Below are 57671 nucleotides of genomic sequence, written 5' to 3' on the forward strand. Positions count from 1 at the left end.
CTGCTGGTGCTGGTGTCGAGCTCACTTCTTGTACCGCAGGGTTTGACGTGAGAGGGTTATTAGTAGCGGTGGTTGAGGATTTGTAAAGTTGAGAAGCCAGCACAAAGCCGGATATCGGTACGAGAATTAGACTCAGAGCAGCGACTGACAGCCCAGATTTTTTAATTTTAGTGCGGGCTAATTCTGGCTGCGGTGATTGCTTTTGCTGCTTTTGGTGTGGGGGTTTTGGAGTTGGGATTTTAGGGGGTTGGGGCGGAGATTTTTTTGGTGTTTGAGGGGGCGCCGTTGTGACATTTTGAGGTTTTTCTAGCTTGGGCAAAGTCACAGGAATGGGAGAAGCGGCCACACTAGCGGCTACTGCTGCACTCGCAGCTACTGCTGCATTCACGGTCACTAACGGACTCACGGGTTCGGAAGTCAAGCGTTTTTTTAATTCTACCGTCTGAGTCCAAGCGGGCAATTGCTGGCCGCCCTGCCGCCCGTAAATGGTCACTGAGTAAAGGTTATTTGGTTGCAACCGCTGCAACCCTTTGACTGCGACTCGGAGACAGGCTTCTTCTGCGGGTAAATGTTCTGCTTCCAGTAGCAGGTGCAGGGTGTCATTTTCCCGGCTGGCTTTAGCCGTGACGCCGAAGCTGTGGAGTGCTTGACCGATCAGAAATGCGATCGCCCTGGCATCGCCTTCTTTTGCTAAATTTAAAATATCTTGTTGGCTCACAAACGCCTCTACTCTCACACTAGAAATTTAGGTCGATCTTATATCAAATTTGGCGGCACAGCGTTAAATACCGATTGATTTAACTTAAGTAAGTGGGTACAAATAAACAAAACGTTGGCAAAAGACGCCTGCGTGAAAGGGTCTACTCGCTGTCACTATAGCTCCTAACTAAATCCGACCCTACTTTTACAAGGTAGTATGATTTTTGGCGCTGGCTAGCTGAATACAATATTTCCTAACGGTTATCTTCGCCGATCGCCCAAACACTTCTATCCGGCATAATTGCCCCCTTCAAATTAACATCGCTCAAATCAGCGCTCTCTTTCTTACAGCATTTTTGGTAAATAAAACTGATTTATGAGCGTCGAGAGTGCGTCCTTGAATGTACGAAAAATATGCGGCTTAGCAGGGAAGAATTAACGAAAAAACCTAGTTTCTCGTTTCCACTGCCAATCCCCCTGTCCCACTTGGGCCCCAGTTCAGACAATAACGATCGACCCACAGGCTCGAAAGCTTGTTAAACTTTTGGTCATGCCACGCTATTAGTGAGAAATCGACGGCGACGGAGCCACAATCGTCTGCTACCGCCCCCGCAGTGCTGCGCTGCTGGGTCTGCACTGCACACTGCACGTAGGTGAAACTAGCTGCAATCAACTTTCAGGATGCCGCTAAAGTCGCGGCCACCGATGTAGTTGTTCGTTTTAAACTAATTAAACTAATTATTTAAAAGAGTTGCACGTCAATGACACAATTGTGCTTGTGAGAGCTGGCTCGATGCCCTTTCAAACCAGGGTTTTTCGCTAGTATGGTGCTATTTGTGAGTTAGTTAAGCCTATAGCAGCTAGGATCGAGCTAACTCAAGGTTAAACTAAAGCTCGTCATGCGGCGTTGCCTCTCAAAACCCGGATTGAGTCTTATGGCGCATTACCGCTCCTCTGTATGTTTGTTCACCTGCATTGCCTGTCTGGGTGCTGCGTTCAGTCCAAGTGCCGACGGAGGGCAAAAGGTACTTAATGCCTCTGCGCGTGCTGTTTCCCAAGAAATTGCTCAGGCAAACTCTCCCCCGGACGATCGCCAGGATGCCAAGCCTCCAAAACCTTCTCCAGCGCCTGATAAAAACAAATCTCAGCCGTCCAAAACGTCCAAATCTAATTCTAAGCTCCCGAAATCGGTATCCAATTTGATCGTCATTTTGTCTCGTCAGCGGGGGTTCTTAATGTTGGGTTTGGCAGCAGTTGTCGTCACGGCAGCGGCAGTATTTATCATGCTCAAATTAGTTAGCAGTGACGAGTCAAATTATTCCAAGCGAAGACGGGGAAGATTTGAGCGCCAGCACCAAAGAAACTCTCCATTTACTAATTCTGGTTCTCCTACAAACTCGCACGCAATTACACAGCAAGAGGCTTCTTTTGGGCTGTCAAAACCGATGTCAGCCTTGCCCTACCCTTTGGATTTGCCAAAAGACAACAGTCTCGACAGCAGCGATCCCTCTTTTATCCTGGAATCCGGGGAATCAGAATCCGACGATGCAGCATTCGAGGGCGATCGAATTAATTCCGACACCTCGCCCTTGGAACATCACAGCAATGGGTACAGCAACACAGGTTTCAACATTCCCGAAACAACAAATCAAGGCGATTCCCTAGCGAGTCGCAAGAAAGATTTTGCCCTTCCCGAAACGGATGGTAGACCTAAAGTTGATATTATTGAAGCACTGATTGAAGATTTGCAGCACCTAAATCCGGCAAAGAGGGGCAAAGCAATTTGGGAACTAGGTCAGCGGGGAGATTCCAGAGCAGTTGAGCCGTTGCTCGATTTGTTACCAAATTCCGACTCGAAGCAGTACAGTTTAATTTTGGCAAGTCTCTCGGAAATTGGCATTCGCACGCTCAAACCAATGAATAATGCTTGGTCAATTTCGCTGCAAAATGAAAATCCAGAAGTGCGTAAAAATGCAATTCGCGACTTGACGCGGATTTACGAATTGGTGAATCAAATCAGTTACTTGTTGCACCGTGCTACGGACGATCCAGATCCCGAAGTTCAGGAAGTTGCTCGCTGGGCAATAAATCAGTTGAATCGCATCCGTCCGCGTTCTGGGAGGGATTAATAAATGTAGCAATTTTCAAATAATTTGAAAATTGAGATTGGAGATGGGAGAATTTATAATTTAGATTATGTTAAAATTAGTGAATGCTGACTAATGATTAAGGATTAATGACTAATAACCCTTTAAAACTATTGTTCCTGTCAACTTCGGTCGGTCAACTAGGTTCGGGGTTGGGTGGCGGTGTCGAACTTACAGTCCTTAACATTGCTAAAGAATTGCAGAGTCGCGGTCATAAAATAGCAGTCGTAGCGCCGATAGGTTCAGTCTTAGAATCAATTCCAGTAATCGAAATAACGGGCGATTTGCAAGTAACCGCCCAAACACAAGATTACAACGATCCTATTGTGATGCCTGCAGATTCTGTGCTGGCGAATATGTGGGAATATGCTCGCCAAGTTCAGGATAAATGGGATGTCATTGTTAATTTTGCCTACGATTGGCTGCCGTTTTATTTGACACCATTTTTTAGGACTCCGATCGCACATTTGATCAGCATGGGTTCCCTTTCTGCTGCCCTCGATCGCATTGCCGGACAAACCGCCCTCCAGTTTCCTGGTACGATCGGAGTTCACACCGCTTCTCAAGCCAAAACATTCGCCTTTGCCGATGAATGTCAGTTGTTGGGAAATGGCATAGATTTATCCCTGTACGAATTTTGCAACCAACCGCAGTCTAAATTAGCTTGGCTAGGCCGCATCGCCCCGGAGAAAGGCTTAGAAGATGCAGTAGCAGCAGCGAAAATTACAGGAATTCCCCTGAAAATTATGGGCAAAATGCAAGATGAGGATTATTGGCAAAAAATTTGTGCAGATTACCCGGATGCTCCGGTAGAATATTTAGGGTTTCTGACAACAACCCAAATGCAAGAGCAAGTCCGTCAGTGCCGAGCATTGTTGATGACACCACGTTGGGTGGAAGCTTTCGGAAATGTCGCGATCGAGGCTTTAGCGTGCGGTGTGCCCGTGATTGCTTACGAGCGCGGGGGGCCGGCGGAAATTGTTAGAGACGGACTGACGGGCTTTTTAGTGGAGCCTGATAGTGTAAATGGCTTGGTAGGTGCGATCGCCAGCTTAGACCAAATTGACCGCAGCGCTTGCCGGCGACAAGTAGAGCTAGAATACTCTTTGGAAGCTTTGGGCGATCGTTGTGAACACTGGTTCAAATCTATCACTGCTAGTAGGGTGCGTCAGTAATAATACGGGCTAATTTTTAGAAACATCTGCTGACTGACGCACCTTATAAGTTTATTGAGCAGCAGTTCAACTCTATTCTAAAACTGAGTTAAATAAACTCTTAATCGACAACAAAAAAAGAAAAGTGAAAAAACTATGGCAACCGAACGTTTAGTGCTTTTATCCAGTAGAGAAATTGAAAAAATGCGCCAAGCAGGCCGTTTAGCGGCAGAACTTCTGCTACATCTCGAACCGATGGTTAAACCTGGAGTAAGCACTCTAGAAATTAACGACGAAGCCGAACGCTGGACTTTGGCACACGGAGCAAAAAGCGCTCCGCTAGGCTATAAAGGATTTCCAAAATCTCTGTGTGCTAGCGTCAATGAAGTAGTCTGTCACGGCATCCCTAATGCGAAACAAATTCTTAAAGAAGGTGACATTATTAATATTGATGTAACACCTTTAGTGGATGGTTATCATGGCGATACTTCCAAAACTTTTTTTGTGGGCAAACCTTCACCTGTAGCGAAAAAGTTAGTTGAAGTAACCGAGGAATGTTTAAGAAGAGGAATTGCGGAAGTCAAACCGGGTGCCCGTACCGGCGACATCGGTGCCGCAATTCAAGAATATGCTGAAGCACAGGGTTTTTCGGTAGTGCGAAATTTTGCGGGACACGGGATTCACCGAGTCTTTCACACTGAACCGGAAATTCTGCACTACGGCAAACGGGGCACAGGAAAAAAACTCAGACAAGGAATGGTTTTTACGATCGAGCCGATGATTAATGAGGGTACTTGGGAAGTGGAAATTCTCGCCGATGGTTGGACTTCTATCACCAAGGATGGAAAGCTTTCGGCTCAATTTGAACACACTCTGGCTGTGACAGATTCTGGGGTGGAAATTCTGACTTTGCCGTAGCAATCATTAACAAAAAATCTGAAAAATTAGCTCCTAAACCAATAATCCATCATATCCTTTAGGGGCGGGTTTCACCGACAATATCTAACGATTATCAACAATCTAGATAAACCCGCCCCGCCAAAACCGATAACCTAAATCAACCTGAAATTTGCATCGAATCCGCAAATGTAGGTTTGTATTTATGGGTGGGTGGGGGTGGGTTTTCGAGATTGTCTGTTTCAGTCATAAATTGTCCGTAAAACGCGCCCCTACAGAATTACTATCGATTCACCAAACACGATATAACTAATAACTAATAACTAATAACAAATGACTGACATAAAATTTCTGCAACCAGGAGATTTGCTCAAAGTAATTGCCCCTAGTGGCACTTTGCGAGAATCAACCAACTTTGAAAAGGGTGTAGAAATTTGGAAATCTCGCGGCTATCGACTTGAATTAACACCGGGTTTTGACGATCGCTGGGGCTATTTGGCAGGTTCCGACGAAAACCGCGTCCGACAGTTGGCAGATGCCCTCAATGACCCGGATTGTCGCGGTATTCTCTGTGTTCGAGGCGGTTTCGGCAGCACTCGGCTTTTGGAAAAAGGAAATGTGGGAAAGGCGGAAAATTCCCAATTTCCAACTCCCGATTCCCATTCGCCGAAATGGTTAATCGGGTTTTCCGACATTACTGCTTTGCTGTGGAATCAGGCTAAATTGGGTGTTTGGGGCGTTCACGGGCCGCTGCTGACAACTTTGTCGGATGAACCGGATTGGTCTGTCGATCGACTTTTTGACTGCATAGAAGGTCGTCCCTTACAATCTTTGCAAGGTAAAGGATGGGGCAGCGGAAAAGCTACCGGGCGGCTGTTTCCGGCGAATCTGACGGTGGCTTCTCATTTGCTCGGAACCCCGTATCAACCTGATTTGGCCGGGGTTATTCTCGCCTTTGAGGATGTTTCCGAGGCTCCTTACAGGGTCGATCGAATGCTGACTTTGTGGCGGATGGCGGGGGCTTTCGCTGGGGTGCGGGGCATTGCTTTGGGGCGCTTCAGCCGCTGCGAGATTGAGCCGAGTATTCCCAGTTTTAGCATTGAAGAGGTGTTGCGCGATCGGCTGGGGGATTTGAATATTCCGATTGTCTCCGATTTGCCCTTCGGTCACGAGGGGGTTAACGCTGCTTTACCTATGGGAATTATGGCGAGTCTTGACGCTGATTCGGGATTCCTCAGTTGCGGGTAAAAACTACTTTTTAGATACCCTGAAAATCATTCATCAAAGTTCTGTAAAAGAATAGTCGATTTCAGAATATTTAAGGTGCGTTCTGCATGGTAGCGAAACTGCAGCATAAATAAAGCATAGGATAATAGTACAATTATCAGGAAAAATGGGAGGATTTCTAAGGGTGGTTTTTCGGTGACAAATAAAAATACAAGCCAACCCAATCCTAAAGACAGTAAAAAGACAATAGATAAAGTGGGAATAGTCATTTTCAAGGGCAACACTGAACCGCCTTCAATGTCTTGAATTTGTCCTGTCGCCACCAAAAAGCCTCTCCAATCTCCGCCAGTAATTGTCGCGCGGAGGAAATCACCATCAAGCTCGATTTGGTAGCAGTAAAGAATTCGGCTTCCCCCGATAATAGCTTTGCGAACCGTTAAACCTGTACGAACTTTGGCAGCAAGCCGTTGGCGGACTACTTTTTTGGAAAATGGTATATGAAGGGTTGCTTCCCGGTAGGGCAAGAGCGAGTACAATAGTTTGAAGAACGGATTTAAATTTAATGGCATAGCAAAAAACACGATCGTGAATTGCATCAATTGCCACTACCTAATTCTAAGCAGGGATGTTTCATTCTATCAAAGTTTTCAAGCTCCAACCACTATAAGTAAATCTACGGAGGTTTTGGGCTATCGACATTGTGCGATCGCGAATGGCGGGAGGTTTGCCCCTACGTTCACGCTATATGTAGATGGGTGGCGTAAATCCTGCCCAATAATAGTTTACAGCAACGAAATATTCCTGTCGGGTGAGGCTAACACTAGATAGCTAAAATTACATTTAAAATGGATTATATGTGCAAATGTTGCTGCCAACACAGCAAAAAGATTTTAAAACTTTCGCAAAGAGGTTGATATGAGAACACACAACTTGTTAAACAGTATTGCGGCCACTGTGCTAGTTGCAGGAGTGGCACTCACTGGCATTTCGTCTAGTGCAGTTGGCGAACAGATAGGGAATAACGATCGCATAGATGGAGTAATTCGCCGCACTTCCCCGATTTACCGTTTCCGAAATATGTGGGTTCCGGGATCTCCGACCGAAGAATTGCGCGGCCAAGAATACACATTCAGCGCGAGGGAAGGCGACAACATTGAAGTGTTTTTAGATACAGATAGAAGCCGCGGTTTTACTCCCGTAATGGTGCTGTTTTACGGGAACAACAAACAAGTCGCTTTTACGCAAGACCGTTCTTTTAATTATCAAATTCCCCGTAGTGGCGATTATAAACTGTTAGTGTTAGCAAAAGATGCAGCTAGAGGCGGTAGCTACACGCTGGAAGTTTCGGGAATTGATGGGGGCGACAGACGAGCTCGCAATTCGCGGGACGATTGGTACACGAGGCGAGATAACGATCGATATGACGGTCAATATGACAGAGAACGGCTTTTGCAAGATGATTTTGACTTGCGGTCTGTTGATTGTCGCGAGAGACGTTCTATGGTGAGAGTAAGGTTTGACGATGGTAATCAAGATTCAACTTACTGCGCTGTCCCGAATAGAAGGTTTCCGGCGGGAGATTATTACTACAATTCGCGGACTAGAAATTTAGACTCGGCGCGGCGGGATGATAGTAGATTCGATGCGGGCCGAGATCAATGTCGGGTAGTGGTGGGCGGAGTTTGTGTAACGAGGTAAGTAGGTAAAACTGTAGGGCGGAAGTCAGAAACCCGGTTTCTTTGTAGAAACCGGGTTTCTGACCCTATACACAGGACTTATACAGTTGTTTATATACGAGTCGATCTCTGGCTATCGCCTCACTTTCTTTGGCCATGACAAAATACACATTTGTACACACAACGATTTTGTCGAAAAGGACGATCGCACAGTGGTAAGCTACCAAAGGCATTGAAATATCTAAGGTAGAGAAAAGTTAAAATGTCGGCATTAAATGAAGTTCCCTTGTTGTTGCGGGCAGCCCGCGGCGAAACCCTAGACCGCCCGCCCGTGTGGATGATGCGTCAAGCCGGCCGCTACATGAAGGCTTATCGAGATTTGCGAGAAAAGTATCCCTCGTTTCGCGAACGTTCCGAAATTCCCGAAGTTGCGATCGAAGTTTCCCTTCAGCCGTGGCGCGCGTTTCAACCCGACGGCGTAATTCTGTTTTCCGATATTGTCACCCCGATGCCGGGTTTGGGCATAGACATGGACATCGCCGAAGGCAAAGGCCCGATTATCCACGCACCCATCCGCACTCAGCAGCAAATTGACAACCTGCAACCGCTGAACCCGGAAGAAAGCTTGCCGTTTATCAAAACAATCCTGAAATCCCTGCGCGAAGAAGTCGGCAACAAATCCACCGTGCTCGGTTTTGTCGGCGCGCCGTGGACGCTGGCAGCCTACGCTGTTGAGGGCAAAGGTTCTAAGGATTATGCCATCATCAAAAATATGGCATTTTCCGATCCAACTTTACTGCATCAGTTGCTGTCGAAATTCGCCGATGCGATCGCCGTTTACGTGCGCTATCAAATCGACTGTGGCGCCCAAGTAGTGCAAATGTTCGACTCCTGGGCAGGCCAACTCTCCCCGCAGGACTACGACACCTTCGCTCTACCTTACCAGAAACAAGTATTCGAGCAAGTCAAAAAAACCCATCCCGACACACCGCTAATTCTGTTAGTCACTGGTAGCGCCGGCCTCCTCGAACGCATGACAACATCCGGCGCGGATATCATCAGCGTCGATTGGACAGTTGATATGGCCGACGCGCGCAAGCGTTTGGGCCCCAACATGAACGTTCAGGGAAATCTCGATCCCGGCGTGTTGTTTGGTTCTCAACCATTTATTCGCGATCGAATTCTTGATACAATTCGCAAAGCCGGTCATCGCGGACACATCCTCAATTTGGGACACGGCGTGTTACCGGGAACTCCCGAAGATAACGTGCGTTTCTTCTTTGAAACCGCAAAACAAGCCGACAAATTGCTGGCAGTTGCTGCTTGATTTGATTTCGATTGTAGAATTCGATCGAATCCAGTTAATTGCACCTGATATTTGTAGGGACACCGCAATGCCGTGTCCCTAACGTCGATAAAAATATATAATCGGAGCGAATCCGGTTAATTGCACATTATATTTGTAAGACACGGCATTGCCGTCTCCCTACCGTGGAAAAAGATTATATAATCGGAGCGCATCCAGTTAATCTGACATTTTGCACCTGTTGCAATAGTCCCTTATTGGGCGGGCTCTCCTGCCCACCCCACAATAAAATTTAATTTTTGTGGAACAGGCATCTTGCCTGTTCTTGAGAATGCTGCAAGATGTAAGTTTAATTGCATCTAATCGTTTTCATTTGTGGGGATACGGCAATGCCGTCTCCCTACCGTCGAAAAAGCGTCAAATCCTCCCCTCTTCCCCTGCGGCCAAATGAACTCCAAAAAAATTTTTGTGACGGGTGCAAGTGGCTGTATCGGTCACTACATGGCCGAAACTTTGATTCAAGAAACAAACCACGAACTTTACCTCTTAGTTCGCAACCCAGAAAAATTAAAATTTGACTGGAAAGCCCGCCCCGGCATCCATATAATACAAGGCGATATGCGAGATATCGATCGACAAGCCGAACTTCTGCAAACAATTAATGTCGCAATTTTAGCTGCCACTGCTTGGGGAGGAACTCAAGAAGTGTTTGACGTTAACGTAACCAAAACTCTCCGCCTAATTCAACTACTTTCGCCAGAGACTTGCCAGCAAGTAATTTATTTTTCAACTGCCAGCATTCTCGGTCGAGACAACAATTTGCTCAAAGAAGCCGGGGAATTGGGGACAGATTATATTAGCTCAAAATACAACTGTATGGTGCATTTGTCAGCCTTGACCAATGTGCCTCCAATTACGGCACTTTACCCGACATTAGTATTGGGAGGAGATGCAGAAAAACCAGTTTCTCACTTGTCGTCTGGCCTGCCACTTGTCGCAAAATGGATTGGTTTGATTCGCTGGTTTAAGGCAGATGGCAGTTTTCACTTCATCCACGGCGCAGATATTGCTAAAGTAGTTAATTATTTAGTTGAACATCCGCCGGCTTCCGAGGAACCGCGACATTTTGTGCTAGGAAATCCGGCGATTACAGCTAACGAAGTGGTAGAACAAGCTTGTCAGTATTTGAATAAAAAGATATTTTTTCGGATTACTCTGTCACCTTGGCTGGCCGATTTCTTTATTTGGCTGTTCCGAATTCAGGTGGCTGCTTGGGATAGATTTTGCATCAGCTACCGCCATTTTACCTATCAAAATCTTGTGAATCCCGAAAGCATAGGAATGCCGAGTTACTGCGGCACAATTGCCGATATGTTAAGAACTAGCGGGATTCCCGGCAAAGATTCAAATTAGGCCAGAAGGAAGTTCGGCAGCGGATTTTATAACGGATGTAACGGATGTAACGGATGAATGTTGAGGGAAAAGGAAGAGTCAATGTGCATCAAGCCACTAATGTAAAGTTCTTATGGCGCACCAAAGCAGTAATTTACTGTTTCCAGTTATTTTTTGCCTTAATCCTATGCTTTTTCAATGCGATTATCGTCAATTAAGGGTCAAATAGGATAAGATATCAGCATTTGCAAACTTTAACAGGGAACTGCAAGCTAAAAATTGCGCTCCATTTGTTGGTCTTAGGGGGTGTTACCCCTCGCCAGATATTCGATCGAGTGCAAGATCGTAATTTTAGCCTTAACATGAAGTCTTGAGAGTCGATCGAACTCTCAAACACGCCAGCCCGATCGCAAGTTGTTTACTGATGTGAGGTTTAACATATAATGCGAGTTCTTCTAGTTTACCCGCTGTTTCCGAAAACATTTTGGTCTTACGAGAAAATCCTAGAATTAGTCGATCGTAAAGTTCTGCTGCCACCGCTGGGTTTGGTAACAGTAGCAGCTATTTTACCCCAAGAATGGGAATTTAAGTTAGTCGATCGCAATATCAGACAAATCACCGAAGCAGAATGGGAATGGGCAGAGCTCGTTATTCTCTCCGCAATGATTGTCCAAAAAGAAGATTTGCTAGACATCATTCGCGAAGCAAAACGGCGCGGTAAATCCGTAGCTTGCGGCGGCCCCTACCCGACTTCCGTACCCGAAGAACCTCAAGCAGCGGGCATTGATTACCTGATTCTCGACGAAGGCGAAATCACCTTGCCCATGTTCGTCGAAGCAATAGGGCGCGGCGAAAAAAGCGGAATTTATCGATCGGACGGCGTAAAACCCGATGTTACCACAACCCCAGTCCCCCGCTTCGATTTGCTGGAATTAGACGCCTACGACTCGATGTCAATTCAATTTTCCCGAGGCTGTCCTTTCCAGTGCGAATTTTGCGATATCATCGTGCTCTACGGTCGCAAACCCCGCACCAAAGAACCAAAACAATTGATCGCAGAATTGGACTGTCTCTACAACTTGGGCTGGCGGCGCGGCGTGTTCATGGTAGACGACAACTTTATCGGCAACAAACGCAATGTAAAACTGTTGCTAAAAGACTTACAAGTTTGGCAAGAAGAGCACAAATTCCCGTTTACTTTCAACACAGAAGCATCCATCGATTTAGCCCAAGACCAAGAATTGATGGACATGATGGTTGCTTGCAATTTCAATGCAGTATTTCTAGGGATTGAAACTCCCGATGAAGAAAGCCTGCAAATGACGAAAAAATTCCAAAATACCCGCAATTCCCTGATAGAATCCGTAGAGTTAATTGCCAAATCCGGTTTGCGAGTAATGGCCGGATTTATCATCGGATTTGACGGCGAAAAACCCGGTGCAGGTCAGCGCATTGTAGACTTTGCAGAAGCAGCAGCAATTCCGAGCACAACCTTTGGAATGCTGCAAGCTTTGCCACACACTGCATTGTCCCACCGACTAGCAAAAGAAGGGCGGTTGCGCGACAAATCGGGCAACCTCAACCAGACAACTTTGATGAACTTCATTCCGACGCGGCCGCTAGAAGATATCGCGAGGGAATATGTTCAGGCATTTTCTGATGTGTACGATGCTGAGAAATATTTAGACCGCACCTATCGCCACTTCTTGATGCTGGGTGCACCTACAGCAAATATACCTGCAAGAATTCCCAGTTGGATCGACTTGCGAGCACTGTTAACTGTGGTTTGGCGGCAGGGAGTCAAGCGCAAAACTCGGTGGAAGTTCTGGCATCATTTGTTCAGCATTCTCAAACGCAATCCTGCGGTTTGGGATCATTATTTGACTGTGTGTGCTCACAACGAGCATTTCCTGGAATACCGCCAGATTGTGCGGGATGAAATTGAAGCTCAATTGGCAGAGTTTTTGGCTAATGAGTCTCAAACTGTATATCAAGAGCCTGTTGCTGTTGAGGAAAAGCAAGTGCAAGCGGTTTAGGGTTGGAGAATTCAACCGCAGATGAACGCAGGTAAACGCAGAGGAATGTAAAATTGTCTGCGTTTATTTTGTTTTTAATCTCGTTTCCAGGTTCTGGCTGGAAATGTCATATCCTGCGGCTCTGCCGCCTTTTGAGAGCAGGCGAGAGAGCCTCCCGATGGATTCCCAGTTTCTCACTGAAAAAGTGAAATACTACTATTGGCGGCAGCAGTTATTTCGGCAGGTAGAGGCGCGATCGCCCCCAACTATGAAAATCTAATTACAAGCTCAAAAAAATCAAAATATCGATCGTCCTCAACCCACCATGCTAGGAACAAATCAACTCAGGACAGCAGCTCTTTTAGGACTCCTAAGCGGCCTTCTAGTTTTAGGAAGTTATTATTTAATCGGCAACGAGCAAGGACTTTACATCGGTTTAGCGCTAGCCGCCTTCTCAAGTTTTAGCTCTTGGTACTATTCCGACACAGCCGCGTTAATGGCTTACCGCGCTCAGCCGATCGCCCGCAGCGAAGCACCAGAAATCTACGATATGGTAGCATCGCTGAGCGAAAAAGCCCAAATTCCGGTGCCGAAAATCTTTGTAGTTCCCACTCAATCTCCCAACGCATTCGCCACAGGAAGAGACCCGGAACACGCGACAATAGCAGTTACTGAAGGCATCATGAATCTGCTTTCCCGCGACGAATTGGAAGGCGTTTTAGCGCACGAACTCACGCACATCCGCAACCGCGATACCCTCACTCAAGCAGTGGCAGGGACAATTGCCGGTGCAATTACATTTGTCGGGCGAATTCTGACTTTTGGAGCTCTTTACGGGCCGGTAACGCGGGATAGCAGACAAGGCGCCAATCCGTTTGGTTTGCTGTTTTTAATCATTTTAGCACCGCTATCAGCAACCGTAATTCAATTGGCGATTTCTCGGACGAGGGAATTTGCAGCCGACAGCGGTGCGGTGGAAATTACCAATAACCCGATCGGTTTAGCAAACGCGCTGCAGAAATTAGAGAAAATGGGTCATGAAATTCCGATGCACGGCAATCCTGCGATGTCGCCGCTGCTGATTGTGAATCCTTTTTCGACTAAAGGTTTGCAGTCACTTTTCCGCACTCACCCGCCGACAGAGGATCGGATTCAGCGCCTTTTGGAAATCGCGCAGAAGCAGCAGCAAGGTACTCCTGTTATGGCTTACATAAACGGAGTTTGAGCGATCGAAAATGCAGCAACAATATTTAGAAACTCGGTTGTTTGAAGCAGCAGGGTTTCTGTTTGTTTATAACTATCGCTTTATGGAGCGACTAATTCTTCGAGAGGTAGAGGGCGATCGCTTTCTCCGTAAATATCGCACAGTTTTGGAGTTACTGTGAGGGGTGATGCCTCCATTGAAAAAATTTACCCCGCGCAGCAATTCATCAGGCTTGTTCTTTAAGTCCGGTGATGCTAGTAGTGGTCTATAAACTTCACCTTCATAGGGCTTCCAAACATATCCCAGACTGAACGATTGAAAAACCGAAGATGCTCCCGTTGCTTGCCAAACAGATTCAGCTAAAACCAATCCAGGAAAAGCCAAGCCAGGCTCTTCAATCAATTCGCTGTAGGTTCTAAACTCATCTACTTCCATACCAACTAAAGCATACCGAAACGGTGGAGCAAACCGCAAACGCAGATACAGAAATCTACCTATTTCCGTCATTAAATAAGCACTTTTTGGAGTGTCAATGCCAATCTCACTGATCCCACTTGGACAAACTCGACACCACCAATTTTCTTCTATATCCTGAAAAATTTCTGCCCGACATTGGGAAACTCTACCGTTTGAGAGGAGGCAGAAACTTTTATTGAAATATTGAGCAAATTGCTGTGCTTCCGATTGCTTTGTGCCACATTCAGCCGATAAGCTAAACACCCATGCCATTGCTGTTCTCCCGTTGACTAAATTAAACTATCAAACTTTCTCCCATTCGTTCTGTGTCTGTGCCAGGGCTGCTTCATATTTCTCTAAAAGCATTGTAGCGCTTGGCAAAATACTGACATGAGTTGGACTATCTTGCACAGCTTCAATATCTCCCAGGATCTTGCTGTCGTCAATCTGCCAAAGAGGATCTTTTCCTGTTCCGCCAAATTTTGGGGGTTTGCGGAATGGTGGTAAGCCTTCGATAGAGAGGGAAACAGACATTCCTTTTGTGTTTCTAATGGCTACAGTGACAGACTCTTCTGAAGACTTGCGTTTTGTTTCTGGTAGTAAATAACCTTGTTCATCCAACCAGTCTTTGGGCACTTGCTCAACATCAATGTCAATACTGGGTCTGACTCCCAGTAGCCTCGCGTTGCGTCCCATTTTGGGTTTACCGTTTTCTTCTGCCATGCCTCGATAATAGAGTCTTGCCATTAGCCTTTTATCAGCCCAACTCGATCGCCAGACCAATCATAATGTAATTGCTGCATTGGTTGGATGCGATCGCTCTTTGTTTTTGCAGCTAATTCGTGAGATGTCAGTGCTCATTTATTTTGATTTGAGTATCAGGGAGAGCGCCCTGTGATTGCTCTCCCTGAATACGATTACTTGCGATCGCACAAACGCGGGTTTGTCCGTTTGCCGTTGTCTGTTTCAGTCGGCTCATCGTGGATTACGATCGCAAAACGCAGATGATTTGGAATCATCTGCGTTCATCGGCGGTTTAATTAAACCCTATTAAACTGAAGCCGGAACCTTATCTAAAGGCCGCACTTGACGGAGGTATTCGCGAAGTGCGTCACCTTCCACTACCTCAGTTTCCAACAGTTTCTGCGTAATTGTTTCCAACAACTCTCGATTTGCTTTCAGAATATCCACAGCTTGCTGATGTGCAGTTTCGACAATTTCCTTCACTTCTTGGTCGATCGCCTCCGCAGTTTGAGCACTTACCGCGCGGCGGGCATTTCCCATACCGTCATTGAGGAACATTGATTGTTGACCTCGATCGTAAGCTAGAGGCCCCAAAACCTTACTCATCCCGTAAGTCGTCACCATCCGTTCAGCTAAATCAGTCGCCCTTTGCAAGTCATTTGAAGCGCCAGTAGTAATGCTACCAAACACGACTTCCTCAGCCGATCGCCCTCCAAGCAGTGTAGCAATTTGACCGCGCAACTCCGATTCATCCAACAAGAAACGGTCTTCAGTCGGTACCTGCAACGTGTAACCCAAAGCAGCCATACCGCGCGGGACGATCGAGATTTTTGACACTTCGCCGCCGCCAGTCATCGCAGCACCCACCATCGCGTGCCCGACTTCGTGGTAAGCCACAATCTTTTTCTCTTTTTCATTGAGTACCCGGCTTTTCTTTTCCAAGCCGGCCACAACGCGCTCAAACGCCTCAAAAAAGTCTTCCTGCGCTACAGTTAGTCGTTTGTTGCGGGCCGCCAACAAAGCAGCTTCATTGACCAAATTTGCCAAATCTGCGCCCGAAAAACCGGGGGTGCGAGCGGCCACGGCCTTCAAGTCAATATCCGGGCCCAACTTCACTTTTTGAGAGTGAATGTTCAAAATTTCTTCGCGGCCAGATAAGTCGGGGCGATCGACTAAAACTTGGCGATCGAAACGACCAGGGCGCAACAAAGCAGCATCCAAACTTTCCGGGCGGTTAGTTGCAGCCAGAACAATTACCGTAGTATTGCCCGCCGCAAACCCGTCCATTTCAGTTAACAGTTGATTGAGAGTTTGTTCGCGTTCGTCATTCCCGCCGAAGCTAGCGTTACTGCTACGAGATTTGCCGATCGCGTCCAATTCATCAATGAAAATAATACAAGGAGCCTGTTTCTTAGCCTGCTCGAATAAATCTCTAACTCTTGCAGAACCAACACCTACAAACAGTTCCACAAACTCCGAACCGGAGATGCTAAAAAACGGTACGCCAGCTTCACCAGCCACTGCTTTTGCTAACAGAGTTTTGCCAGTTCCCGGAGGCCCGACTAACAGCACGCCTTTCGGAATTCTCGCGCCAATTGCCGTAAATCTGTCAGGGGTTTTCAGGAATTCAACAACTTCCACTAATTCAGTTTTAGCTTCTTCTACTCCAGCCACATCAGCAAAAGTAATTTTCGCCGATTCGCCTTCTACATAGACCTTAGCTTTGCTTTTGCCGAGCGAGAGCGCACCCTGCGGCCCGCCACCCTGCCTGTTCATGAAAAATTGAAAAATCGCCACAAAAATCAGCGGCGGAACCACCCAGCTTAAAACACTCCCGATCCAGCCATTTTTGGCAGGGGGAGTTGCCGCAAATTCAACGCCTTTTTCTTGCAAAAGTTTAGGCAGTTCCAGGTCAAAAATTGGCGTAGTTGACAGCACTTGACCGGGTTTGTCACCTTCGCCTTTGAGTTGGTAGCGAATTTCATTTTGACCTACCGAAGCTCGGACTACATCTTGTTCTTGAACCTGATGGACGAACAAGCTGTAAGGCACTTGGGGAATTTGGGGGCCGAACAAATTCGGTAAAAAGATGTTTGCCAGCAGAAACAAACTTGAGAGCAATAACAAGACATTGCTAATTTGTCGAAAACGAGGTGGTTGGGGCTGGTCTTTAATGGCCATTGATAACTGTCATCCTTTGATTTAAAGCCGTTTTATTCATCTATTTTCTCATCAACCAGGCAGACAATGTTAAGCGGATTTCCTCACTTTATCGGGTGGGTTAACCCGCTAGCCGGGATTTGCTATTATTAACAATGCTTTTTTTTACGAACCGCGAAGACGCTAAGAAAACGAAGGAAGAGAAGAGCCTTATAGTATGTAGGGTGCGCCGCAGAGCGCCGAATATTTATGCAGCTTCTGGGTTTAATTGAATCATTTCCCAGGTTGTATAAGTGCCGATCGCACCCCAAATCACGTAAGGCAAAAGTAACAAAGCCGCGGTTTGAGAAATCGGCAAAACAACAAACGCCAGCACAAATCCCAAAATCTCGCCAGCCCCTCCCAAAATAGTTCCTACTTTCAGGCTTTTGGCTCTGAGAGTAGCAGGAATATAAGCAACTGTTACAATTTCTAAAAGTAAGTACAAAGCCATCAGCAGCCATGTTTTAAGGCTCCCTGGTTCCTGTTCCCACACGAAAGTAGCGCTGCCGGCCCCGCAAGCAAAAATTACCGTCCAAATTAACGGAATTGCAGGCTCAAAAAACATCCAATCCGGCCTTTGAAGTTTGACTGCCCAGTTAATATCGCGCAGTTTAAAAAACAGAGTACCCATGGCGACTGAGAAAGTCACGCCGCCGATAATAATCCAAGATTGAATCATGGTTTTCAACTTTCCAATTGCTCGATCGCTCATTAAGTCGATCGTGCCAACTCCCAGCCGAACTTAGATCCGCCTTTAGTAATAACTTTTGTAAAGCCCTATGCAATTATTGCTAACCGCCAGACAAATTCTTAGCAAACTCTTCGCGTCCAGACACCAAATTAGGGGGAACGCCGTTAGGGTAATTTTGCGCGATTAAAGCTTGCAACTTTTGAACTCGGTTTTCAGGGTTTGGGTGAGAACTCAAAAACTCCGGCGGTGCTTCGCCCTTCCTAGCTGCACCGAGAATTTGCATTACCTCAACAATACCTCTCGGATCGTAACCCGCCTCCGTCATAAACCGAAAACCGAGCCGATCGCTCTCAAGTTCATCCGATCTACCGTACCGCAAACCGACCACTTGATTGACAGCTTGAGCAATTAATGCTGCTTGCTGACCCCCACCGCGATCGTCGCTAGTAGCCACCCCAACCGCCGTTACCAAAGCCCTGCCCAACTGCTGTTTTGCCAAGTGTTCCGCAGCGTGGCGCGCCACAACGTGACCGCTTTCGTGCCCGAGTACAGCAGCCAACTGAGCCTCGGAATTGAGCCGTCGCAGCAGCCCTGCAGTAATGAAAACTTGTCCCCCCGGTAAAGCAAAAGCATTCACAGTTTCGGGGTCTCGCAGCAGGTGGAATTCAAACGGATAACCCGCTTGTTTCGCGGCCGAACCGTTGACAACTCGTTCTCCTACTCGATCGACATACTCCTGAATACTCTGACTCGGATAAAGCCCCCCGTACTTGGCGGCCATTTGATCTCGCGCCTGCAATCCCAAAACTATCTCTTGGCGGGGAGAAAGCTGTACCCGCTGTCTCTCTCCAGTTACCGGATTTTGTACGTCGTTTGTAAAATAGGTGATTGCTCCAAAAAATGCCATTAATAGCCCGATCGCGGCTCGAAATAAAAATTTATTCACAGGCTTTTACCTAAAAAGTTTCGCGCTCAGACTACTACGCTGACCGCTACCTCCACATCTGCCTGAAGTATCAAAAATGGAAAGTTGTTAGAGTTTTTTGAAATAATTTGCGAATAAGGCTTTTTTTTACGAACCGGGAAGGTGCGAAGAACAGGAAGGAAAAGAAGAAGAGAAGAAAATAATAGAAGAAGGTTATAGTTATTAAATCGGTTAAATCTGTTGAATCCATTACACAATCCGTTGCCGAACTTCCTTCGCAATATGTTTCAAGCTACCCGCCGCCGCCTCGCTATTTGGTACACTGCCGTTACTGCTGTATTGTTACTTGTATTCGCCACTGGTTTCTATTTCTACGTCCGCAATACTTTGATCGATCGCATTGATGACACTCTCAATCATGTTGTAGAAGTAATAGAGCGAACTCTCGTTATCGAACCGCTAACTTTCCCCAGTACCACAGAGAAAATTAAATTGCAAGTTAATATTCAAGCGAGTTTTCGAGATAGCACCGATGCAGTAGAAGACGACCACATTGATTTAGAATGGTTCAGTCCTACGGGGGAATTGCTGTGGTCTACATTATCGGAACCGCTGAATATTCCCATTCACGCTAACCGTACCGGCGAAACAGTTTGGATAATTAATAATAAGTTACAGTCCGATCAAAACTATTCCCTCAGACAAGTAACGCAGCGAGTACAAAGCGGCCGCCAAGTTCTGGGATATTTGCGAGTCAGCCATCCTTGGTTTGAAGTGACAAAACCCATCCGCCAATTAATTCTCGATTTGATTTTGGGCGCGAGTTTAACTCTAATTTGCGTTGCAGCTATTGGCTGGCTGCTGTCGGGATTGGCTATGAAACCTGTGCGGGAATCTTACGGGCGTCTCAAACAGTTTACTGCTGATGCTTCTCACGAACTCAGAAATCCGATCGCCACTATTCAAACTAACGTCCAAGTAGCTTTAGCGGAACCGGATATCGAACCGCAGCAGCATCAACAGCTACAAGTTATCGAACGTCTCACGCGCCGTTTGGGGCGCTTGGTTGACGATTTGCTGTTCTTAGCCAGACAAGATAGCGGTATCGTCCAGCAGCAGTGGATTGAGGTTCCTCTCGATGCTTTGCTGATGGAGGTAATTGAAGAACAACAGGCGATCGCCACAACCCAAAATCTCTCTCTTTCTTTGGAAATTGTCGATCTGCCCAACGCTGAGGACAACTTTACACTGTTGGGAGACTGGGATCAACTAGCCCGACTTTTTACCAATCTCGTCAGCAACGCCGTGCAGTACACCCCCTCTGGAGGTCAAATTCAAGTAGAATTGGAGGTGGCAGCTAAAAACAAAAGAAATTCGCCAATGTTACACCCAGCGCTGCAAATAAAAGTAACAGACACCGGCATCGGAATTTCCGCAGAAGCCCTGCCGCATTTATTCGATCGATTCTATCGCGCAGATCCCGCCCGCACCCACCGCAGCGCCGCTGGTTCCGGTTTAGGATTAGCTATCGCCAAAGCAATTGTCGAAAATCACCGCGGCCAAATCCGCATTGACAGCCAAGTCGATCGAGGTACCGCCGTTACCGTCACCCTCCCCGCCCACAAATCAGAACAATTCCGCCTTTAAAACTTCCCCTCTTCCTCTCTTCCTCTGCGCCCTCTGCGGTTTAAAAAAAATCTACCCCTCAAACCCTTATTCTTCCTACCTCGCGCCCAAACCCAGCTATTAAAATTCATTTCCGCCATAGATTAACATAAACGTTGTTGGAAAACCTCGATCGAACTTGTGAGGAGTTATTTATGTTTCGCCACAATCTACCGTTAAAAAAAATCAGCTTGCTAGCAGCCACCTGCGGAGGTTTACTCGTTAGTCTCGCAACACTTTCCCAAGCCGGCGGCCCACCGCCCCAACAAGGAAAACCCGTTTCCCAACCCGCAGAGACTCCTGCAGCCACTGAAGAACCCGTCAGCGAACCAACTCCGGCTGCAAGTCCGGGTCTGAGGGGGATGCCCTCTACACCCACAGATGCGCCTCCCCGCTTCCCCATGCCCAGTGCGAGAGTTACGCCTGCCGAAGGCATGATAGTAATTAAACTGGTGAATACCACCAATGCTGTCATCAATTATCAAATCGTAGGCGTGACCCAGCCGCGAACTCTGGGCGAACAATCTGAAATTCTGCTTCAAGCCCTCAAAGTGCCAATCACCCTCACTTACCAGCGCCCAGACGGCGGATTGGTGCTGGTTCGCCCCCAAGCAACCGCGATGCCGGGTATGTTGCAAGTCAGTTTCAGCGCGACAACTGAGGTGGCCGCTGATACAAAATCCCTGGAAATTCAGGAAGATGGGAGAGTATTTTTGAATTAGGTTAATTGGTTGACGGTTGACTGTTACCATTCGTCTCAACTTAAGACTAAAACCCATAATAAATATCGTTTATAGTTGAGTTTCGCTCCCCCCTAACCCCCCTTATTCAGGCAGGGAAAAGAGTCTTCTTACGTTCCCTCTAACTCCCATTAATAAAGGGGGAAGATCATTAAAAGTCTCCCTTATTAAGGGGGGTGCGAGGGAAATCGAAACTTCGATACCAACGAGATATACAAAGGGTTTTAGTATTAGGTTGACACCGATAGACTGTTAGTAATTCCAAATTTCCCATTCCAAATTCCCAGTCAGCCGTCAATCGCCGAGTAACAACGGAGGTAACTTAGTAAAAGGTAAATCCTCGTTGATTGCATCAATTTCTTCCTGTTCTCTTTCGTTGATTTGACCGATATAAGACTTGAGAATTTGGGCCAGACGGTTGTTATAAAATCGGTGCAAACTATAATTTGGCGTAGCTGGAAAGCCGCGCCGTTTTTTGTGCCGTCCGCCGGCACCGGGATCGAAGCTTTGGATGCCCCGATCGATCGCCCATTCGATCGGCGTATAGTAACAAGCATCGAAGTGCAAGCAGTCGATTTCCTGCAAACTTCCCCAATAACGGCCGTACAGTCGATCGCCCTTATACAAACAAAAAGACATACCCACCGGCTGTCTCTCATCTTCCTTGTCGTAGGCGGCTACAAATAAAACTCGATCGCGATAATTGTGGTGCAACTGTTCAAAAAATCGCTTAGTCAGATACTTGCTTCCCCACCAACCAAATTTGTCGCAAGTATTCTCATAAAAAGCATACATTTGAGCAAACATGGCTTGGGGAATTTCATCGCCAGTCAGCGTTTTTATCAACAAACCAGCTTGATCGACTGCTTTGCGTTCGCGTTTGATATTGCGGCGCTGGTTGGCATTAAATGCGCCTAAATAATTGTCAAAATTTTGATAGCCTTGATTTTGCCAAATATAGCTGTGGTGCAGCCAACTGCTGAAACCGTGGCGTTCCATTCTTTCGCGCCATTCTGGATCGACGTAGAGGAAATTGCAGCCCGAGATATTGTGGCGATCGCAAAAATGGTCGATCGCGCTTACCATTACTCCGGTTAACTCGTCTTCATCTTCTCCCTCGGCAATCAAAAATCGATAGCCTTCAGCCGGAGTAAAGGGCGTCATTCCCATCAATTTCGGATAATATTTAATGCCCAAACGTTGAGCTAAATCGGCCCACTGATTGTCGAACACAAATTCGCCGTAGCTGTGGCTTTTGACATAAAGTGGCGCGCCAGCAATCAACTGTTTGTCTCGCCACACAGTCAAGTGATGCGGCAGCCAACCGGTTTTACCTGTCGCACTGCCCGAGACTTCGAGATTGTTAAGCCAATCCCATTCTAGAAATGGAGTTTTTAGTGGCATCGCCAAGGCATCCCACGACGCTTGCGGGATTTCGCCTATTTTGCTAATCCAGGCTACAGAATATTCAGATTTTGGCTGTTTCAGCATAGGGAGATTTGAGCGTAGAGCGATCGAACTTAATTTAAGTTAATACAATCTCCCCTGCTTGTGTAATTACTCGCCACAGGCAAGATGCCTGTGCCACACAACTCTTGTGGGGTGGGCTTCTAGCCCGCCCCGAATCTATAATGCAAAAATACCTCTTGTCCCACCTGTTTAACCGCCAAAAGCTCCAATTTCGGGGCTAAATCCGCCAAAAAACCCTCTCCCTCCACAGGTGTCGGTGCATCCGCCCCGCCCAAAATTAACGGGCACACCGTCAGCCAAAGTTCGTCTACCAAGCCTGCAGCCAGCACAGACGCTACCAGTTTTCCCCCGCCCAGAATCGCCAAGCGCTTGATACCAAGAGTTTCTAGCTGTTGAAACGCATCAATCCAATCAATTTCTCCACATGCGGTTTTTGTATAGATAATTCGATCGAACTTACTGTTTGTCATCGGGTAGGGAAAGGGCAGTGCCGTGTGCCTACTGTCTTGCCCCGTCAGCAGCCACCGAGGTACCGGTTGCTGGAAAAATCGCAAGTTGGGGTCAAATTGGGACGATCGCGAACATACAATTTGCACCGGTTGTGGCGGCTTCCCTTGCAGTTCCCTCTGTTTGACCAATTCCGGCGAAATCACTCTCATCGTCGTCCCATAAGCCTGTAAAGTGCCGTTGCCGAACAAAACGGCGTCACTTGCTGCTACTTGCTGTTCGAGGTGGGCTTTGTCGTTGGCAGAACCGAATCTCGCGGGAGATCGTACTGCATCTGCTATTTTACCGTCAGCACTGATCGCGAGTATTACTGTTGCGTGAAGTCCAGTCATTACTTATCAGAATTTCGCAGAACATTTAACTGTAGCAATTCAAAACTATTTGTAAAGTTTGTTTTCAACTCGCTCGGACTGGTTTTATTTGACGGATAATGTTGGTTTATTTATTTTGCAACCCCAGCTATCTCCCTACCAAAGTATTTACTTTTCTTTACAAACAGCCGACAAAAAACGGCGCGGGAGGTAAAAAATTCGTTGCAGACTTTAAATGCGCCGCGCGATCGACTAGAGTAAAAAAAATGGCTTGATCCGTTTATTCATCGCAAAGGAAAAAAAGCTCATGGTTCAACGCGGTTCAACAGTCCGGATTCTCCGCAAAGAATCCTACTGGTATCAAGAAGTGGGCACCGTTGCTACGGTAGACCAAAGCGGCATTAAATACCCAGTTATCGTTCGCTTTAACACCGTAAATTATGCAGGCGTCAACACCAACAACTACGCCGAAAGCGAATTAGTGGAAGTGGCAGCACCCAAAGCAAAAGCGAAAACAGCGACTGCTGTAGCTTCCGGCGGCAAACAAACCACGCTCGACGAGAAAACTCGGAAAACCGGCAGCGGAGGAGCCCCCTCGCAGCCGAAAACTTCGACCGACAGCAAACCCGGCGCCGAAACGCCCGGCAGCGTCGAAGGTTCGCCTCAGGGTCAAGGAACAGAACAGCGCTAATTGTGCCAGAACTGCCAGAAGTTGAAACTATTTGCCGGGGTTTGAATCAAGCAACCCTCGATAGAGAAATTTTGGACGGGGACGTGTTGCTAAACAGCACGATCGCCCGCTCAATCTCTGCGACCGATTTTTTGACACAACTCAAAGGAAAGTCGATCGCCCGCTGGTACAGGCGCGGCAAATATCTACTGGCAGAACTATCTCAATTCCCCGAAGGAGAAAGAGAGAAAGGGAAAGGGGGAGAATTTAGGGATCGAACTCCAAGGTCTTTCCCTCTTCCTTCTTCCTTCCTCCTTCCTTCAAAAGCCGGCTGGTTGGGCGTTCACCTCCGGATGACCGGACAACTGCTGTGGGTGAACCGATCCGAACCCCTGCAAAAACACGCGCGAGTACGGCTGTTTTTTGAAGGAAACCAAGAATTGCGCTTTGTAGACCAGCGCACCTTCGGGCAAATGTGGTACGTGCCCGCACAAACCGAGGTTTCCAGCACAGTCATCGGTCTGAAACTCTTAGGCCCGGAACCGTTTTCCGACGAGTTTACAACAGAATATTTGACCCGCAAGCTGCACCGGCGGGCGCGACCCATAAAAACAGCTTTGCTAGACCAGTCGCTGATAGCTGGTTTGGGCAATATTTACGCAGACGAAACTTTGTTTTTGTCGGGAGTGATGCCCACAACTCTGTGTGCGGATTTGACCGCAGAGCAAATAGGGCGCATCCATACAGCTATTATTCAAGTTTTACAGAAGGCGATCGAATCCGGCGGCACTACTTTTAGCAATTTTCTCAATGTCCAAGGTGTCAACGGCAACTACGGCGGCGTCGCTTGGGTGTACAATCGCGCCGGTCAACCCTGTCGCACTTGCTCCACAACCATCGAACGTATAAAATTAGCAGGGCGATCGACTCATTTTTGCCCCATTTGTCAAACATAGGAAGCAGTCAATGGATTTTAGGCTTTAGATTTTATATTTTAGATTTACCCCACGAATCGCACCCCTTTATTCCTTAGTCCGCGTAGGCGGACTTTGTTTGTTTAGTAGCGATTTCAATCGCAAAGTGACTTTCAAGCCAAATCTAGATTAAAATTTGTATAGTTTTTTAAACTAAACAAAGCAAGTTATGGCAATCAAGAAAGGCAGTATAGTTCGCGCTGTACGCGAAAAATTGGAAAACAGTCTAGAAGCCAAAGCCAGCGACCAGCGCTTTTCCTCGTATATATTTGAAACAAAGGGTGAAGTGATGGATATTCGCGGCGACTATGCCTTCGTCAAATTTGGCAAAGTTCCCACTCCCAATATTTGGCTGCGGGTAGATCAACTCGAAGATTTTAAGTAAGTCACCAAAACTAAACATCACTGCTCTTAATGTAGCGAAGGGTGCACACCGCGCACCTTTCCCCAATTAAGCTGATTGCTAAAATCTAAAATCTAAAATCTAAAATCCAATGAATTCTCCATCAAACCGCGTATCAATTATTGGTGCAGGCAAAGTGGGCAGTACCTTAGCCCAGCGAATTGCTGAGAAAAACCTGGCAGATGTAGTATTGCTAGATATTGTGGAGGGTTGGCCGCAGGGCGTTGCTTTAGATTTGATGGAAGCCAGGGGAGTGGAACGCCACGATCGCCAAATTGTCGGTACAAATGATTATACAGATACAGCCAACTCAAATATCATAGTAATTGCCGCCGGAGTTCCGCGCAAACCCGGTATTAATCGGGAAGATTTAATTAAAATTAATGCTCGAATTGTCACGGAAGCATCAAAACAGGCGATCGAGAATTCTCCGGAAGCAATCTTAATCGTAATCACAAATCCCCTAGATATCATGACTTATTTAGCGTGGGAAGCTGTGGATTTGCCCAAACACCGAGTCATGGGTATGGGGGGAGTTCTCGACTCCGCCCGCTTTCAAACTTTTATTGCGATGGAATTGGGCGTTTCAAATGCTGAAATTAATGCAACTGTCATCGGTTCTCATGGCGATTTGATGGTTCCTTTGCCACGCTATTCTACTGTCAACGGTATTCCCATCAATCAACTTATGGATGCTGAGGCGATCGATCGAATCGTACAGCGAACTCGCCACGGCGGCGCAGAAATTGTCGGATTGATGAAGATTAGTAGTGCTTATTTTGCACCCGCATCTTCTGCCTGTTTGATGGTAGAATCAATTTTACTCAATCAGTCACGACTGTTGCCTTGCTCCGTTTATTTGGACGGCGAATACGGCGTGCAAGATATATGTTTGGGAGTTCCCTGTCGCTTGGGGTATCAGGGAATCGAACAGGTAGTGGAACTCGAACTCAGCGATAGGGAAAGAGCAGCCTTTATCGAGTCGGGCAAAGTGGTTGCCCAAAATATTGAGGAAGCCAAGGCAATATTGAAAACTGCTTCTTAAGCTTGTAGCAGTTCGGCGATCGCAGCAGCCCGCTCGCCACTGCAATATAATAATAATTTATATTGAGTATCAAAGGGCGATCGCTCTCTCGAAACTGCGCTTCTCGCATTTCAACTGCGCTTTGGTAAATATCATGGATATGCTTGTGAGGATGTATTTCACAAGCCGAAAAATGGCAGCAAGGAACCGATCGATAAACATAAAATTTACTCTAAAAAATTTGGTAAAAACGCAAAAACTGGCAAAAGCATTTGAACTTTGTCTGCGCGACAATACCATCAGAGTTTCTGTAGAAATTAAAGCAAAAATCTGCCATCTTTTCTTTACTGCTAAACCAACAGCAGAAGCAGCCGGTTTTGGCTGATCTCTCCCTCGCGAGCCGATTGCCGAACTACACGGTGGCATTTTAAAGGTAGAAAGTGAAAGGTGAGTTTATACGAAATTTATCATTACTTTGCCCAAACTTTAATCGTCGCGATCGCCCTTTCTATTGATCGAGCTTGAAATACCTTTATTTTACCCAAAAATGTGATACCGTGAATATTTGTATTATTGAAAATTTTTACAGTTCTCAAAAATCACAAAAATCCGGCAAACAGTCTCCGCGCGTGCGAAGTTATCGAACGCGCGTTCGGGGCCGTTGCGGTAGGAAATCGCCTTTGAGTTGAGCCAATTTAACCATAGCCTGCAACTACCTCAACTGTTTGACCGAAAACTAACCTCTGATTCGGTGATTTTTAATCATTTTAAAAAAAATTCTATTCCTTACATAAAAAAATGAGAATGCAAGAAAAAATATCTCAAATTTCTGGTTAACCTAAAGGCTGTAAAAAATATAATTTAGGATAGATAAATCAAGCATTACTTAAAAATCGAGAAAAGGCGATGGTCTAAGTTTAGACAAATTTTAATAGAGGCGAACCCAACAGGATATTCGTTCGCCAAAACAAAAAAAAACTTGCTAGAGTTTTCGGTAATAATAAAAAGGTGACAATTGCAACCGAAGGCGAGCCAAAAAATGTCAAAATTAGTCAGAGATGCTCCTGCCGATCGCGCAATAGAACCGGGTTTCTTCGTTCCACTTTCGGAGCTTCCCTGACTTAATTACGTTAAAAAACCGAGTTTATGTGTAAGTTTGCTTACCATTATTCTCAATAATTGACAACTTATGACGTAGCAATTTGTGCCTTTTTTAAGTAAATGTACGTAACCTAAGATGCTCGATTGATTTCCCAATCTAGAAAAAATACGGAAATGCAGCCTGAGTAGCTGCTAAGTGGTAGCAGAAGGAGGAAAATATGTCCTTTGCATTTTTGAGTTACCAGACTCAACTTGCAGAGCGCTATTGAGATGCCATCAACCTCGATACCAAACCGCAAAATAACTAAAGAAAAAGCATTATGTTTCATGAATACCTGTATCACGAAGTAACCAACCTGCGCGAGAAACTAGCTCACCTAGAAAGACAAACGCAGTCTCAAACCTGGTTCAAAAAGCTGCAAGCGCTGATGGGAGTTATTAGCAAAATTCGTGAATCCCTAGACTTAGAAACAATATTCAAAATCACAGCCACCGAAGTTCGGCAACTCCTAAATGCCGATCGAGTCGCAGTCTACCGCTTTTTTCCCGAATCCGAAGGGAATGAGGGCGAAGTAGTGTCCGAAGACGTACTGCCCCAATACAGCCCATCTTTGGGAGCAAGAATCCGCGACTACTGTTTCGGCGAACAATTTGCAGCTAAATACACCAAAGGATACGTTCAAGCAGTCACGGACATCTACAAAGCCCGGTTGAGCCCTTGTCACCTCAAAATCCTCAAGCGGTTTCAAATCCGAGCCAACTTAGTTGTACCCCTACTGCAGGGGAAACATTTGTGGGGATTGCTGTGCATTCACTCCTGCGGTCAACCCCGCCAGTGGCAAGAAGACGAAATCGAATTTGCCAAACAAGTAGGCGACCATTTAGCAGTTGCCATCTACCAAGCCGAACTGCACTTGCAAACCCAGAGGCAAATAGCAGAAATCGAATCCGCGCAGCAGAAACTCCGCGACAGCGAGCAAAAATATCACCAAATTCTCGATTCGATCGCCGATATGGTATTAGTCAAAGGCCCGAAATCCAAAATTGTTTGGGCAAATCAAGCATTCCGCGATTATTACGGCATGACTCAAGAGGAACTTCAAGACATCGTAGACGCACCTTTCGCCGATCCCGACAATACTCTCCAGTACGTCAAAGATGACACCTTCGTATTTGAAACCGGACAGACTCTGCAAATTTCCGAAGAACCGGTGACGCGCTACGACGGAGAAGTGCGGCTGTTCAGCACCGTCAAAACACCGATCCGCAGCGCAGACGGTCAAATCGTCATGACTGTCGGCGTCTCCCGCGACATGACGGAACGCAAAAAAACAGAAGAAGCCGTCAAAGCCAGCGAAACCAAATACCGCAGCCTGGTAGAAACATCTCAAGACATGATTTGGTCTGTCGATGCGATCGGGCACTACACCTTCGTCAACCCAGCAGTTAAGTACATTTACGGTTACGAACCAGAAGAAATGATCGGTCGGCCGTTCTCCGACTTTGTGACACCAGAACAAAGCCAGAAAGATTTAGAAGTTTTCGCCCGCCTGGTAACCGGAGAATCAATTTTCCAGTACGAAACCACCCAAATCGCCAAAGACGGCAGCATGAAACATTTAATGTTTAATGCCATTGCCCTCTACGACGAAACCGGAAACTTCCTCGGCACGACCGGTACAGCCACCGACATTACCGATCGCAAGCGAGCAGAAGCAGCCTTACAACACGCCAACGCAGAACTAGAGCGCAGAGTAGAAGCACGCACGGCAGAACTGCGCCAGACTTTTGCCGCCCTCACGGCCAGCGAAGCCAGGTTCAGGACGATCGCGGCGACCATCCCCGGAGCTCTGTTCCAATTTTGCAGCAGCCAGGGAGTGTGGAGAGTGGACTACATGAGCGATCGCATCTTCGATCTCACGGGCGTCACAGCAGCAGAAATGACGCGAGACTTAAGTACATTTATTTCTCGCATCCACCCCGAAGACTCGGAAAGCCACCTCGCTTCCGTCAACGAAGCCGTAGAAAATCTTTGTCCCTGGCACTACGAAGGACGGTTAGTCAAGCCCGACGGTGAGATTCGCTGGTGGCAAGGCGACTCAATGCCCACGCGCAGCGAGAACGGCGACATAGTATTTTGCGGTGTCCTGCTCGACATCACCGATCGCAAAGTTGCCGAAACCGCCATCCGCAACAGCCAGCGGCAGCTAAAAGAAGCCCAGAGACTTGCCCACGTCGGAAATTGGGAACTCGACGCAGCCACCGAAACCCTCACTTGGTCGGAAGAACTTTTCCGCATCTTCGGGCTCGAACCGGCAGCCTTTGCACCCAACTTAGCCGAACAGGTCGCTCTGATTCATCCAGAAGATTTGGAATTGTGGCAAACTCAAGTGCAACAGGGACTCGCAACAGGCATCCCTTTTGATTTTGACTTTCGCCTGTACCGTCCCGACGGCATCTTGCGACACGTGAACGCCCTGGGCAAAGCCGAAACCGATGTGAACGGCAAGGTGGTAAAACTGTTCGGTACGGCGATCGACATTACCGATCGCAAAGCCGCCGAAGCTGCACTGCGGCAAGCAGCAGTCGAGTTAGAAGACAGAGTGAGCGATCGCACTGCCGAACTTTCCCTAGCAGTCACGCAATTAGAACAAGAAATTGGCGATCGCAAACAGGCAGAAGCAGCGCTGCAAGTTTCCGAGCAAAACTTGAGAACCATATTTAACAATGTCTACGATGCTATCTTGATTCACGATTTAGAAGGAAATATTCTCGATTTCAATAATCGAATGTTAGAAATGTACAGAGTTACTCCAGAACAAGCAACAAAATTATCAATTAAAAACGACTATTCAAGTAGCGACAATCCCATTGAACAAATGGGAAAACTTTGGGAAAGAGTATTAGCCGGCGAAACAGGTCGCGTGGAATGGAAAGCGAGGCGTCCCAACGACGGTTCAACTTTTGATGCAGAAATTGCCCTATCCAGAATTCATCTCAACGGTAATCTCAACATCATTGCCAACGTCCGAGATATTAGCGATCGCAAACAGGCAGAAGCAGAACTCCAACACGCCCAACAGTTTATGGAATCAGTGCTCAAAACCATACCCGTAGGAGTGGTTGCCAAGGATGCTCAAGAACTGCGATTTGTACTGTGGAACCCAGTAGCTGAAAAGTTACTCGGTTTGAGTGCAGCAGAAGTGATCGGCAAAAATGATTACGACTTTTTCCCAACAGAACAAGCTGATTTTTTCACCGCCAAAGACCGGGAAGTGCTAAACAACGGACAAATTGTAGAAATCGCCGAAGAAGAGATTGAAACGAGGCAGGGAGAAACGCTGATATTTCATACCAAGAAAACAGCAATACTCGATGCTGATGGCAAACCGCAATATCTATTAGCTGTCACCGAAGACATTACCGATCGCAAGCGGGGAGAAATTGCCTTGAGGCGATCGGAAGCCCGACTCAGACAGCAGGCAGAGCGAGAAAAATTGCTCAACAACCTCACGACTCAAATCCGCAATTCCCTCGATTTCGACAGCATTATTGCTGTCGCCGTCCAAGAAATTCGGGCTTTCATGCAGATCGATCGGTGCTATTTTTCCTGGTACCGCAGCGAACAAGAAGAGGCTTTTTGGGAAATCATTCAAGAATCTCGCAGAATAGAACTTCCCGATTTAATAGGTTGCTATAAAGCTTCTGACTTCGGCACTATAGGAGAACAGATGTTGCGTCTAGAAACGCTGCAAATCGATGATGTCGGAGCGCTCGCAGACCCAGTTTGGATAAGGTCTCTTAACTCTCTGGGCTACCGATCTGTGTTGGCAATTCCGATGCAGGCACTTTCGGGGGTAGTGAGCGTTATTACCTGCGCCCACTCTGCTGCTGTGCGACCCTGGAGTGAGGGCGAAATAGAATTATTGCAAGCGGTTACAGTTCAATTGGCGATCGCTCTCAACCAAGCCGATCTTTACGCCCAAACTCGCAATAAAGCTCGCGAATTAGAGCAAACATTGCAGAAATTAACCAGCACTCAATCGCAGTTAATTCAAAATGAAAAAATGTCAAGTCTCGGTCAACTTGTCGCAGGAGTCGCCCACGAAATCAACAACCCAGTTAACTTTATTTACGGCAATCTCAGCCACGCCAACGACTATACCCAAGACTTGCTGCACCTAATCGAACTTTACCAAAACCACTATCCCGATCCCGTCCCGGAAATTCAACAGGAAGTAGACAAGATTGAACTCGACTTTTTGATGGAAGACTTGCCAAAGTTGCTGTCTTCAATGAAAGTCGGTGCAGACAGAATTCAGCAAATTGTTGCTTCTCTCCGCACATTTTCCCGCATGGACGAAGCAGAAAAGAAAGCAGTCAACATCCACGACGGCATAGATAGCACCCTGATGATTTTGCAGCACCGGCTCAAAACTAAACACAATCATCCAGAAATTCAGGTGATTAAAGAATACGCTCAACTTCCCTTAGTAGAATGTTATGCCGGCCAGTTAAATCAAGTATTTATGAACATCTTGAGCAATGCTTTGGATGCTTTGGAAGAACGGGATCAGCGCCGTTCTGCTGAGGAAATGCGGCAACAGCCCAGCCACATCCGCATCCGCACTGAAATATCGCCAGCGGGCAAGGTAATCATTCGGATTTCTGACAACGGGCCGGGCATACCGGAGACAGTCGGCACTCGGCTTTTTGACCCGTTTTTTACCACTAAACCTGTGGGTAAAGGAACTGGGATGGGCTTGTCGATTAGCTATCAAATTGTTACAGACAGACACAACGGGTCGCTCAAATGCACTTCTTCTCCGGGACAGGGTACAGAATTGATGATCGAGATTCCCCTCAAAGCTAATTGTTAATGGGGAATTGGTAAGTTGTAATTGGCAATTGGCAATTGCAAAAGCGTTACTGTGCGTCAATTTGGTACTTTTAAACCATCTCAAATCCGGTAGTATTGTCTTCATAAAATCCAGTCAACAGTCAACAATCACCGACGGTGCAACCGGAATTAATCTAATTCATCTGCGTTAATCTGTGTTTGTCTGCCCTTATCTGCGGTTTTTAAAAGATAATTGATGGCCGCAGATGACAAGGGATTAACGCGGATTCACGCAGATTAATAATTCCGATGCTAACAGATTTGATCGTCACCAAAAATTTAATTTTGATGCACCATTTATTCCTTGGTGCATCAGTTTTGAGATTGTGAGTTTGTAGAAAAAATGTCTTCACGGGGTGACGCACGATTTACCAATCTGTACCTCACTCAGTCCATAATTGCTTGATTACCGAGATTTATCAGGATTTCTGTCACGGCAGAACTGTCCAAAGGTTTAGAAAACCAATATCCCTGAGCTAATTCGCAGTCGAGTTCTCGAAGCTGTGCTAACTGTTCGCCTGTCTCTACACCTTCGGCGATCGCATTCAATCCCAAATTGTGAGCCAAAGTTACGATCGCCCGCACAATCTGCAAAGGCTGACCCCCGTCGTCACCATTTTCGACAGCCCCCAAGCGGCTTACAAAAGATCGATCGATCTTCAGTGTATCCAGCGGAAAACGGTGCAAGTAACTCAAAGACGAATAGCCAGTACCGAAATCGTCGATCGACAATCGAATATTTCTACCTTTTAATTGGGCTAGCACAATATTGGCTTTCTTCACATTTTCCACGATCGCGCTTTCAGTAATCTCCAATTTTAAACAGCTCGGATCGCAGCCAGTTTCTGCTAAAATCTCATCGATTTCGTCAATTAAATTCGGCATACCTAACTGTTTAGGAGAGAGATTGACGCTCATTGTTAATTGCGAAGGATCAATAATGGGTAATTTAAAATTCGGAATTGGTACCTGGGAGGTGGTAATGAACGTAGCCGAAGTATTGGTAATTGGGGATTGAGAATTGGTAATAGATGAGTGGAAATCGGTAATCGGGAATTGATAACTGGGAATTGGTAATTTTTTACCTATTCTTTCTTCCCTGTGACCAATAGTGGCACTACGCTCAGTAAAAGTTCCGTGTTCCTCATTCCCTGTATCTGTTACATCAGTTAAATCCCCTACATTGCCCGTTCCGTTCTTCCCTGTTGTTACCCGGAGCGAAGTCGAAGCGCCTTCTTCCTTCTGGTTAGCCTGAGCGACTTGCCCTGAGTCAAGCCGAAGGGAGTGGAAGGGTCTTGTTCCGACTTCCATTGGGCTTCTTCCCTGTTCCTCGGTTAACATTTCTTGCCAAATCCGCAATTGCTGACAAGCTTCCCGCAACACCCAGACTCCCAGAGGCACGATCAAACCTGTTTCTTCAGCTACAGGGATAAAAGTAGACGGTGGAACTAAACCCCGAACTGGGTGGTGCCAGCGCACCAAGGCCTCAAAACCTTCGAGCGCACCGCTGGCGATCGAAACAATTGGTTGGTAGTGCACAATAAAGTGCGAACATTGATTCTTGCTCTCTCCTAATTCCTCCTTGCCCAAAATAGCCAACCGCAGGTCAGTTTCTAACTGCAACAGCGACATAGTTTGGTCGTGCATCGCCAAATTAAACACTTCATGGCGGGCCTTACCCAAAGCTTTAGCGCGGTACATAGCGATGTCAGCATCGCGTAGGAATTCTTCCGGGTGAGTGTACGAATTTGATGCGCCACTGGCGGTGGCTTCACCTCGACTGAAAACAATGCCAATGCTAGCGGTGGTAAATACTTCGTGTCCTTCGAGATGAAACGGCTTCGTCAGTTCTTTTTGTATCTTTTTAGCTGCGAGGGTGGCATCGCTGAGACTCTGAATATGGTCTAGCAGGATGGTGAATTCGTCTCCTCCCAGCCGGGCGACGGTATCAGAAACCCGGACGCAGGTTTGCAGTCGCTCCGCAAGGGCGATTAGCAATTTGTCGCCTAAAACGTGTCCTAAAGAATCATTAACTACTTTGAAGCGGTCTAAATCTAGGAAAAGTAAACCAAATTTGTAATCGGGGGACTGATTGGAGCGGCGGATGGCTTGTCCTAGCCTGTCGATGAACAAAACCCGGTTGGGCAAACCCGTCAGCGCATCGTGAAAAGCGCCGTGCAGCAGTTGCCGTTCTACTCGCTTGCGCTCGGTGACATCTCGGATAATAATCTGGCCGGCCGTCGAGCCTTGATAAGTAGCGGGGATGCCGGCCATTTCAACGTCTATTATTTGTCCGTCGAGCCGCATCAGTTTTTGTTCGGCAAGCTCGATTGGCTGATTTTCTGTCTCGACTAGCCGAATGCGCTCTGTGGCTATTTCTACATAGTTTGGATGCACGAAATGCAATATTGGAAAGCCCATGAGCGCTTCGGGAGAGCTCGCACCGAGGAGTTTCGCGCCGGCAGCATTGATGTAGGCGATTTTCCCTTGACTGTGAACGGCGATCGCTTCGGGAGATAGTTCTACTAAACGGCGATAGCGTTCTTCACTTTCTTTGAGAGATACTATTAACTCGCATCGCTCTTTTTCAGCTTGCTGGCGTTCGAGTTCCATTTGGTGAACCGCCAGAATCTTTCCAATACTTTGAGCCATCAATTCTATAATTTCTATTTCCTCGTACTTGAACTTTCTTTTCTTGATTTCTGGCGAACTAAAACTTAAAGTGCCGTAAGTTTTATTGTTAACAAATATCGGCGTTCCAATGTAAGATTCCGCGTGGCAGTTCTGATAAGCAGGATGTTCGCGCATCTCAATATCTGCTCCTATATGAGAATAAGCAACTGTTTTGTTAAGTTTAATGACTGCCGCGCAGTAAGTATCGCTGAGGTTCAATTCTAAACCTCGCACAAAGTATTCTAACTCTGTTTTAGCTGCTCGAACAATAAAAGTCTCGTTGTCAACTTCAGCCATGATGCCCCTTGAAAGTCCAAACATCAAACAGCCTGCTGTTAGATAATCGTCAACCAGTTCTTCAAAGTTTTGATAATGATAAGTTGTAATCCGGTGCAAGTGTTTGAGATTAGCGCTAAAAGCTGCTAAAGCTTGAGAATTTAAAAATAATTCTTCTTCCGATCGCTGGCGGTCGGTAATGTCTGTTTGCACTCCAATAAAGTGGGTTAAGTGTCGCCGCGAGTTGTAAACCGGAGCGATCGACAGTTCGTGCCAAAAAGGCGTGCCGTCTTTCCGAAAGTTGCGTAATATAACTTGAGATTCTCTACCTTCTTCAATCGCAATTCGCAATTCTTTGGCAGCGGGGCTGTCAGTGTCTGTCCCCTGCAAAAATCGGCAATTCTTCCCGATTAACTCGTCTCTGCGATAACCAGTAATCCGCTCAAAACTGGGATTGACATAAATAATTGGATTATCTGCTACGGTTGCGTCGGTAATTGCAATGCCGTTGCTGCAACTTTCGATCGCCCGTTCCATCATTTGTAAGCGCTCTTGCGATATAATGCGCTCGATCGCCGCAGCTAATACGTTAGCAATCGCTTCTACAAAATAAACGTCATCTTGACTGAAAACCCGCCCTTGGCTGGTATGAACCCCCAAAATGCCCCAGGCCGGCGAGGAGGAACTGTTCGCTGGTTCTGCTTGTCCCCAGTTCCTCCCCAGTCCCCGATTGCCGGGAATGATCACAGTAACGCCGCTGACAGCCCGGTGATTGTGCAGCAGTGGCAACTCGCTAAAGCGCGTTTCCACCCGCAAATCTTCGACGATTGTCGGTTCGCCCACTAGCAATGTGTAACCTGCTTGCGATCGAGCAGAAGCGGCAACAGTAGCGCTGCCGACGAGGCCCGGCTGCCAGCCAACCCCCGCTCGCAGAAGAAAAGCATGACCAGAGGGCAACAGTTCTAACAACTGGCAATAATCAACGTCCAGGGTTTGAGCAATTAAAACCGCAGCTTTGTCCATCAGTGCGGACAAATCTGTTTCTGCCAGGGCCTGCTGCCCCAAGTAAGCGACGGCCGCTTGCTGGCGGGCTCGCGAGTGGATTGAGGTGAGCAATTCCTGCTCCTTGGCGGCGACTCGTTTCCGATCGGTAATGTCGGTGAACACCGACAGAACAGCTTTCCCCGACACCAATGTCAGATACCGCATCGATACACTTGCCCAAAACAGCGTGCCGTCAGCTTTTTTAAGCCGGACTTCTGTCTCGCGGACGTGTCCGTTGCGGGCGAGCCTCAACAGCAATTCCTGGCGATCTGCAGGTTTGTGGTAGAGCATTTCGGCTTTTTGGCGGTCGATCGACTTGAATCCTGTGAACCCGAAAGCCTGACGGCATAAATCATTGCTATAAAGAATTGTGCCGTCCGCCAGACTGCTGACGATCAGGGGCAGTGGCATCGAGTTGGCGATCGTCAGCAGTAATTCTTTGGTTCCTTGCAGCTCTTTGTACAAGTCTGGCTTGGACGCCCAGCCGTGACAGTCTTCAGACTTTTCAGGGATAAAACTTTCCATTGTTTAATCGATCCATTAGCAGGACAACTTTTTTAAACTTGTGGTCAATCAATACTGCGGACGGTTTTTAATTAGCATTCGTAGAATAAAAGTTTCAAGGGGATTCGCCAATCGAGCTATCAACGGACAATCAAGGGTTTCAAACTACGAACTAAAAACAGTCCAGATTATTGGTAAATGACGATTTCAGATGCAGAGGACGATCTACAGTAGCCCACAACACATTAATCTTAACCAGAACTATGCAACTGAACGCCCCTAAACTGCTCGGCTGAAGTTTGATATGCAGCTCTCTCGTTAAAGACCACATCTGTCTTTGGTATGACAATCTACTGTTTTTAAAGTTGCGTTAAGTTTTGATAAGAGCGAGGTACTTTACCCAATGTGCAGCGGAAGCTCCTAATCTAAAAAGTAAAGTCACCTACAAACAACCACCGAATACTATCCGAGGAGAGAGGAGAAATGCTTGAATCTTACCGCCGTAACGCTGCCGAACGGGCCGCTTTGGGAATTCCACCGCTGCCGCTAGACGCCCAGCAAACGTCGGAACTGTGTGAACTGCTGAAAAATCCGCCGGCTGGAGAAGAAGAAACGTTAATAGAATTATTGCGCGATCGCGTCCCGCCCGGAGTAGACAGCGCCGCCTACGTCAAAGCTGGTTTTTTAACTGGCATTGCTAAAGGCGAAATCCACAGCCCCCTAATTGCTCCCAAATGGGCAGTTTACCTGCTGGGGACAATGATGGGCGGTTACAACGTCCAATCTTTAATCGATTTGCTCAACCCCACTGCCGAAATCGCCATTCCCGCCACCGCCGCCCGGGCACTGAGCAAAACGTTGTTAGTATTCGACGCTTTCCACGACGTTATAGCTTTGTCTGATACCAATCCCTACGCCAAGCAGGTAGTCGATTCTTGGGCGGATGCCGAGTGGTTTACAGGTCGTCCTGTGTTGCCAGAAGCGATTACCGTTACAGTCTTCAAAGTTCCTGGAGAAACCAATACTGACGACTTATCGCCTGCACCTCATGCTACCACGCGGCCGGACATTCCCCTACACGCTTTGGCGATGCTCGAAAGTAAGATGCCAGGAGCTTTGCAAACCCTTGCCGACTTGAAGCAAAAAGGTCATCCCGTAGCCTATGTTGGTGATGTTGTCGGTACCGGTTCGTCACGGAAATCGGCGATTAATTCCGTACTATGGCACATTGGCAATGATATTCCGTTTGTGCCGAACAAACGCAGTGGCGGTTATATTTTAGGAAGTGCGATCGCCCCGATTTTCTTCAATACGGCTGAAGATTCCGGCGCATTGCCGATCGAATGTGATGTCTCCAAAATGGAAACAGGAATGGTAATTACCATTCACCCCTACAAAGGCGAAATCATTAACGAAGCCGGAGAAATCATCTCCACCTTCACCCTCAAACCCGACACAATTCTAGACGAAGTTCGTGCCGGTGGTCGAATCCCGCTATTAATTGGACGAACTTTAACCGACAAAACCCGCGCAGCTTTAGGACTAGAACCTAGCACTATTTTTACCCGTCCAACAATCCCAGTAGATACGGGTAAAGGCTTCACTTTAGCACAAAAGATGGTAGGCAAAGCTTGCGGTTTGTCCGGCGTTCGTCCCGGTACATCTTGCGAACCAGTCATGACAACAGTCGGCTCGCAAGATACTACCGGGCCTATGACTCGGGACGAATTAAAAGAACTTGCTTGTTTGGGATTTAGCGCCGATTTGGTAATTCAAAGTTTTTGCCACACGGCCGCTTATCCCAAACCAGTTGATGTCAAAACTCACCATGAATTACCCGATTTCATGTCACAGCGGGGCGGCATAGCTTTGCGGCCTGGAGACGGCATTATTCACTCCTGGCTGAATCGAATGTTATTGCCGGATACAGTGGGAACTGGCGGAGATTCTCACACTCGTTTTCCTTTGGGAATTTCTTTTCCTGCTGGATCGGGATTGGTGGCATTTGCTGCTGCCTTGGGCGTCATGCCTTTGGATATGCCGGAATCGGTTTTAGTGCGGTTTAAAGGTGAATTGCAGCCCGGAGTAACCCTGCGGGATGTTGTGAATGCCATTCCCTATGTAGCAATTCAAAAAGGTTTGCTAACCGTCGAGAAACAGAACAAGAAAAACATCTTTTCTGGGCGGATTATGGAGATTGAAGGTTTGCCAGATTTGAAGGTCGAGCAGGCTTTTGAATTGACCGATGCTTCTGCCGAGCGTTCTTGCGCTGGATGCACGATTAAATTGAGCGTAGAGACTGTTTCCGAGTACATTCGTTCTAATGTCGCGCTGCTGAAAAACATGGTGGCGCGGGGCTATCAAGATGCGCGGACGATGATGCGCCGCGTAGCGAAGATGGAGGAATGGCTGGCAAATCCGGTACTGCTGGAGGCTGATGCTGATGCGGAATACGTTGAAATCATCGAAATAGATTTGAACGACATTACAGAACCGATTGTGGCTGCTCCGAATGACCCGGATAATGTTAAGTTGTTGAGTGAGGTTGCGGGCGATCGCGTTGACGAGGTATTTGTCGGTTCTTGCATGACAAATATCGGTCACTACCGCGCCACTGCGAAGGTGTTGGAAGGTGCAGGGGAAGTGAAAACTCGCCTGTGGATTTGTCCGCCAACTCGGATGGACGAACAGCAACTCAAAGATGAAGGTTATTACAGCATTTTTGGAGCTGCTGGAGCGCGTACAGAAATGCCCGGTTGCAGTCTGTGTATGGGCAATCAAGCGCGGGTTAAAGATGCGACAACTGTGTTTTCAACTTCTACTCGTAACTTTAACAACCGCATGGGCAAAGATGCACAAGTTTATCTCGGTTCGGCGGAATTGGCAGCCGTTTGTTCGCTGTTAGGTCGCATTCCTACAGTCCAAGAATACAATGACATTGTGTCGAAGAGAATCGATCCTTTTGCTGGTGATTTGTATCGGTATTTGAATTTCGATCAAATTGCTGGTTTTGAGGATGAAGGCAGGGTGATTGCTTTGGAAGATATGCCTCGAATTGAGGATATTTTGGGGATTCCCGATGGTGTGTTGAGCAAGTAAAAAGTGGGGCGGGCAATGGCCCGCCCTTTGTTTATAATATGAGTAAATAAGAGAAAGGAAAAAACTAATTATGTCAGAAGAAGTTTTAAGCAGCGAAAGCCAAGGGACAGTAAAATCCGCGCCCGAAACTCCTATGGTTGAAGACAAAGAAAGCAATCGCCCCTTAAGCCAGCCCATCGCAGAATTTCTGCGCGTAATTCAGCAGACTCCCAGAGAATATTGGCCTAATTTACTTCAGATGATGCGCTTATTTATGGAAACGGTGACAGTAAAGCCACTCTTGTCCGATCCGGCCCAGATATCTGAGCAAATAGACATTACTAAACTGTCGTTGGAGGAACGGATACAAAGAAATCAAGGTGCAATTGAATTATTGCGCTCATGGCGAGAAGATGATGACGAACAAGAGCAAAAAGAAACTGCGGAATATCTAGAACAAGTGATAAATGAAGATCGAATGTCTAATCGACCCTTGTTTCAATGAGCAGAATAATTATTTTGGATTCTGGCCCATTAGGGATGGTAACAAACCCTCAAGCCAAACCTCCTTATTTGGAATGCCAACTTTGGCTAGACTCCTTACTACAAAATGGCGAAATGGTACTCCTGCCTGAAATTGCTGACTATGAGGTGCGGCGAGAATTGATTCGAGCGGGAAAAGAGAGAGGTATCAGAAAACTTGACCTATTCAAGAAAGTCCTTACATACCGTCCTTTGACTACAGAGGTAATGCTTTTAGCCGCTCAGTTGTGGGCTGATTCGAGAAGGAGAGGAAGACCAACCGCAGAAGCCAATGCACTTGACGGCGATGTGATTTTGGCTGCTCAATCAATATTGGAGGCAACTGAAGGCAATGATGTGGTAATTGCTACAACAAATGTGGGGCATTTGTCGCAATTTATTGATGCTCGCGAGTGGCGATTAATTCAGTAATCTTTAAATCGATCGCACTTGCCCTATCCCTGCTATACTTTGAACTATAGATATTGTTACAGACACCGTTAGCGAGATAAACAGCATGGTGGAAATAGTGGACACAATAGAAAAAATTGACGATCGCACACAAACCCGCTACTGGGGCCAAGTTACAGTCATAGACGCGGGCGATCGTTATAAGATCAATCGCATTGAAGTCAAGCCGGGGCACCACATCAGCACCCAAATGCACTATCACCGCAGCGAGCACTGGGTTGTTGTCTCCGGTACCGCTAAAGTTATCTGCGACGACAAAGAGACAATTCTCATGCAGAAACAGTCAACCTATGTTCCGATGAATACTGCTCACCGCGTAGAAAATCCAGGCGTTATTCCTCTGGTGATGATTGAAATCCAAAATGGTGAATACCTCGGCGATGATGACATTATCCGCTTCGCCCAAGATGCTCACGAGGCAGATTGATCCTAGATCCAAATATGAAGCAATCGCAGACGCCAGGGAAAAGAAAAGCTTCGCACACCGAACAATGACCGGAAGCATCCAGGATACCAGCCCCCGAATTTATCCGTGGGGTCAATGCTTCAATTCTTTAATCTAAAATCTAAAATCGATTGACCTACGCAGCGATCGGGAACAAGATAAATCCTACAATTAAAACTGTAGGGGCAATTTCAGAATTGCCCCTACCTTATTATATTAAGCTTGTTAAGCACCAGAATTTGATATAGCAAGTGGCGATCGTCCTACGGCAAAGAAGCGTTTTTCAAATCTACATTTGCCATATTGGCATTCTTTAAATTAGCACCTGTCAAGTCCGAACCGTTCAAATTTGCACCGTTCAAATTTGCATTGGTCAAATTTGCATCCCGCAAGTTGACTCCCTGTACGTCTATTCCCGACAAACTGCCACCTCTGAGGCTGACATTCGCTAAATTCGCTACAGACTGGCGAGCATTTCTCAGGTTTGCACCCGCCAAATTGGCGCTTTCTAAATTAGCACCGATTAAATTAGCGCTGGTGAGATTCGTATTTTTCAAACTAGCAATCACTAAACCCGCCAAACTCAAATTAGCGCGGCTCAAATCAGCACCCTCCAAATTAGCGCCGTGCATTTTAGCCCCAATTAAACTCGCACCTTGCAATTTAGCTTGTTTTAGATTTGCTTCATTCAGTTTGGCTTCGTCCAAATTTGCACCGTTCAAATTTGCACCTCTGAGATTCGCACCGCTCAAATCTGCCCCGCTCAGATTCATACCAGCAAGTTTCGCTCCTGTCAAGTCGCATTGGTTACATTTTTTAGTTTCTAATAATTGCTTGACGTGGGATACGTTTTCTGCCTTTACTCCCGAGGCTAAGCCCATCGCAATTACCAGCCCTGTTGTTGTTAAAATCCCAAGTTTCATATACCCACCCTCAGCAATATCTCTCTTTTAATAATATCCCACATTATTAAATAGGTTAGGGTGATCAGTCTCTTTGATAAACTGTGACAATCATCACCCTATTGTGTACAAAATATGCAATAATTACTGACGTTTCAACTGCGGGAAATTCTTGTAAAGAATTATTGCTTTTTCAGGAACCAAAAAGGAAAAGATTGCGTCGGTTCGAGACGGACGCCGGTGATGCTGTTCTGAGCAAAAGTATAATCCTTATCCTGCCAAAGAGGGATAAAAGGTACATCTTGACCCAGTATGTCTTGAATTTCGGCAAACAGGGCTTTGCGGGTTTCAGGATTTGCTTCTTTTCGTTGCTTGTCGATTAGTTGATTTACCCGATCGCTATAATAAAACGAACCCTGACCTTGACTTTGACCCTTGGAGCAGCCCTCAGCCTCGGAACCTGTCGCACAATCTAAAAACGGATGGATGTAATTGTCAGCGTCAAAAAAGTCGGCGGACCAATCCACTAAAACCGCAGGATAAATTCCCTTCTCTATGTTTTGAAACAAAGTCGGAGATTCCACGCTGTTAATTTCTACCTTCATTATCCCGTCCATTTTGAGTTTAGCTTGCGCCTCCATCATGCTCACCACTAAAGCTCGTTTTGTGGAAGATGAAGCATACCAAATTGGCAGAACGAAAGGATTGGTGGCCGAGTATCCGGCTTTCGTTAAAAGTTCCTTAGCTTTTGTCGTGTTGGCATCGCCGTAGAGTTCTTTAAAAACAGGTTTTTGAACGTCGAAGTTTGTGGGAATCAGACTGTAAAGCGGTTGTGCTTGTCCCCGCAGTACGCGCTCGTTAATCACCGGGCGATCCATCACTGCTGCGATAGCCTGTCTGACTTCTAACTTGTCCAGCGGTTTAGACTTAGTATTCAGCGTTATGTAATTAACCGTACTGCTTTCCCCGGCGATTTCCTGCCATTTCCCTTTTTTTGCTCCCTCATCCAAGCTTTGAACTTGGTCTGCATCCAGAGACAAATAAGCTACATCAACGGCACCCGTCTGAAAAGTATTGAACAAATTTGAGGAACTAGAAAGCAACAAAATGTCAATTCCTTGATTGACCGGCTTTTCCCCCCAATACTTTTCAAACACGTCAAACTTGACAGAATCGCTGCCGTACTTCGCCAGCTTGTAACGTCCAGTTCCCACAAACGTATCGGGTTTAAATTTACCCTGTCCAATCTCGTATGCTTTTGGAGAAACAGCACACATACCGGAAAATGTTAACAGGGAAGGAAAAGCAGAAAAAGGCTTTTTGAGTTGAAAAGTTAATTCGTATTCACCCGTGGCTTTTATCGATTCTACTGCATCGCTCAACAACATAGCCGGACTGCCACCATTTTTGATAAACCGCTGCAAGGAAAATTCCATTGCTGCGGCGTTAAACGGTGTGTCATCGTGAAAAATAACGCCTTGACGCAAGGGGATTGTATATGTCAATCCGTCTTGGCTAACTTTTGGCATTGCTGTCGCTAAGTGGGGGATTAACTCTGTAGTTCCTGACTTGTAAGTGTAGAGAGTGTCGCCCAAATTGCGTAGCAATTGTCCTGATAAGGTTTCGTAACCATCCGCAGGGTCGATAGTCCGCAATTTCAAGGTTGTGCCAATAGTAATGCGGTTATTAGCATTTTCGCCGCTCGCATTCACCGATCGGCGCGATCCCTGTCCACAACTTGCAGTTAACAAGCAGCACAGAAAGAACAGAGCTATCGCTTTAATGACTGAAGGTTTTATATGTATTCTAGGCTGCTGCTTGTTAATTCCCATCATTTTTTTTGAAACTCCAAATTATTGATTATATTATCAGGACTTACGCGCTTTTCAACTAGAAACCGGATTTATTGATAGATTCTCCTGTAATACAAATATCGCTGCCTAACCAGAGCAACTTAAAAGCTTGGTGATGTTCGATATGCTTGAGATCCTTCGGCTCAATCTCGATCGCTGGCGGGGTCATGAGTGTTATTGCAAACAAGTGCGACGATCGTCTTAATTAATTTATCCGGTTCGATCGGCTTTGCCAGATGTCGGTGAAATCCAGCTTGCAAAGCTTGCTTTTGATTAAACTCCCCCGCATAGGCAGTCAGGGCGATCGCGGCAATCTGCCCGCCCCGTTCTGGCGGCAGAGCTCGCACTTGCCGCAACAGCATATAGCCATCCATCCCCGGCATTCCAATGTCGCTCAACAGGACATCTGGCTGGAAATTAGTCAACGCTGTGAGGACTTCTTGAGGGACAGCAACAGTCATAACCTCTGCACCTGCATCTTCTAGCAAAAAGGAAATCAACTCTCGCATATCCGGCTCATCATCTACCACAACTATCCGCATCCCGGATAACGGTTCCTCCGCAGTTGATCGTTCCGAAAGTATTGCCAGAGAGTTTTCTTCTCTTACCTTTCCTGATAGGGGCAGTCTTACGGTAAAGGTAGCTCCTAACCCTTCACCCTGGCTCTGTGCCCCAACGGTGCCACCGTGCAGTTCCACTAGATGCCGCACGATCGCCAGCCCCAATCCCAAGCCACCAAACTTGCGGGTTGTAGCGCCATCTTTTTGCCGGAAGTAGTCAAACACGTAGGGTAAAAACTCCGGTGCGATGCCAATCCCTGTATCCGCCACCGTAATTTGAGCGTGATTGCCAACACGAGTCAAATTCACCTCAACGCGCCCTCCGGCTGAGGTGAATTTGACCGCATTGGAAACAAGATTCCACACAACTTGCTGCAAACGGCCCGAATCCCCCAAAATTTGTCCGATCTGAGGATCTAACACAGTCCGAATATCAATGGATTTGGCAACAGCAGCCAAATTGACAGTTTCGATCGCCGATTCCACAGTTAAAGCTAAATCGACAGGACGAATATTAAGACTGAGCTTGCCTTGGAGAATTTTCGAGACATCAAGCAAATCTTCAATCAATTCAGCTTGCAGCTTGGCATTGCGTTCGATCGTCGCTAACGCCTGTGCAGTTTTGGCCGCATCCAGCTTGCCAGTTTGCAGCAGCTTTGTCCACCCCAGGATGGGATTGAGGGGCGATCGCAATTCATGGGACAGTACCGCTAAAAACTCATCCTTGATCCGATTTGCCTGTCTTAGCTGTTCCGCTTGCTGCTGGAGTGAATCGTTCAGGTTTGCCCGTTCCAGAGCGATCGCGATCTGGTCACAGGTAGATCCCAGCAGCTCGATTTCTGCAGGCGTAAAGTGTGTCCGAGTCAGACTGGCAAATGAGAGCGTTCCTAATAACTGCCCTTGAGCAATTAACGGTTGACCCGCGTAAGCCGTCATGCCCAGTTGAGAGACGGCTTTACCATTCGGATGAGTGGAGAGTTCGGCTTGATTCAAGACAAGTTGCTGCTGCGTTTGGGCAACAAATCCACAGAGATATTGCCCTAATTCGATCCATGCGATCGCCTGCGCCCTTTCTTCAGAGATGCCATCATAGTTTCTCAAATGCAGCATCCGGCGGTTGTCTTTTTCTTCCACCATGAAGTTGTAGTAAGAGTGCAGATCGAGTTGCACTGAAAGTTTGCGGAATAGCGTGTCCATCAAAGCCAGAGGCTGTTCTGTCTGCATCAGATCGCGGGTAGTTTCATACAGCAATTGCAGTCGCTCACTTGCTTGCCGTTGTGCGGTCTTGTCCTGCATGATTTTGACAAATCCCTGCGGACAATCCGCTTCGTCAAGCAGGGGCATCATCAATCCACTGGCCCAAAAGCGATTCCCATCTTTGCGGACGTGCCAGCGTTCGTCTTCTGCTCGTCCTTGCAGTAGAGCTGTTTGCCTCTCGTACTCGGGTTGTCCTTGTTCGTTATCTTCGGGCGTGAAGATCGTCCGACTCGGGCAACCAATAGCTTCTGTCTCGGTATAGCCCAACAGCCTTTCTGCCCCTGAGTTCCAACTGGCAATGATGCCGTTAAGGTCGAGGGTGAAGATGGCATAATCTTTGGCGCTTTCAAAGATCAGACGGAGGCGGGATTCACTCTGGCGCAGGGCTTCCTCAGCTTGCTTGTGGTCTTCAATATCAACACAAGAGCCGATGTAGCCCAAGAACTCACCTTCCAATCCGTAGCGAGGAACAGCTTCATCCATAACCCAACGGTATATGCCATCAAAGCGTTTCAAGCGATATTCCATCTTGAACGGTTGACGGGCATCAAAGGCAGTCACATAGGTGTCTAAACACCGATCGAGGTCGTCGGGGTGGACTCCTTCTGCCCAACCATTGTCCTTTTCTTGTTCGATCGTCCGTCCGGTAAAGTTTAGCCACGGGAGGTTGAAGTAATTACAGAGTTTATCGGTGCCAGCCATCCAAATCAGCACAGGGGCGGCATCTGCCATCAGCCGGAACCGTGCCTCACTCTCCCGTAGTGTGGCTTCGGCTTGTTTGCGATCGGTGATATCGTTTACCAGTGCTACAAACCCTTCAACTTTTCCCTGGCTATTGAAGCGGGGAACATAGGTCGCATTGACATAACGGGTTACACCATCTTTGTAGGGAATTTGGGTTTCAAAGGTCACTTCCTCTCCTGCCAAGACTTGCTCAACATAAGGACGAACCGCTTCATACCCCGTTTCGCCTAAAACCTCTGGGAGATGCTTGCCGTAAATTTGCGTTGCCTGATGTCCAAACCATTCTTCATATGCTCGATTGTAGAAGCGGTAACGTTGGTCTGAGTCTACAAAGGAAATCAAGGCAGGCACGGCATTGGTGACTAAACGAAGTTCTGCTTCTCGTTGTTGCAATACCTCCTCGGCCAGTTTTTGATCGGTGACATTTCGGAAATAAATGGTAATCCCGTTCGCCGCAGGGTAAGTGCGAACGTCATACCACCGATCGTGATCGGGATAAAACGCCGTGACTGAGAAAGCCAAGCGCTCGTTTGCCACACGCCGATGAACCCGCTCAAACTCGCTGCCATCGAGTCCTGGGAATTCTTCCCACAAATTCTTCCCAATCAGAGCGCCCGGAGTGCGGTCTAGCAGAATTTCCGCTGACCGATTCACGTAAGTAAAACGCCAATTCTCATCCAGGGAAAAGAATCCATCATCAATGCTTTCGAGAATGTTCCGACTCTGTTCTTCGCTTTGACGCAACGCTTCTTCGGCTTGTTTGCGCTCGCTGATGTCGATTAATACGCCCCGCGTCGAAATTATAATGCCATCAGCGTTGTAGGCGCAATCGCCCTTTGCCAAAATCCAACGAACGGTGCCATCTGCCCACAGCGTCCGATACTCAATTTCAGTATGCGGTTGATTCGCTTTTAGCTCATCGATCACCGTGTGAACGAATGGGCGATCGTCGTGATGCACCGCTTCTAAAAACACCTGCACGGACATTGCCCGATCCACGGGTAAACCAAACATCGCTTTGGCTATGTCCGTAAAACTCAGCGTGTCAGTTTCCATATCCCAATACCACAAACCCAAATTGCCGCCTTCGGAAGCCAGTCGGAACTGTTCTTCGCTCTCGCGCAACGCCTGGAACGATCGATCGTGCTCGAAGGCGATGCTGGCAACTTGGGTGCCGAACTCGGCGAGTTTATGTTCCCAATCCGTCGGCATCCGCGCCTCGCTAAAGCACAGCATCAGCGACCCCAGAGGTAGATTGTCGTGCCTGAACACGGGCTGAGAATGACACGCGAGAATGCCATGAGCCACGCATAAATTTCGCCATGCTTGCGACCAGCGATCGTCGTTGGCAATGTCGGCGCAGGTCACGGGCTGGCCGCTATACACTGCTTCGCCACAGGTTCCAATGCACAAATCGTTAATCGGAGCGTCTTGGAGTCCTTCACCAAAAGACGCTGGAAAGTCTGGAGTAATGGATCTGTTAAACGTCAGCCCCTGAGCATCTGCTAGCAGGAAGCCCGCGCGGGTACCCGGATTCAGCCTGGATACTGAGTCACACACGGCTGCCAGACAGCCGTCTAGTGGTTGTCCGAACGCGATCGACTCCAGCAGTCGTTTCTGCTCGATTAGCAGGAGTTCGGCCTGTTTGCGATCGGTAATGTCAGCAAGCAAAACGGTAAGTCCACGGGGCGAAGGGTAAATTCGGTAGTCATACCAACCGTTCCCAGGTGAGTAGAGATAATCAAACTGGAGCGGCCTTTGTTCGTGCATTGCCCGATGAAACTGCACATAAGCATTGGTATCAACTGCAGCGGGAAATAGCTCCCAAATGTTCTGACCCAGAAGCGCTGACCGCGACATTCCAACCATTTCACAGTAGCGATCGTTGGCATAGGTGTAGCGCCAATCGCCATCGAGGATATAAAACCCATCGTTGATGCTAGAAAGTACCGTTTCTAGTTGTTCTTTTGCCTCAGTCGCTGCATCTTGTGCTGCTTCGCCGCGCACCTGTTGTTCTACTTCCATTGCCTGTAAATTTTGCAAGGCTGCTTTCGCATTTTTTATAGCAGTGCGCCACGATTTATTGAGTGAAGCGATCAATCCTGCCGCGAGCACAAACATACCGATCCGAAGAATTGTCTCTACATTAACTATCTGTAAGGAATAGAACGGCTCAATAAAAAAATAGTTAATTGCCAGCGCGGATAAAATTGTTGCCAGTAACCCGGCCCCGAAATTGCCATACCAGGTACTCACTATCACCGCGATGAAAAACAGGGGTGTCGTGGTTGGGTAGATCCACGGTAAAAGCGATCGGGTTAGCGCCAGTGCTAGAGCCACGGAGAGGGTCGCCACACCATAGGGAAGTAGTCTAACTCTGAAAATGCTGTTGATTCCCTCTAAACTCACCCTTTGTACTCCTTATCCGAAAAATATCTTGCTCGCAGCGCCCGACTGCATTCGCGAAGCGTTGCATCTGGCAAATTACCTAACTCATCCAGAAATATCTAACTTTGCTTGAGTGCCAAGCGAGAAGGCGTAGGGTATCCGTTTTCCCAAAGATCGATCGGGGGAAAGGTCGTCGCTAATTCATCCGCCCACTTTTTCTGAGACAGGCTAAGCGCTGGCCGCCGTTCTCGCACCAAATTACCGATCGCTGGCTGTTCCGCCCTCAGCCGTTCTATTTTGAGAAGCCTCAGAAGTAACCGCTATAAAGCTGTTTATATTTTACACCTTTGACAGATTCCAGAGGTCAGTCATCACTCTCAAGATATATATCAATCTTTACAGGAGTCGTAAATTTTTCACCTACCCCAACTCTCCCCAAACCTGCAGGGAGAAAGTAAGAAATTCACAAGTGATGCGAGGATTGCTATATGGAGTCAATCTCAAATCTCAAATAGACTAGCTTGCTTTAAATTCCTTTGAGGAGCGATCGCCAATCCCGACAGCGTTTCAGGTAAATGCGAGCTACATGATCGCTGGGATTTGTTCGCAAACACTCTTCAAATAATTTTCCCGCTTCTCGGAATTCCTTGCGATCGCACAGTAACATAGCTTCATTATATACAGACAAATTTGCTAGCTTTGCCGACAAAATTTCCGGCGGATCTGCATCAAATACCTCATAGACTACGACATATTGAGATTTTCCTTTTACCTGTACTTTATCCACAATCCTAATAGCATAATCTGTTGGATTTCGCAACCGTTCCAACGTCTGCTGAGAAATTAACAGAGGTACGCCGTAATCTTTGGTCAATCCTTCAATGCGAGATGCTAAATTAACAGCATCGCTAATCACAGTGCTGTCCATTCGGCTTTTACCCCCAACTGTCCCCAGCATCAAAGAACCCGAATTAATGCCAATTCCAATTTTAACCGGGATGTAGCCGACACCTTGACGGTATTCGTTGTAATTTCTGAGGATATTTAGCATTGCAATACCCGCTTTTACTGCATCATCGGCAAAGTCACTAAACAAAGCCATAATTGCATCCCCGATGTATTTGTCAATAAACCCGTTATTGCTAGTAATTGCAGGCTCCATCCGCGAAAGATAAGCATTGATAAATTTAAAATTTTCTTCGGGAGTCATAGTTTCTGAAAGCGTCGTGAAATCCCGAATATCCGAAAATAGCACCGACATTTCCTGCTGCACTTGGTCGCCTAAATGGACATCTATAATACTTTCATATCCCAACAAATTTAGAAATTGGTGAGGCACAAATCTACCGTAGGCATCAGTTAACTCTGATTCGGCATCCAGGGATTTTTCTAAATTTTGGTTGAGGTCAAATAGTTTCTTAATAAATAAATGGCGATCGGCTTCAGCTTCTTTGCGTTCCGTGACATCTTGAAAAACTGCGATCGCAAAAGCAACTTTGCCACCCTCGTCAAAAATTGGCGTTCCCCAAATCTCAAGGGGAACTTTCTTGTGGGGTTGATGAATTTCCAGATTTTCAGCCGTCGCGTTTTCGCCCCTCAAAGCTCGGACGATAGGCAAATTCTCGAAAGGGTAAATATTCTCAGTTCCCGCCATATAAATTTGATAACTTTCTGACAAATTCTCAACTGAATTTAATGGCAAAACTCCTTGACCGAGTAACTGCTGTCCGGCGTGATTTACATAGTAAGGTCTGCCTTGAGAATCCAGCACGAGCACACCTATGGGGATCGCTTCGAGAAATTGAGCCAGCTTGATTTCGCCTTCGCGCACGGCCTCGAATGCGCGAGATCGTAACTCAGTTTCAACGGTATCGGAATGTTGAGCAGTAGTTTCCAACAAGATTTCCAGATCCGCTTTTTCCTCCTTCAAGTCTTCCACTTGCTGGCGCAATCTCTCTATCTCTAAAAGTAGCTGTTCTCTAGATGGTTGTTCTTCCAGCATAACTCGAGAATTTGCGCCTCGACTAACAAAAAATTTCTCAACAGATCGCACCCTAAACGTAATCGTTTTTCTATAGAAAATCCAATTGCAAACCAGGCATCAGGCGTTGGAAATTCCTCAAAGATTTACCGTGCCAACCTATGCTTTGAGAGCCTTGTACCGCCATTTGCACCCTGGCTGTTTTGCGTACCTGGATAATAAACTTAGATAGCATATTGATGCCAGAACTGTTCAAAAATTCTAACTGCTGCAAATTGAGGGTAATTTTCGTCGGTTCCACGTCGGCAACCTTCATCAGCAACTGCGCTATCGGTGCGTACTCGGCAGGCCCGCTCAGCCTTAGAGATCCAATAATACTCACGGTTGCCGTTGCTGGATCGTAACAGATTTGGTAATCTTCTGTATTAATTTCCATAGTCACAAAAAAAAGTCCCTTAGATATTATCGATCGCCAGCGTTGGTTATACTGTTAATTGCACCATAGTTGTCACTGCAATTATTTCCGGGTTTTTTTCCAGGGTCTGGAATTTCCAGCCAAGTTTGGCGCTATAATCGGTGAGCATCGTCAACAAACCCAATCCAGAATTGATGCAGCTTTCGTCAGCAGCATTTTTTTCCAGCCGCTGAATGTAAAGTTCGCTGGGTTCCGAGGTCAGCAACTGTTGAATGTAAGCCTGAAACTTGTCCACAGCTTCCGGAGAGATGCTGTTAGCAACTGAGAAAATCACTCCGTCGCTCTCTAATTGCAGTTTAATGTAGATGGGGTACTCCGAAGTTTCATTATTAAATTTCATGGCATTTTCCAATAACTCGTTTGCAATGTAGCTAACAGCGCTTTTTATTTCAGCTTGTTTTTCAATTGTCGAGGGTTCATTTTGTTCGCCCGGAAAAAAAGTCGTCAGGTAGTCAGCCAAAAAATCCGCCGACAAACCATTGTTCCGCCACCGCTGCTTGAGAGGAACCGAACTAGGAGAAAATCCAATTATTAAGTATTCTTGGCTAGGGGGCTGCTCGATGAAATTACCTAAAATCTGAATCATATCTATTTGAGAGCTAAAGTTTGAGATGAGGGACATCACTAAATATATTTTAAACTTTAGAAGGGATATCCAAGTAGTTATTTTTATTTGAATACCAGCAACGTGATGTGGTCAAAAACTTGTTGTTTACCGATGTGCGATCGCACGTCCTTAATTAAAGCGTGCCTAATTTCGGTAGCCGAACGCTGCCAATAACTTTCTATTACCTCTATTAACCCATCTAAACCATAAAGCAGTTGATCCATACTTTGAGCTTCCGTAATCCCGTCAGTGTACAGCACAACCACATCTCCTGAATGCAAGTGCACAATTTTCTCACCAACAAATTCAGCAATATCTGCATCAAGCCCGATCGGGAAACCAAAATCGATTGTATCAAAGCGCTCGACAGAACAGTTACACCGCACGACAATCATTTCTTCGTGCTGGGCAGTCAACTTCAGCATTCCTTGCTGATAGTCTAGCAAAGCAAGGCTGGCGTGTTTATCAGATTTCCTTCACTTCACATTATCGTAAATTACACTGTTCATACCACTTAAAAATCGCACCGGATCGGGTTCATTGTAGGCGAGCAAAGTTCGGACAGCCGTTTGAACCATAATCATTAAAACGCCGCTCTCCAATTCGTGTACCGTCACATCCCCAATGCCGATTTTTACTCTACCTTTGTGCTGGAGTACGTCGTAATAGTCGCCGCCTACTTCCTCAGCAACTTCCATAAATCCCGCAATATCTAAGGCGATAACTTCGTTGAGTTCTCGCTTTTTCGGTAGCAGCATCTGCTGCATCTTGCGAGTAGCGTCTAGTTCAGCGCTCATTCGCATATTTTCAGCTTTTAGGCGATCGTTGAGAACAGTAATTTTTTGATTTGCCGCAACTAGGGCATCGGCAATCTTGGTAAACGCACCCACAGCTTGCCGCAGTTCATCTCTGTTATCCAAAATAATTTTTTGTTCAAAATTGTCATTTGCCTTTTTTTTAGTTCGCAAATAACAAATTTAGTTGGCATAACTGCCCTGTAAAAAGACACAAATAGATAAATAAATAGGGCTAACATTGTTAACACTAAAATTAAAAACAATTGTTTATTGTTAATACAATTAGCAAGCCAGTTCTGAAGAAAATTTAACTCGTTTACACTTTTGCTCCTGACTTTTAAACTGGAATTTAAAGCCAATTTACTGCCAATGATGTATGCGTAGTATTTTAGTGATACAGTTTGATATATTGTTTGATATAGTTGCTTGTTTAGCTGCTTAACCAGCAGAAAATTAAATTTTATTAAATCCTGTGTTAATGCCAAGCGCCGATTCCCCTAATTATCGTTGCTAAATGTACCTTCCATATTAGTGCCAAATCATCATTAATTTCTCTCAATCGGCTGGAAAGAGTAATCACGTGCACTCTTTATTCTGGTATGGCATCGGAAATTAGGCTAATTTTTTGAGAAATCAGCCTAATTTCTGACAAAGATTTTTCCATTTGTGGAAGCTGAGGCAAAGTAGTAGTTATTAAATAATATGTATCCAAACCTGGGTCTAAAATCAGATTAGAAGTATCGCCGACGCGAGCGCTCAGTCTATCAATCTCTGTAGCTAAACATTGATAGACAAAAGCGTAAGTTTCTAAACTCCACTGGCTACGACGTTTAAAGTTGTGCCAATTTTGATGAATTTATAATCATTTTCACTGGACATTAATATGTTTTCGACCTGGCTATCTGTATTTGCTAAGGCTTGAAAGTTTTTGTCTACTTAGGCTTCTAAATTTTGGGAAATTTTGAAGTGCTTAAATTAGGATTTAAACTCTGATTATTTAACTGTTGAAGTTTTAGGTATGTATTCCCTAAAATGGCGCACTGGTCGCAGGTATTCATTACCGTAGATTTCTTTTTAAAATCAACCCTGCTGTTAATTTCGGCAATCAACAAACAGGTACATGACCGAGGTTAACGGTATTGCAAATAGAAAACCGATCGGGAGAATTCTTTGAGGATAACTCAGCCGATTCATTAAATGGATTGCCAGGGATTTCCTGTTCATAATGGATAGATGTCAACAAAATTGTACTCAGAAAGTAGCCTTTGCTACTAAATTAGTTGCGAGGACGGTGGCTCTAGAAAACCACAATGCTAATACAATTAATCGGCGATAGCTGGTTTTATTTCTAATGCGTTTTCGTCCTGTTGCAACAAATATTGCGACATCCCTGTGATATCATTGGCTCAGCTCGCCTCCCACAGTCTAAAACACGTTTAGCAGTTGTGGAACGAAGAATAGTAATTTGTACTGAGATTGGAGGGGAGGATTAGAGGCTTTTAAGAATATTTACTTAAGCATAAATTTTTCTTAATACCTTGAGACAAAAAGTAAAAATTAAGTAATAACTGGGTAGTGCAAGTTTCCTGAAGCACAACAGCCTGCAGCGAGTAGGAAATACTTGTGCCATACCAGCAACTAGCAGTCAAGTCGGTTCTGCACAAAGGAACCAATAGCACCAGCAAGAGTGTCTAAATAAGTATCTGCAGTTGAGTGTTCAGGAGCGATCGCGAATTGTGTAAAGTGAGGCAGAGGGCGTATGATGAAAAGAATCTCCATAAATAAATTTCAAACGAATAAAAACCGCGACCAAAAGCAGCCCAATCCTGTAATCTTGGCTTTGGTGCTGACAGGGATTCTAGTATGGGAAATGTATCCGGCGCTAAGACATACCGCAGAAGCTAAGGCGGGCGCTCTCAAATCTTCCCTTGCCCAGTTGGAAAAGCAACCGCAGCAAACCGCGCAGCAATTTTCCTCAGCAGCGGTGCCCCAAAAAATTAGCTATTCGGTATTGGCACTTAATACTCTGATTTCCGAACCGGGCAATTTGACCGAGGCTACGCGCCAAAATCCCCCGAACAAATTGCCCGCAACCGTGGCAGCAGCGGTTCGCCAAGAGTTGTCGGACTCCACTGGCATTGCTGCGGACAAGTTGAAAGTAACTGAATCCAGGGGACAAAGTTGGCCGAATACTTGTTTAGGACTCGCGAAAGCGGATGAAATTTGCGGTCAAATGATTGTCGAAGGTTGGCGGGTTGTGGTTTCTGATGGTAGGCAAACTTGGGTTTACCGTACTAATGCTAGGGGAAATATCTTGCGTTTGGAAAAAAAGTTAGCTCGGTAAATTTGAGCCGGTGAAATCAAAAATAAACTTCCTTTTGGAACAGGCAAGATGCCTGTTCCACAAAGAGTGAATTTTGTTGTGGGTGGGGAGAACAAACAGGCAAGATGCCTGTTGCACAAAGAGTGAGTTTTGTTGTGGGTGGTTTCTTGTGGAGTGGGCTTCTAGCCCGCCCCTTACTTTAATTTGGGAGTTGGTTTCTTTCGATGATGCCCCCGCCCAACAGCACGTCTTGGTCATACCAAACGGCCGCTTGTCCGGGAGTAATGCTCAACTGCGGTTCGTCAAAAATCAACTTAACTCTTGTAGCGCTGACTTTTTCCTCTGCTTCGGAGGATTCCACAGGAATAATTGTAGCGGGGACGGGGTGCGATCGATATCGAATCTGTACCTGAGCCCGAATCGGAGCCGTCGGTGCAGCTACAGAAACCCAATTCACTTTCTGGACTGTACATTCAGATTCTACCGCCAACTGTCGATCGCCCACAATTACCCGATTGCCAACAGCATCAAGTTCAATCACATACAGCGGTTCCGGTGCAGCAATTCCGAGTCCCTTCCGCTGACCGATTGTATAGTGGTGAACGCCGTCGTGCTGTCCGAGCACCCGCCCTGACTTGTCCACAATGTCACCCTTTTGCGGCGCAATGTACTTATCCAGAAAAGCCCGCATCGAACCGTTACTTTCCACCAAGCACAAATCCTGACTTTCCGGCTTATCAGCAGTTGTCAAGCCAAATTCCGCGGCAATTCTGCGAGTTTCTGTCTTGGTAATTTCCCCCAAAGGAAATTCCGTACCCGCCAACAAATCCTGTGTTAGATCGTACAAGAAATAAGACTGATCTTTTGCAGGGTCGATCGCCCGCAGCAACTGATAGCGACCTGTAGCAGCATCGTAAATAATCCGAGCGTAGTGTCCTGTAGCTATTTTTTCAATTCCGAGTTCTTCGCGAGCATACTTAAGCATTGGCCCGAACTTCACAGTTTTATTGCACTGCGAACAAGGCAAAGGCGTAACTCCTGCACTGTAACCCTCCACCAAATAATCGACAATACTTGCCTGAAAGACCTCGCGGCTGTCCACAATGTGGTGGGGAACGCCCAAATCTTCGCAAATTTTAGCTGCATCGACCATTCCCTCAGAGCAGCACTGACCTTTGCCCTTCATCAACCACAGCGTTAAACCCACCACTTCATATCCCTGATGGTGTAAAATTGCGGCTGCTGCGGAACTATCGACCCCGCCGGAGAGGCCTACAACAATCTTGTTCATGGTTGGGGAGAAATTGCTATTTTACTGTTACTTTGTTCGATCGAGCTAATTCATTGTAGCACTAAAATACTACAAACGGCCACTGCTGCTGTTAGCTGAAAGCTTACCACCACTGTAATCGAAATGACTATTCAAAAATTTGTTGTTACCGCCGACCAAATGCGGCAAATAGAAACGAGAATCTTTGCTGCGGGAATGCCAGTCGCAGCTTTAATGGAAAAAGTCGCGGGACTGATTGCTAGACGCATTCAGCAGCTTTTGAAGGTGGAAGGAAGTGGGCCAACTAGCAGTGGACGGGATTTAACGGATAGAAGAAAAAGGGAAGAAGGGAAAAATCTTGTTAATTCTCAATTGCCAATTATCGGCGTATTGGTTGGGCCCGGACACAACGGCGGCGATGCTTTGGTTGTTGCCCGCGAATTGCACTTTCAAGGGTTCCAAGTAGTTATTTACTGCCCGTTTTCTAAACTAAAAGAACTTACAAAAAATCACGCTGATTATGCGCGTTATTTAAATATTAGATTTGTTGACAAAATTGAACCGCTGAAAAACTGCGATTTGCTCGTAGATGGTTTATTTGGATTTGGATTAGAACGAGAAATTAATAACGCCACTGCGGCAGCTATTGAGGAAATAAATAATTTAAATATACCCATTTTAAGTATAGACATTCCATCGGGAATTCATACAGATACCGGAGAAGTTTTGGGGACTGCAATTCGGGCAAAACATACATTATGTTTGGGTTTGTGGAAAATGGGATTTCTGCAAGACAGAGCCTTAGAATATATCGGGAGTTCCGAACTAATTGATTTTGATATTCCCGCAGCAGATATTGCAGCAGTATTGGGCGAAACGCCAGCAATACAACGCATTACAACAGCCTCGGCAACTCAGCATTTGCCGTTACCCCGATCGCCAATTTCGCACAAATACACCAACGGTCACTTACTAATTATTGCAGGTTCCCGCCGCTACAG

At 46.5% G+C, this 57671-nt stretch carries 40 protein-coding genes and 1 pseudogene (2 of these 41 cut by a window edge); 23 read left to right on the forward strand and 18 right to left on the reverse strand.

Going from position 1 to position 57671, the window contains the following annotated elements:
• On the reverse strand, positions 1-718 hold the 5' portion of the coding sequence (locus QUA45_RS01485) for a CapA family protein (protein ID WP_333219049.1). Its footprint begins 1031 nt before the window's first position; only the first 718 of its 1749 coding nucleotides appear in the window; it begins with the start codon at positions 716-718; its stop codon lies off the left edge, out of view.
• Between the two features lie 916 nt (positions 719-1634).
• Between QUA45_RS01485 and QUA45_RS01490 the strand changes: the two genes are divergently transcribed.
• The 4 genes from QUA45_RS01490 to QUA45_RS01505 all read left to right on the forward strand — a co-directional run bounded on the left by QUA45_RS01490 (position 1635) and on the right by QUA45_RS01505 (position 6145).
• Positions 1635-2828, forward strand: coding sequence for a HEAT repeat domain-containing protein (locus QUA45_RS01490; protein ID WP_333219051.1), 1194 nt, complete (start codon positions 1635-1637; stop codon positions 2826-2828).
• A 107-nt stretch (positions 2829-2935) separates the two neighbouring features.
• On the forward strand, positions 2936-4021 hold the full coding sequence (locus tag QUA45_RS01495; RefSeq protein ID WP_333219053.1) for a glycosyltransferase family 4 protein: 1086 nt from the start codon (positions 2936-2938) through the stop codon (positions 4019-4021).
• Positions 4022-4156: 135 nt separating this feature from the next.
• Entirely contained in the window at positions 4157-4918 is a 762-nt protein-coding gene (gene map, locus QUA45_RS01500; RefSeq protein WP_190659689.1) for a type I methionyl aminopeptidase, read from the forward strand.
• A 312-nt stretch (positions 4919-5230) separates the two neighbouring features.
• Positions 5231-6145: an LD-carboxypeptidase gene (locus tag QUA45_RS01505; protein WP_333219055.1), complete on the forward strand. Its 915-nt coding sequence runs from the start codon at positions 5231-5233 to the stop codon at positions 6143-6145.
• Positions 6146-6171: 26 nt separating this feature from the next.
• Here QUA45_RS01505 and QUA45_RS01510 read toward each other — a convergent pair whose 3' ends face one another.
• Positions 6172-6693, reverse strand: a complete 522-nt coding sequence (locus QUA45_RS01510; RefSeq protein WP_333219057.1) for a hypothetical protein — start codon at positions 6691-6693, stop codon at positions 6172-6174.
• A gap of 346 nt (positions 6694-7039) precedes the next feature.
• Between QUA45_RS01510 and QUA45_RS01515 the strand changes: the two genes are divergently transcribed.
• The 5 genes from QUA45_RS01515 (at position 7040) to QUA45_RS01535 (ending at position 13738) form a co-directional block, all read left to right on the forward strand.
• A complete protein-coding gene (locus tag QUA45_RS01515; protein WP_333097869.1) occupies positions 7040-7822 on the forward strand; it encodes a hypothetical protein in 783 nt (260 codons plus the stop codon).
• A gap of 240 nt (positions 7823-8062) precedes the next feature.
• Positions 8063-9127 (forward strand): uroporphyrinogen decarboxylase, encoded by a 1065-nt coding sequence (gene hemE, locus QUA45_RS01520; protein ID WP_015178097.1) that lies wholly within the window; start codon positions 8063-8065, stop codon positions 9125-9127.
• 426 nt (positions 9128-9553) lie between these two features.
• The gene (locus QUA45_RS01525; protein WP_333219059.1) at positions 9554-10519 is read left to right on the forward strand and encodes an NAD(P)-dependent oxidoreductase; all 966 of its coding nucleotides are present in this window, start codon (positions 9554-9556) and stop codon (positions 10517-10519) included.
• A gap of 422 nt (positions 10520-10941) precedes the next feature.
• On the forward strand, positions 10942-12534 hold the full coding sequence (locus tag QUA45_RS01530; protein ID WP_333097866.1) for a B12-binding domain-containing radical SAM protein: 1593 nt from the start codon (positions 10942-10944) through the stop codon (positions 12532-12534).
• Positions 12535-12838: 304 nt separating this feature from the next.
• Positions 12839-13738 (forward strand): M48 family metalloprotease, encoded by a 900-nt coding sequence (locus QUA45_RS01535; RefSeq protein ID WP_333219061.1) that lies wholly within the window; start codon positions 12839-12841, stop codon positions 13736-13738.
• Between the two features lie 72 nt (positions 13739-13810).
• Here the strand turns inward: QUA45_RS01535 and QUA45_RS01540 are convergent, their stop codons facing one another.
• The 5 genes from QUA45_RS01540 to QUA45_RS01560 all read right to left on the reverse strand — a co-directional run bounded on the left by QUA45_RS01540 (position 13811) and on the right by QUA45_RS01560 (position 18756).
• Complete coding sequence (locus QUA45_RS01540) at positions 13811-14446, reverse strand: hypothetical protein (RefSeq protein ID WP_333219063.1); 636 nt, start codon at positions 14444-14446, stop codon at positions 13811-13813.
• 30 nt (positions 14447-14476) lie between these two features.
• Positions 14477-14920 (reverse strand): Tse2 family ADP-ribosyltransferase toxin, encoded by a 444-nt coding sequence (locus QUA45_RS01545; protein ID WP_333219065.1) that lies wholly within the window; start codon positions 14918-14920, stop codon positions 14477-14479.
• A 303-nt stretch (positions 14921-15223) separates the two neighbouring features.
• Positions 15224-17098: an ATP-dependent zinc metalloprotease FtsH4 gene (ftsH4, locus tag QUA45_RS01550; protein WP_333219067.1), complete on the reverse strand. Its 1875-nt coding sequence runs from the start codon at positions 17096-17098 to the stop codon at positions 15224-15226.
• A gap of 226 nt (positions 17099-17324) precedes the next feature.
• Entirely contained in the window at positions 17325-17798 is a 474-nt protein-coding gene (locus QUA45_RS01555) for a tryptophan-rich sensory protein (protein WP_333219069.1), read from the reverse strand.
• Positions 17799-17910: 112 nt separating this feature from the next.
• A complete protein-coding gene (locus tag QUA45_RS01560) occupies positions 17911-18756 on the reverse strand; it encodes a M48 family metallopeptidase (protein WP_333097855.1) in 846 nt (281 codons plus the stop codon).
• A gap of 261 nt (positions 18757-19017) precedes the next feature.
• Here QUA45_RS01560 and QUA45_RS01565 point away from each other — a divergent pair, with 261 nt between their 5' ends.
• Both QUA45_RS01565 and QUA45_RS01570 read left to right on the forward strand, forming a co-directional pair.
• The gene (locus tag QUA45_RS01565) at positions 19018-20382 is read left to right on the forward strand and encodes an ATP-binding protein (protein WP_333097853.1); all 1365 of its coding nucleotides are present in this window, start codon (positions 19018-19020) and stop codon (positions 20380-20382) included.
• A gap of 173 nt (positions 20383-20555) precedes the next feature.
• Entirely contained in the window at positions 20556-21122 is a 567-nt protein-coding gene (locus QUA45_RS01570; RefSeq protein ID WP_333097852.1) for a hypothetical protein, read from the forward strand.
• Between the two features lie 312 nt (positions 21123-21434).
• On the opposite strand, the gene QUA45_RS01575 is transcribed toward QUA45_RS01570, so the two are convergent.
• Both QUA45_RS01575 and QUA45_RS01580 read right to left on the reverse strand, forming a co-directional pair.
• Entirely contained in the window at positions 21435-22631 is a 1197-nt protein-coding gene (locus QUA45_RS01575; protein ID WP_333097849.1) for a GNAT family N-acetyltransferase, read from the reverse strand.
• 119 nt (positions 22632-22750) lie between these two features.
• Positions 22751-23449 carry a RibD family protein gene (locus QUA45_RS01580; RefSeq protein ID WP_333097847.1) on the reverse strand — a complete coding sequence of 233 codons (699 nt, stop codon included), beginning with the start codon at positions 23447-23449 and terminating at the stop codon, positions 22751-22753.
• Positions 23450-23735: 286 nt separating this feature from the next.
• Here QUA45_RS01580 and QUA45_RS01585 point away from each other — a divergent pair, with 286 nt between their 5' ends.
• From QUA45_RS01585 to QUA45_RS01610, 6 genes are all read left to right on the forward strand, one after another.
• The gene (locus QUA45_RS01585) at positions 23736-24119 is read left to right on the forward strand and encodes a photosystem I reaction center subunit IV (RefSeq protein ID WP_333097845.1); all 384 of its coding nucleotides are present in this window, start codon (positions 23736-23738) and stop codon (positions 24117-24119) included.
• Positions 24120-24121: 2 nt separating this feature from the next.
• Entirely contained in the window at positions 24122-25054 is a 933-nt protein-coding gene (locus QUA45_RS01590; RefSeq protein ID WP_333097843.1) for a DNA-formamidopyrimidine glycosylase, read from the forward strand.
• 187 nt (positions 25055-25241) lie between these two features.
• Positions 25242-25457, forward strand: coding sequence for an NAD(P)H-quinone oxidoreductase subunit O (locus QUA45_RS01595; RefSeq protein ID WP_333097841.1), 216 nt, complete (start codon positions 25242-25244; stop codon positions 25455-25457).
• Between the two features lie 109 nt (positions 25458-25566).
• The gene (mdh, locus tag QUA45_RS01600) at positions 25567-26520 is read left to right on the forward strand and encodes a malate dehydrogenase (protein ID WP_333219070.1); all 954 of its coding nucleotides are present in this window, start codon (positions 25567-25569) and stop codon (positions 26518-26520) included.
• 172 nt (positions 26521-26692) lie between these two features.
• Positions 26693-26884 (forward strand): hypothetical protein, encoded by a 192-nt coding sequence (locus tag QUA45_RS01605; RefSeq protein ID WP_333219072.1) that lies wholly within the window; start codon positions 26693-26695, stop codon positions 26882-26884.
• Between the two features lie 1036 nt (positions 26885-27920).
• On the forward strand, positions 27921-32480 hold the full coding sequence (locus tag QUA45_RS01610; protein ID WP_333219074.1) for a PAS domain S-box protein: 4560 nt from the start codon (positions 27921-27923) through the stop codon (positions 32478-32480).
• A 407-nt stretch (positions 32481-32887) separates the two neighbouring features.
• Here the strand turns inward: QUA45_RS01610 and QUA45_RS01615 are convergent, their stop codons facing one another.
• A complete protein-coding gene (locus QUA45_RS01615) occupies positions 32888-37018 on the reverse strand; it encodes an EAL domain-containing protein (RefSeq protein WP_333219076.1) in 4131 nt (1376 codons plus the stop codon).
• Between the two features lie 462 nt (positions 37019-37480).
• On the opposite strand from QUA45_RS01615, the gene acnB reads away from it, so the two are divergent.
• The 4 genes from acnB (at position 37481) to QUA45_RS01635 (ending at position 41495) form a co-directional block, all read left to right on the forward strand.
• The gene (acnB, locus tag QUA45_RS01620; RefSeq protein ID WP_333219078.1) at positions 37481-40096 is read left to right on the forward strand and encodes a bifunctional aconitate hydratase 2/2-methylisocitrate dehydratase; all 2616 of its coding nucleotides are present in this window, start codon (positions 37481-37483) and stop codon (positions 40094-40096) included.
• A 70-nt stretch (positions 40097-40166) separates the two neighbouring features.
• Positions 40167-40580 carry a hypothetical protein gene (locus QUA45_RS01625; RefSeq protein ID WP_333097830.1) on the forward strand — a complete coding sequence of 138 codons (414 nt, stop codon included), beginning with the start codon at positions 40167-40169 and terminating at the stop codon, positions 40578-40580.
• Between the two features lie 35 nt (positions 40581-40615).
• Positions 40616-41029 carry a nucleic acid-binding protein gene (locus QUA45_RS01630; protein WP_333219080.1) on the forward strand — a complete coding sequence of 138 codons (414 nt, stop codon included), beginning with the start codon at positions 40616-40618 and terminating at the stop codon, positions 41027-41029.
• A gap of 85 nt (positions 41030-41114) precedes the next feature.
• Entirely contained in the window at positions 41115-41495 is a 381-nt protein-coding gene (locus QUA45_RS01635; RefSeq protein WP_445304945.1) for a cupin domain-containing protein, read from the forward strand.
• 281 nt (positions 41496-41776) lie between these two features.
• Here the strand turns inward: QUA45_RS01635 and QUA45_RS01640 are convergent, their stop codons facing one another.
• The 7 genes and pseudogenes from QUA45_RS01640 to QUA45_RS01670 all read right to left on the reverse strand — a co-directional run bounded on the left by QUA45_RS01640 (position 41777) and on the right by QUA45_RS01670 (position 53083).
• Entirely contained in the window at positions 41777-42436 is a 660-nt protein-coding gene (locus QUA45_RS01640) for a pentapeptide repeat-containing protein (RefSeq protein WP_333219082.1), read from the reverse strand.
• A 161-nt stretch (positions 42437-42597) separates the two neighbouring features.
• The gene (locus QUA45_RS01645; RefSeq protein ID WP_333219100.1) at positions 42598-44247 is read right to left on the reverse strand and encodes an ABC transporter substrate-binding protein; all 1650 of its coding nucleotides are present in this window, start codon (positions 44245-44247) and stop codon (positions 42598-42600) included.
• Positions 44248-44411: 164 nt separating this feature from the next.
• On the reverse strand, positions 44412-49238 hold the full coding sequence (locus tag QUA45_RS01650; protein ID WP_333219084.1) for a PAS domain S-box protein: 4827 nt from the start codon (positions 49236-49238) through the stop codon (positions 44412-44414).
• A 505-nt stretch (positions 49239-49743) separates the two neighbouring features.
• Positions 49744-51219: an adenylate/guanylate cyclase domain-containing protein gene (locus tag QUA45_RS01655; RefSeq protein ID WP_333219086.1), complete on the reverse strand. Its 1476-nt coding sequence runs from the start codon at positions 51217-51219 to the stop codon at positions 49744-49746.
• 70 nt (positions 51220-51289) lie between these two features.
• Positions 51290-51634, reverse strand: coding sequence for a slr1659 superfamily regulator (locus QUA45_RS01660; protein WP_333097577.1), 345 nt, complete (start codon positions 51632-51634; stop codon positions 51290-51292).
• Positions 51635-51680: 46 nt separating this feature from the next.
• Entirely contained in the window at positions 51681-52259 is a 579-nt protein-coding gene (locus QUA45_RS01665; RefSeq protein ID WP_333219088.1) for a DUF6272 family protein, read from the reverse strand.
• Positions 52260-52342: 83 nt separating this feature from the next.
• Positions 52343-53083: pseudogene (locus QUA45_RS01670) on the reverse strand (PP2C family protein-serine/threonine phosphatase).
• A 1753-nt stretch (positions 53084-54836) separates the two neighbouring features.
• On the opposite strand from QUA45_RS01670, the gene QUA45_RS01675 reads away from it, so the two are divergent.
• A complete protein-coding gene (locus QUA45_RS01675) occupies positions 54837-55421 on the forward strand; it encodes a hypothetical protein (RefSeq protein WP_333097568.1) in 585 nt (194 codons plus the stop codon).
• A 178-nt stretch (positions 55422-55599) separates the two neighbouring features.
• Here QUA45_RS01675 and mnmA read toward each other — a convergent pair whose 3' ends face one another.
• Complete coding sequence (gene mnmA / locus QUA45_RS01680; protein WP_333219090.1) at positions 55600-56691, reverse strand: tRNA 2-thiouridine(34) synthase MnmA; 1092 nt, start codon at positions 56689-56691, stop codon at positions 55600-55602.
• A 123-nt stretch (positions 56692-56814) separates the two neighbouring features.
• Between mnmA and QUA45_RS01685 the strand changes: the two genes are divergently transcribed.
• Positions 56815-57671: the 5' portion of an NAD(P)H-hydrate dehydratase gene (locus QUA45_RS01685; RefSeq protein ID WP_333219092.1), read on the forward strand. Its footprint extends 793 nt past the window's final position; the window shows 857 of its 1650 coding nt (coding positions 1-857); it begins with the start codon at positions 56815-56817; its stop codon lies off the right edge, out of view.

This window comes from Microcoleus sp. Pol12A5, assembly GCF_036701435.1.
Classification (GTDB): domain Bacteria; phylum Cyanobacteriota; class Cyanobacteriia; order Cyanobacteriales; family Microcoleaceae; genus Microcoleus.

Coding starts and splice junctions, on each gene's coding strand:
- QUA45_RS01490 (WP_333219051.1), top strand. CDS start 1,635: ATGGCGCATTACCGCTCCTCTGTATGTTTGTTCACCTGCATTGCCTGT.
- QUA45_RS01495 (WP_333219053.1), top strand. CDS start 2,936: ATGACTAATAACCCTTTAAAACTATTGTTCCTGTCAACTTCGGTCGGT.
- map (WP_190659689.1), top strand. CDS start 4,157: ATGGCAACCGAACGTTTAGTGCTTTTATCCAGTAGAGAAATTGAAAAA.
- QUA45_RS01505 (WP_333219055.1), top strand. CDS start 5,231: ATGACTGACATAAAATTTCTGCAACCAGGAGATTTGCTCAAAGTAATT.
- QUA45_RS01510 (WP_333219057.1), bottom strand. CDS start 6,693: ATGCCATTAAATTTAAATCCGTTCTTCAAACTATTGTACTCGCTCTTG.
- QUA45_RS01515 (WP_333097869.1), top strand. CDS start 7,040: ATGAGAACACACAACTTGTTAAACAGTATTGCGGCCACTGTGCTAGTT.
- hemE (WP_015178097.1), top strand. CDS start 8,063: ATGTCGGCATTAAATGAAGTTCCCTTGTTGTTGCGGGCAGCCCGCGGC.
- QUA45_RS01525 (WP_333219059.1), top strand. CDS start 9,554: ATGAACTCCAAAAAAATTTTTGTGACGGGTGCAAGTGGCTGTATCGGT.
- QUA45_RS01530 (WP_333097866.1), top strand. CDS start 10,942: ATGCGAGTTCTTCTAGTTTACCCGCTGTTTCCGAAAACATTTTGGTCT.
- QUA45_RS01535 (WP_333219061.1), top strand. CDS start 12,839: ATGCTAGGAACAAATCAACTCAGGACAGCAGCTCTTTTAGGACTCCTA.
- QUA45_RS01540 (WP_333219063.1), bottom strand. CDS start 14,446: ATGGCATGGGTGTTTAGCTTATCGGCTGAATGTGGCACAAAGCAATCG.
- QUA45_RS01545 (WP_333219065.1), bottom strand. CDS start 14,920: ATGGCAAGACTCTATTATCGAGGCATGGCAGAAGAAAACGGTAAACCC.
- ftsH4 (WP_333219067.1), bottom strand. CDS start 17,098: ATGGCCATTAAAGACCAGCCCCAACCACCTCGTTTTCGACAAATTAGC.
- QUA45_RS01555 (WP_333219069.1), bottom strand. CDS start 17,798: ATGATTCAATCTTGGATTATTATCGGCGGCGTGACTTTCTCAGTCGCC.
- QUA45_RS01565 (WP_333097853.1), top strand. CDS start 19,018: ATGTTTCAAGCTACCCGCCGCCGCCTCGCTATTTGGTACACTGCCGTT.
- QUA45_RS01570 (WP_333097852.1), top strand. CDS start 20,556: ATGTTTCGCCACAATCTACCGTTAAAAAAAATCAGCTTGCTAGCAGCC.
- QUA45_RS01575 (WP_333097849.1), bottom strand. CDS start 22,631: ATGCTGAAACAGCCAAAATCTGAATATTCTGTAGCCTGGATTAGCAAA.
- QUA45_RS01580 (WP_333097847.1), bottom strand. CDS start 23,449: ATGACTGGACTTCACGCAACAGTAATACTCGCGATCAGTGCTGACGGT.
- QUA45_RS01585 (WP_333097845.1), top strand. CDS start 23,736: ATGGTTCAACGCGGTTCAACAGTCCGGATTCTCCGCAAAGAATCCTAC.
- QUA45_RS01595 (WP_333097841.1), top strand. CDS start 25,242: ATGGCAATCAAGAAAGGCAGTATAGTTCGCGCTGTACGCGAAAAATTG.
- mdh (WP_333219070.1), top strand. CDS start 25,567: ATGAATTCTCCATCAAACCGCGTATCAATTATTGGTGCAGGCAAAGTG.
- QUA45_RS01605 (WP_333219072.1), top strand. CDS start 26,693: ATGGCAGCAAGGAACCGATCGATAAACATAAAATTTACTCTAAAAAAT.
- QUA45_RS01610 (WP_333219074.1), top strand. CDS start 27,921: ATGTTTCATGAATACCTGTATCACGAAGTAACCAACCTGCGCGAGAAA.
- QUA45_RS01615 (WP_333219076.1), bottom strand. CDS start 37,018: ATGGAAAGTTTTATCCCTGAAAAGTCTGAAGACTGTCACGGCTGGGCG.
- acnB (WP_333219078.1), top strand. CDS start 37,481: ATGCTTGAATCTTACCGCCGTAACGCTGCCGAACGGGCCGCTTTGGGA.
- QUA45_RS01625 (WP_333097830.1), top strand. CDS start 40,167: ATGTCAGAAGAAGTTTTAAGCAGCGAAAGCCAAGGGACAGTAAAATCC.
- QUA45_RS01630 (WP_333219080.1), top strand. CDS start 40,616: ATGGTAACAAACCCTCAAGCCAAACCTCCTTATTTGGAATGCCAACTT.
- QUA45_RS01635 (WP_445304945.1), top strand. CDS start 41,115: ATGGTGGAAATAGTGGACACAATAGAAAAAATTGACGATCGCACACAA.
- QUA45_RS01640 (WP_333219082.1), bottom strand. CDS start 42,436: ATGAAACTTGGGATTTTAACAACAACAGGGCTGGTAATTGCGATGGGC.
- QUA45_RS01645 (WP_333219100.1), bottom strand. CDS start 44,247: ATGGGAATTAACAAGCAGCAGCCTAGAATACATATAAAACCTTCAGTC.
- QUA45_RS01655 (WP_333219086.1), bottom strand. CDS start 51,219: ATGCTGGAAGAACAACCATCTAGAGAACAGCTACTTTTAGAGATAGAG.
- QUA45_RS01660 (WP_333097577.1), bottom strand. CDS start 51,634: ATGGAAATTAATACAGAAGATTACCAAATCTGTTACGATCCAGCAACG.
- QUA45_RS01665 (WP_333219088.1), bottom strand. CDS start 52,259: ATGATTCAGATTTTAGGTAATTTCATCGAGCAGCCCCCTAGCCAAGAA.
- QUA45_RS01675 (WP_333097568.1), top strand. CDS start 54,837: ATGATGAAAAGAATCTCCATAAATAAATTTCAAACGAATAAAAACCGC.
- mnmA (WP_333219090.1), bottom strand. CDS start 56,691: ATGAACAAGATTGTTGTAGGCCTCTCCGGCGGGGTCGATAGTTCCGCA.